The following is a 57,671-nucleotide window of genomic DNA, read 5'->3' as shown; positions in this document are numbered from 1 at the left end:
GCTACAGCCGCACGCGCGAGTACATCCAGATCGTCAAGAAGGCGTGGCTGAGCAGGGAGGCGTTCGACCACGACGGCGAGCACTACCACTTCGCGGACTTCGTGAGCGACGTGTTCCCCGTCCAGCAGCCGCGTCCGGACGTCTCGTTCGGCGGCTCCTCGCCCGCCGCCTACGCCGCGGGAGGCGCGGAGGCGGACATCTTCTGCCTGTGGGGCGAGCCGCTCGCCGAGACCGCGCAGCAGATCGAGTCGGTCAAGCAGGCGGCGAAGGACGCGGGCAGGACCGACGTGCCGAGGATCCAGGTCGCCTTCCGGCCGATCATCGCCCCGACCGAGGAGCTGGCCTGGGAGAAGGCGCACCGCACGGTGGAGCGGATCGAGGCGCGCAAGGCCGGCGGTCCGCTGAGCCGGCGGCACTCGCTGACGAACCCGGAGAACACCGGCTCGCAGCGGCTCCTGGCGGTCGCGGAACGCGGTGAGCGGTTCGACCGCGCGCTGTGGACGCCGACCGCCAAGGCCACTGGTGGCGCGGGCAACTCGAACGCGCTGGTCGGCACGCCGGAGACGGTCGCGCAGGCGTTGCTGGACTACTACGACCTCGGCGTGGACATCCTGTCGGCGCGCGGCTACGACCTGCTCGGCGACGCGATCGACTTCGGCAGGTACGTGATCCCCCTGGTGCGGGAGGAAGTCGCCAAGCGGGACCGGGCCAAGGCCGCATGACGACTCTCGAAGTGCGCCGCGTCCGCCAGTCAGATCCGGACGCGGCGCCCCTGGTGGCCGAGCTGACGTACGAGTACACATCGCGTTACGGACCGATGGGTGCGGAAGAGATGAGACGGCCGGCGGACGTTTTCGAACCGCCGCACGGTCAGTTCCTGCTTTTGATGGAGTCCGGTGTGGCGGTCGCGGGCGGGGCGTTCATGCGGCACGACTCGGAAACCGCCGAGTTGAAACGAATCTGGACCCATTCTCAGCACCGCCGGCGAGGACTCGCGCGCCGCGTGCTCGTGGAGCTGGAAAACGAAGCACGTGCGTTTGGGTACAACCGGATTTACCTGACCACGGGCCCGCGCCAGCCCGAGGCCAAGGGGCTCTACCTGGCCACCGGTTACACACCGTTGTTCGACGTGGGGGCAGACCCGGCGGCAATTGGCCCGCTCGCCTTCAGCAAGGTGGTTCATTAGTTCAAACGAGTGAATTCGCGGCCGAACCGCCGATTTCTGAACGGGATCGGGGTTTGGTTGGACACGTCGTGACTGATCAGTAAGCTTGACCGCCGGACCCGTTTGCACCTCGTTTGGTGTCCGACGATCGACCAGCAGATCACCCCGGTCCCCACGAATGGCCACCCGAGCTGAATGAACATGGTCGACAGCCCTGAGCGCGCCGGTCACTGGGCCGCGGCGATCTCCAACACCCTTCTCGCGGACCTGACGCGCGAGAAGCTCGAAGAACTGCTCGGCGGTTACGTCGAGCAGCTCCTCGGCGGTGGCGTCCACGAGGCGCGGCAGGTCGGCCGTTCCATGGTGGAGAACGACTTCATCTCCTCGGCGACGCTGGAGCGGACCCTGTCCCACCTCGGCGAGCACACGCCGGTGACGCAGGCCCAGCTGGCCGCGCTCGCCGCCGGGTACGCGGAAGGGCTGCGCGACCGCACGCTCGACCAGCAGGAGATCAGCCGCACCGCCGCGATCAACGCGATGCGCCTCGCCGAGAGCGCGGTCAGGGTGAGCGAGGCCAAGTTCAGGGCGGTCTTCCAGAGCGCGGCGTTCGGGATCATCGTGAGCGGCCTCAAGGGCGAGATCATCGACGTCAACGAGGCGCTGCTGACGATGCTCGGCTACGCGCCGGGCGAGCTCGGCAGGATGAGCGGCCGCGACTTCGTCCACCCCGAGGACAGAGCCGGGCTGAGAGAGCTCGCCAGACAGCTGATCGCGTCCGACTTCGACAACATCAGGGTCGAGAAGCGGATGGTCCGCAGCGACGGCGAGACGATCCAGACCCACATGGCGATCTCGCTGGTGCGCGAGGCGGAAGGCGCGCCGCCGTACTTCGTCACGATGGTCGAGAACATGAACGAGATGCGCGCGCTGCAGTCGCAGCTGGTGCGCCAGAGCCTCAACGACATGCAGACCGGGCTGCCGAACCGCGCCCAGTTCCTCGGCTGGCTCGAAGGGGCCGTCGGGACGAAGGGCCCGGACGAGCTCGCACTGGTGCAGGTCGACATCGACGGCTTCCGCGGCGTGAACGACGCGTTCGGGCACGACGCCGGCAACCGGGTGCTCATGCGCGTCGCGACGCACCTGCGGGCGGTGTTCACCGACGAGGTCGCCAAGGTCGCGCGCATCGGCGAGGACGAGTTCGGTGTCCTGATCAGGAACCCGCGCGGCGTGCCCGCGGTGATCGCTCTCGTCGACGAGTTCACGTCACGGCTGGAAGAAGCGACCTGGATCGACGGCCACGGCATCGGCGTCACGGCCAGCATCGGCATCGTGGCGCGGCCGGCGCGCGGCGGTGACGCGGCGGACCTGTTGCGCGCGGCGGACGTCACGGTCGGCTGGGCCAAGCGCGACGGCAAGGCGCAGTGGGCGTTGTACGACAGGGAACGCGACCAGCGCGACAAGGAGCGGTACGCGCTCGCCGCGTCCATCCCGGGCGCGCTGGAGGAGGGCCAGTTCCGCATCGCCTACCAGCCGGTCCGGTCGCTGACCGACGGCTCGGTGCTCGCGCTAGAGGCGAAGATCGCCTGGGACCACCCCGTCCGCGGCCTGCTGTGCCCGGACGCGTTCCTCTCCCAGTCGTCGGACAACGGCATGATCGTCCGGCTCGTCCACTGGGCGCTGTCGGAGGCGTGCCAGCAGGCAGGCGAGTGGTACGCGGCTCTCGGGTCGCGCACACCCGTGCTGTCGATCGACCTGCCGCCGCGGCTGTGCCAGGAGCCCGAGCTCGTGGCCGAGGTGTCGCGCGTGCTGGACCGCGCGGGCCTGCCGGCGTCCCGGCTGCGCTTCGAGCTGCACGAGCGGGTGCCCGTACTGCTGACCGACGAACACCTGGAAGAGCTGACGATCCTCGCCGAACGCGGCGTCGAGCTGGTGCTGGGCCAGCTGACCGGCGGCAACGCGGGCGTCGAGCGGCTGCGGATGCTGCCGTGGAGCGGCGTGAAGTTCGCTCCCGCCGTCGTGCACGGCTTCGGCACCGGGGCGAACCGCGTGGACGAGACCGCGTCCGCCGCGTTGCTGGAGTGGGCGTCGGTCCTGCGGCTGCCGATGTACGCCGAGGACGTGCGGAGCGAGGCCGAGGCGACGCGCCTGGCCGCACTGGGCGTGACCGGCGCGCAGGGCTCGCACTTCGGCCCGGCGCTGTCGGCGGCCGAGGTCGCGGCACTGCTTCTCATCTGATTCTTATCAGGGTTTTCCCGGCTTTCCCCACAGGTTGTTCACAAGGTTGCGGCCCATCGTGGAGCCATGACCGAGCAGAGCTTCCCCGCCATGGGCGGGTCACTGGTGGAACCGCAGCCCGCCGTCACCCCGGCGCCGAAGTTCTGGCGCCGCACGGCCCCGGTGCTGACCGCCGCGGCGCTCGTCGCCGGGCTGTTCGGAGGCGTCACCGGAGCGGTGGTCGCCTCACCGGACTCGCCCGCGGCGTCGTCGTCCGTGGTGGCGCAGACGGTCTCGAACACGTCCACACTGGACTGGAGCGCCGTCGCCTCGACGGTGCTGCCCTCCGTGGTCCAGGTCAACGTCGGCGATGGCCTCGGCTCCGGCGTGATCCTCACCGCCGACGGCAGGATCCTCACCAACAACCACGTCGTGGCCTCGGCCGGCGGCCAGGTGACCGTGACGCTGAACGACGGCCGTGAGGTCCCCGCCACCGTCGTCTCCACGGACCCCACCTCCGACCTCGCGGTGCTGCAGGCGACCGGCGTCTCGGGCCTGACGCCGATCAAGTGGGCGGACTCGGGCTCCGTGAAGATCGGTGACGCGGTGATGGCCATCGGCTCGCCGTCGGGCCTGCAGGGCACCGTGACCACCGGCATCGTCTCGGCGCTGGACCGCAAGGTGACCGTGCCGGGCGAGACGCGCCGCTCGCAGCCCGTGTCGTACCAGGCGATCCAGACCGACGCGTCGATCAACCCCGGCAACTCCGGCGGCGCGCTGGTGAACGCGGCCGGCGAGCTGGTCGGGATCAACTCGGCGATCTACTCGCCGGCGTCGAGCAGCGGTGAGGCCGGGAGCGTCGGCATCGGGTTCGCCATCCCGTCGAACACGGCCAAGCAGATCGTGGGACAGCTGGGCTAGGAGATCACGTCGAACGTGCACTTGGCCCCCGGAGCGGAGGCCAGGCGCACGTCGCACGTGATCAGCGTGGCACGGAGCTGTTCGGCGAGCGCGACATACGCTGCGTCGTAGGGCGTGATGTCGTCGCGCAGGTCCCACATGCGGGACAGCAGCGGTGCCAACGGCATTCGCCTCACCGGCAGACCTGCCAGGTGTCGCAGTGCGGACGGTACCGATGCCGCCAGCGCCGCACTGCGCCGCGCCATTGTCCGCAGGGCGGAGACAACTTCCACGTCGAGATGCGCAGGCGCGAACAACGCATGGCCTGCAGCCATGCGATCGACCGTTTGCTGACGTCGATGATCGTCAGCTGAGTAGAACACCGCCAGAACGGACGCATCGACCACTACCAGGCTCACGACGCGTCCCGCACCTCGCGCACAGCCGCTGTCGCATCCTCCAGCGTGACGCCTGTTCCTCCTGGCGGCTCGTAGGTCGCCAGGTAGTCGCCGATGTTCAGCACCTGTGCGACCTCGGTCAACCTTTCGACGACGAAGGCGTTCAGCGACTGGCGGCTTGCCGCGGCGCCGTCGGCCAGCGCCGCGTAGACCTCGTCCGGCACATCTCTCAGGTTCATCCGCTTCATGGTGCCATGATGGCACCAACCACCCCGATCGGCGCATCCCGAACAGATCACCGCAGCTCAGGGCCGCGACCGGGGTCGCGGCCCTTCACCGTCCTACGACAGCCAGTCCGGGCGCAACGGCATGTGCGACGTCGTCCCGTCCAGCTTCACCCCGAGCACCTGGTGCAGCTGGATGCTGTTGCGGTCGAACCCGAGCCGCGACGCCGCCAGGTAGAGCCGCCACACGCGGGCGCGGGCCTCCCCGACCTCCTCCACGGCCTCGTCCCAGTGCTCCTCGAGGTTGCGGCTCCACGCGGCGAGCGTCAGCGAGTAGTGCTCGCGGATGTTCTCCTCGTGCCGCACCTCGAAGCCGGTGTCGTGCATCAGCGACACCAGGTGCCCCGGCCCGACCAGCTCGCCGTCCGGGAACACGTACCGGTCGATGAACGGGCCGGACAGCGCACGCTGCTTGTTGTCCGGCCGGGTGATGCAGTGGTTGAGCAGCCGGCCGCCCGGCTTCAGCTTGCGGTAGAGCGAGGAGAAGTAGCCCGGCAGCTTGGCCTTGCCGATGTGCTCGGTCAGGCCGATCGACGACACCGCGTCGAAGCCGGTCTCGCGCACGTCGCGGTAGTCGAGGTAGCGCACCTCGGCCAGGTCGGACAGGCCGGCCTCGACGATCGCCTTCTGCGCCCACTCCGCCTGGTTGCGCGACAGTGTCACGCCGATCGCGCGCACCCCGTACTCGCGGGCGGCGTGCATGACCATGCCGCCCCAGCCGCAGCCGACGTCCAGCAGCTTCATGCCGGGCTTCAGGCCGAGCTTGCGCGCGACCAGGTCGTGCTTCTCGTGCTGCGCCTGTTCCAAAGTGGACTCCAGCGTCGGGTACACCGCGCAGGTGTAGGCCATCGACGGGCCGAGGATCCACTCGTAGAACTGGTTCGAGACGTCGTAGTGGTGCGCGATGGCCTGCTGGTCGCGGGCCTTGGAGTGGCGCAGGCCCCGCAGGCGGGTCTCCTGCGGTGGCGGGCTCACCTTGTGCGACAGCCGGACCTTCCCGAGGAAGCGCAGCAGCTCGACGCGTTGCAGCCACGGGAGCTCGCGCAGGGAGAACTCGGAGAGCTGGGAGAGGCCGGCGTGCACGTCGCCGAGGATCTCCAGGTGGCCGGTCACGTAGGCGCGGGCCAAGCCGAGCTCACCTGGCGCGGAGGCCAGGTAGGACAGGGCTTCCGGTGTTTTGATGTCGATGGCGACCGGGGCCGAGTCAGGCCCGGCGGCACTGCCGTCGTAGGCCTTGAACCGAACGTCGTTGCCACCGGTGATGCTCTGGAAAATGGAGGCCAACCGCATTCATCGTCCCCTGACACACTTGGCGTACAGATCAGGCAGTCGGTTCGCCTTGTCGTACCGGCTCTTCACGGACCGGTAGTGCGAACCGTTGTAGTGCCGCCAGAACTCGTCCTCCTCGTAGTAGGAGTCGGAGTACAGCGACTTGTGACCCCCCAGCCGCGCCACCTCGCGCTCGATCAACCGGTTGCGGTCACCCATCTTCTCCCCCGGCCGGACCGGGACCTCCGACCAGAACCCGACGTTGACGTAGAGGGTGTCCTTGTCCATCGGGTACAGCGGCCAGCCCGTGGTGTCGCGCAGACGCACTGGGCACAGCCACACCGGCGAGATGCCGATCTCGCGGTCGAAGAAGTCGAGGAAGTCGGCCAGCCCGGCGACCGGGATCTCGACGTCCTGGATCACCGGCTCGACGTCCACCCGCGGCCTCAGCTGACGGTGCTTGGCCACGAGCTTGCGGTACACGTCCGACCGCAGGTACCTCTTGGGCCACAGGCGGCGCACGACGGGGTTCTGCGCCCCGAACGCGCGGGAGCACCAGAACCAGTCGGTGTCCCAGCGCCACAGGTAGTCGTGGATCGTCAGGTGGTCCGTCCGTCGCTTCTGGATGGACCGGTAGTAGATCTGGTTGCCGGTGTAGTCGGACGTGTACGGCGCTATGTCGGCGTAATGGCCCAGCGTCAGGTACATCTCACCCCGTGAGAACACCGTGCCGTCGACGAAGTCCGCCGAGCCGTCCGCGCAGACCTCCTCGATGACCGCGGCGCACTCGGCGAACGAGCCGAACGGCACGTGCCGCAGCCGGACGTACTGGCGCACCGGCTCCAGCTCGATCTCCAGCCGCAGCGCGTAGCCCAGCGTCCCGTAGGAGTTGGGGAACGCGCGGAACAGGTCGTCGTCCGGCTTCGCGACGACGACCTCGCCGTCACCGGTGAGGATCTCCAGCTCCCGCACGGACTCGTGCGGGAGGCCGTTGCGGAAGGACGTGGACTCGATGCCGAGTCCTGCCACCGCACCGCCGATCGTGATGGTTTTGAGCTGCGGCACCACTAACGGCATCAAGCCGTGGGGAAGTGTCGCGGCGACGAGGTTCTCGTAGGTGGTCATGCCCTGCACCTGAGCGGTGCGTCCGACCGGGTCCACGGACAGGACCTGGTCGAACCTGCCGACGTCGAGCCCGCCGGCCTGATCTGCTCGGAACCGGAAGAGGTTCGACGTCTTCTTCGCGAGCCGCACCGGCGCACCTTCGCGCATCGCGGCGTACTGCGCGCTCAGCGCAGCGACGGCCGAGCTGTGCCCATGGTCACTCACGGGGACGACGTTATTCCTCGTCAGCGCCGTTGGCACGCCCAAAAGCCGGATGGCCCAGTGATCTTTTCGCCACACCCTGCCGAAAGTTACTACTGAGTAGTAACGTGCGGGCATGGCAACGCACGAGGTGACCAACCAGGTTCCGCCGTTGACCGGTCACGACGTCGCGGACGACCCGGCCCTCCTGAGCTGGGTCGACGACGCCGAACTGCACGCTCTGGGCAGGCTCGCGGGCAGCGAGGAGTGGCAGGAGCGCGGCAGGCTCGCGAACGCCTACCCGCCCGTGCTGCGCACGCACGACCGCTACGGGAACCGAATCGACGAGGTCGAGTTCCACCCTGCGTGGCACGATCTGATGAACGTCGCCGTTTCGCACGGTTTGCACGCCTATGTCGACGGTGCGCATCTCAACAGGGCAGCCAAGTTCTACGTCTGGTCGCAGACCGAGGCCGGTCACGGATGTCCGATTTCGATGACTTATGCGGCTGTGCCCGCATTGCGCGTCTCGCCGGAACTGGCCGGGTCCTACGAACCCCTGCTCACCTCGCGGACCTACGACTTCGGCCTGCGGGCGCCGCTGTCCAAGCAGGGCCTGATCGCCGGCATGTCGATGACCGAGAAGCAGGGCGGCTCGGACGTCCGGGCGAACACCACGGTCGCGAGGCCGGTGGCTGACGGATATGTCCTGACCGGCCACAAGTGGTTCACCTCGGCCCCGATGTCCGATGTGTTCCTGACGCTCGCGCAGGCGCCCGGCGGCCTGACCTGCTTCCTCGTGCCGCGGGTGCTGCCGGACGGCACGCGCAACCGGTTCTTCCTGCAGCGGCTGAAGGACAAGCTGGGCAACAAATCCAACGCGTCCGCCGAGGTCGAGTACGACGAGGCGTTCGCGCTGCGCGTGGGCGACGAGGGTCGCGGCGTGCGGACGATCATCGAGATGGTCAACACGACGCGGCTCGACTGCGTGCTCGGCAGCGCCGCGGGCATGCGCGTCGGGTTGAGGCAGGCCGCCCACCACGCCGCGCACCGCAAGGCGTTCGGGAAGTACCTCATCGACCAGCCGGCGATGCGCAACGTGCTGGCGGACCTCGCGATCGAGTCCGAGGCGGCCACGACCGCCGCGATGTGGCTGGCGGAGCACCGGCCGCGGCTCGGGCTCGCCGTCACCAAGTACTGGGTCTGCAAGCGCGGACCGGCGCACGCGGCCGAGGCGCTGGAGTGCCTGGGCGGCAACGGCTACATCGAGGACAGCGGCATGCCCCGGCTGTTCCGCGAGTCGCCGCTGATGTCGATCTGGGAAGGCTCCGGCAACGTCGCCGCGCTCGACGTCCTCCGCGCGATGAGGAAGGAACCCGAGTCGGTGCAGGAGTTCCTGGCCGCCGTCACCGGCGTCGACCGGCGGATCGACGAGGCGTTGAACGAGCTCGGCGCCGCTCTGTCCGATGTGGACGAGTCGCAGGCGCGCAGGATCGTCGAGAAGATGGCGCTGATCCTGCAAGGCGCCTTGCTGGTCAAGCACGGGCACCCCGCCGTGGCCGACGCGTTCCTCGGCTCACGGCTCGGCGGCGACTGGGGAGTCGCGTTCGGCACGCTCCCCCGCTCCACCGACTTCGCCGCGATCATCGACCGCGCCGTCCCGAAGGTCTAGTGGTGCGGCCCGGAACGGTGCCGGGCGAGTTCGCGCCACTAACTCGCAGGGCAGCCGTTCGGCTGCCGCGGTGAGTCCGGGCCGTACAGGTCGCCGGTCAGGAACACGCACGTCGGCTGCTGCCCGAAGTCGTGGATGTCGGTGAGCTCCAGGATCGTGAAGTTGCGCTGCTCGCCGATCCGCGACGTGCTGAAGTCCGTGCGTCCCGTTGCACCGAAGAACTCCAGCTCGCGCAGCTCCCCGCCGACCGCGCCGCGGTGCGGGGTGTGCACCGGCAGCCCGGCCAGGCGCGACTGCGCGTTGCGCACGGCGTCGAGGAAGAGTCCCGCCGCGTCGTAGGCGACGCCCATGTGCTCTCCCGGCCACGGCTTGACCGGCTTGTCCTCCGGTGGCAGCGCGGAGTCCTGGATCTCCTGGTTGAACCTGCTGTAGCCGGCGCAGAACGCGTCCAGCGGCAGACCGCCGCGTGCCTTCGGATCCGGTTTCCCCTCCACGCACGACTTCCCCGCCAGCACCACGAGCCCGGCCATGCTCACGTACGACACGCGCATGCCGGCCAGCGAGTCGTGCACCCGGCTGGCCTTCTGCGCGATGAACCGGATGATCGCGTCGTCGGCCACGATGCGCGGCAGCCGGTTCTTGTCGTAGCAGTCCCTGCCGATCGCCCTCAGGAACTCGCCGAAGTCCTCCTCGCGACCCGCGAAGAACACCAGCTCGCCGGAGTGGTCCTCGACGCACTGCGACGGCACCTCCTGCGGGCTCCGCGACCACGGCACGGCCTGGTACCGCACCCCCGTGGTCGCCAGCTCCTTGCCCAGCACGTTGACCAGGTCGTCGAGGTAGACGTCGCCCTTGCCCAACGGCGGGTGGTGGATGGTCACCCTGGTGGCGCCGACGTGCTGCGCGTACCGCCGGACCAGGTCGGCCTGCCGGACGTTGCCGGGGATGAGCTGGAAGTACATCGACGACCTGATCGGCAGCGACGCCTCGGTGAGCGTGGTGCCGATGGTCGGCACGCCCAGCGCGCCCAGCTCGGTGATGACGTCCCTGGTCTCCTCGACGCTGCGGTCGAGCCCGACCACGCCGATGATGCTGGAGTCCTCCTCCAGCAACGGCGTCAGCATGTCGCGCAGGACGTCCGGCGACCTCTTCATCATCGCGCCACCGTTCGCGATCACGATGCGCAGCAACGGTTCCGAGCGCGACCTGTCGTTCTGCTGCCGTTGCTTGAGCAGCATCCCCTCCAGCTCCTCCGCCCTGGAGTGGTCGGCGTCGGGGTTGGTGTCCTTGTGCGTGAGGCTGGAGAAGTAGACCAGCGAGACGAACGGGCGGTTCGGGTCGGCGTCGCGCAGCCGCTTCGCCTCCTCGTTCTGCGCGAGCACCGCCTGCTGCGTCCAGCGCAGCCGTTCGTTCGAGCCGAACACCTGGCTGCTGTTGTCGCTGTAGCCCACGCACTCGACGTTGCCCTCGACGTCCATCAGCCGGGTCGACACCCCGGGCGAGGTCGCAGAGCCGATGATCGAGCAGTTGGCCTGGATGTGGTTCTGCACGGTCACGAACGCCGGCAGCAGCAGCACCACGACCACCGCCGCGATGATCGCCTCCAGCCGCCGCGACCGCGCGAGCCACCGCACCGGCGCCGCCCGGAACGCGGGCGTGCCCTTCCACTTCTTCTTGTCGGGGCTGGGGAACGGCAGCTTGATCATCAGGTAGCGGGCGTCCGGCGCGAGCATCTGCCGTTTGCGCGGCAGCTCCTCGCGCCAGGTCGTCAGCGCGTCCGCGGTCTCGTCCGGCGCCACCGGGGTGGTGCCGAGCCGTTGCGAGAGCGCCGGTTGGACCGAGCTGGCCGCGATGACCAGCAACGGGTCCAGCTCGCCGGTCTCGTTGCGGACGTCGTTGATCAGCTCCAGCAGCTCCCAGCCGCCGTTGTCCTGCGTGACGCCGTCGAGCAGCACCGGGATGTACGCCGTGCGCCGCCAGCCCGCCCTGCGCGGCAGGAACCGGCTCCGCCGCCGGTAGGCGATCCGCAGGTCCTCCAGGAAGGCGTGCACGAGCAGCAGCTTGATCTGCTCGGTGTTCTCGGACTCGCGCCGGCCCAGCGTCAGCCGCTCGGCGAACCCGAGGAACTCGATCGAGTGATTGGGCAGCGCGAAGTTCTGCCCGCGCATGAACCACTTCGACTCGCGCGCGAGCCCCGGCACCCGCTTGCCGAGCCACCGGAACCCCGCCTTGCTGCCGACCCACGCGACGAGCCCGAGCCCCAGCCGCGTCACGAGGTTGGGGATGAACGCGTCGACCGCCCGGTTGAGCGCCTCGCCGTTCTCGGTGGTCCTGCCCGTCCACTGCCGCAGCAGCTCGATGACGCTCGCCCTGTCGTCACGGCCGGGTTTGCGCGGCAGGCGTTTGCTGGTGAGCCAGTCGACGAGCCGGTAGTGGTCGAACCGCGTGAGGCGCTCGCTGCCGACGTGGACCTCGGACAACTGGTGGCTCAGCACGTCCAGCAGCGGCAGCAGCGGCGGGGTCTCCCGCGCTTCCGGCGGCCACCTCTTGTCGACCTCGGCACGCACCGAGGACACGTCGACGTAGGCGTGCGGAATGGCGGGCCGGCCCTCGTCGAGCTTGTGCTCCAGGGCGCGCAGGAAGGGCGCCGGACTGGCTTCGCTCTCCAGGTAGAGCAGCGGTAGCGGCTGGTCGCCGACCACTTCCTCGGTCTTGCTCCGGTAGAAGAACCCCGGCCGGTCGCAGAGACCGTGGATGACCTCGAGGAGAACTCTTACCCCCGGAAAGACCGGTTCTGCCCGGCTACCTGTCATCTGCACCCTCACACTCGTGCGGAATGGCAGGACGGTAGCCGGACAGATCGATTCGAGCCGGTGGTTTGACCCTATTTAGATGGAACGGCCTAGAGGCCGAGCTCGCGCGCGATCAGCATCTTCTGCACCTCGGACGTGCCCTCGCCGATCTCCAGGATCTTGGCGTCGCGGTAGAAGCGGCCGACCGGGTACTCGTTCATGAAGCCGTAGCCGCCGAAGATCTGCGTGGCGTCGCGGGCGTTGTCCATCGCCGCCTCGGACGACACGAGCTTCGCGATGGCCGCCTGCTTCTTGAACGGCTCGCCGCGCAGCATCCGGGACGCGGCCTCGTAGTAGGCCAGCCGTGCCGTGTGGACGCGGGCCTCCATCTCGGCGATCTTGAACTGGATCGCCTGGTACGTCCCGATCTTCGCGCCGAACGTCTCGCGCTCGTGGGCGTAGCGGACCGACTCGTCGACGCAGCCCTGGGCCAGGCCGACCGACAGCGCGGCGATGGCGACGCGGCCCTCGTCGAGCGTGCGCAGGAACTGGGCGAAGCCGCGTCCGCGCGTGCCGAGCAGGTTCGCGGCGGGCACCCGGCAGTCCTGGAAGGACAGTTCGCGCGTGTCGGAGGCGCACCAGCCGACCTTGGAGTACTTCTTCGACACCGTGAAGCCCGGGGTGCCGGACGGGACGATGATCGACGAGATCTCCTTGCGGCCGTCGGGCTGGGTGCCCGTGACCGCGGCGACCGTCACCAGGCCGGTGATGTCCGTGCCGGAGTTCGTGATGAAGGCCTTGGTGCCGTTGATGACCCACTCGTCGCCGTCGAGGCGCGCGGTGGTGACCAGCGCGCCCGCGTCGGAGCCGGAACCGGGCTCGGTGAGGCCGAACGCGCCGAGCTTCTCGCCCGACGTCAGGGACGGCAGCCACTCGGCCTTCTGCTCGTCGGTGCCGAAGCGGTAGATCGGCATGGCGCCCAGCGAGGTGGCGGCCTCGACCGTGATCGCGACGGACGAGTCGACGCGGGCGAGCTCCTCGAGGGTGAGGCACAGGGCGAAGTAGTCGCCGCCCATGCCGCCGTGCTCCTCGGGGAACGGCAGGCCGAGCAGGCCCATCTGCCCCATCTTCGCGACGATCGGGTACGGGAACTCGGCGCGCTCGTAGTAGTCGCCGATGACGGGGGCCACCTCGTCGCGGGCGAACTCCTCGACGGTCTTGCGCAGGTCCTCGTACTCGCTCGGGAGCCTGAAGTCCAACATCGGTGTCACTCCTCGTGAGAGACGACGAGGGCCAGCACCTGGTCGAGTGCGACCTGCTGGCCTGCTTGCACGTTCACTTCGGCGAGCACGCCGTCGACCGGTGCGGTCACGGTGTGCTCCATCTTCATGGCCTCGACCACGAACAACGCTTGACCGGCGGTCACTTCCTCGCCCTGCTGGGCTCGCACCACGAGCACGGTGCCGGGCATCGGCGACTTGACCGGACCGCCCTGGGCGGCGGCTCCGCCGGCGGCGCCCACCAGGAACTCGGCCTCGACCAGCGCCCACGAGGCGCCGTCGTGGCCGAGCCACAGCACGTCGCCGTCGCGGGCCGTCGCGTACCGGCGCGAGCCGACGAGCAGGTCGGAGCCCTCCCGGCGGGCGCGCGCCCTGACCGGTTCTCCCCCTCCGACGACGACTTCGTCCCCGCGCACGCGCACGTCGACGTCGTTGATGCGCCAGGTCGTCCACGCGTGCTCGCCGACGCGCCACCCGCCCAGCTGGTCCCACGGGTCGTCGCCCCGCGGCTCCAGGGACCGTTCCAGGCCGGCCGCCACGTACACGTCGTCCGGGATCTCGGCCGTGGTCAGCGCGTCGAGCTTGCGTTCGACCAGGCCGGTGTCCAGTGCGCCGGCGCGCACGTCCTCGTCGCGCAGGAGTGCGCGCAGGAACGGGATGTTCGTCGTGACGCCGAGCAGCACCATCTGGCCCAGCGCGTGGTCCAGGCGCCTCAGCGCTTCCTCGCGGGTGCGGCCGTGCGCGATCACCTTGGCGAGCATCGGGTCGTAGTCCGAACCGACGACAAGTCCTTCGTACAGCCCCGAGTCCACGCGGACCGACGTGGGCTCGCTGAGCTTGAGCACCCGGCCGCCGGTGGGCAGGAAGCCGCGCGCCGGGTCCTCGGCGTAGACGCGTGCCTCGACGGAGTGGCCGTTCAGCCCGACGGTCAAATCCAGCTCTTCACCGGACGCCACGCGGAGCTGCCACTCGACGAGGTCGACGCCCGTGACCATCTCGGTCACCGGGTGCTCGACCTGCAGCCGGGTGTTCATCTCCATGAAGAAGTAGTCGCCGGAGGAACCGTCCACGATGAACTCGACGGTCCCCGCGCCGACGTAGCCGACGGCCTTGGCCGCGTCGACCGCCGCGGACCCCATCGCCTCGCGGACCTCGGGCGTGAGGAACGGCGACGGCGCCTCCTCGATGATCTTCTGGTGCCGGCGCTGGAGGCTGCACTCGCGTTCGCCGAGGTGGATGACGTTGCCGTGGGAGTCGCCGAGCACCTGGATCTCGATGTGGCGAGGGTTCGTGACGAACCGCTCGATCAGCAGCGTGTCGTCACCGAACGACCCGCGCGCCTCCCGCCGCGCCGACTCGATCGCCTCGCGCAGCGCGGACTCCTCGTGCACGAGCCGCATGCCCTTGCCGCCACCGCCCGCGGAGGGCTTGAGCAGCACGGGGAAGCCGATCTCACCGGCGGCCTCGACGATCTCGTCGTCCGACATGTTCTCGCGAGTGCGGCCCGGCACCACGGGGACGCCCGCGGCCGACACCGTCAGCTTCGCGCGGATCTTGTCGCCCATCGCGTCGATCGCCGACGCCGGCGGGCCGACGAACACGATCCCCGCCTCGGCGCAGGCCGCCGCGAACGCCGTGTTCTCGGCGAGGAAGCCGTACCCGGGGTGGATCGCCTGCGCGCCGGTGGACACGGCGGCCGCGACGATCTTCTCGATGGACAGGTAGCTCTCGCGGGCCGCGGCGGGCCCGATGCGCACGGCCTCGTCGGCCAGCCTGACGTGCAACGCCTCGGCGTCCGCGTCGGAGTACACGGCGACGGAACGGATCCCGAGCGACCGCAGCGCGCGGATCACCCTGACCGCGATCTCCCCGCGGTTCGCCACCAGAACGCTGTCGAACATGATCACATCCGGAAGACGCCGTAGGAAACATCGTCGATGGGGGCGTTCGCCGCACTGGACAGCGCGAGCCCCAGCACCACGCGGGTGTCACGCGGGTCGATGACGCCGTCGTCCCACAGCCGCGCGGTCGAGTAGTACGGGTTGCCCTGGTCCTCGTACTGCTGGCGGATCGGCGCCTTGAACGCCTCCTCGTCCTCCGCGGACCACTCGTCACCGAGCTGGTCGCGGCGGACCGTCGCCAGGACCGACGCCGCCTGCTCGCCGCCCATCACGGAGATCCGCGCGTTCGGCCACATCCACAGGAACCGCGGCGAGTACGCCCGGCCGCACATCGAGTAGTTGCCGGCGCCGAAGCTGCCGCCGATGATCACGGTGAACTTCGGGACGCGCGCGCACGCCACCGCCGTCACCATCTTGGCGCCGTGCTTCGCGATGCCGCCCGCCTCGTACTCGCGGCCGACCATGAACCCGGTGATGTTCTGCAGGAACACCAGCGGGATGGACCGCTTGTCGCACAGCTGGATGAAGTGCGCGCCCTTCACGGCGGACTCGCCGAACAGGATGCCGTTGTTGGCGACGATCCCGACCGGGTGCCCGTGGATGCGCGCGAAGCCGGTGACGAGCGTCTGCCCGTACTCCTTCTTGAACTCCTGGAACTTCGACCCGTCGACGATCCGCGCGATCACCTCGCGCACGTCGTAGGGAGTCCGGGAGTCCGTCGGCACGACACCGTAGAGATCGTCCGGGTTGACCTCCGGGGCCTCGGTTTCGGTGACGTCCCACGGCCGTTGCACGCGCGGCCCGAGCGTCGAGATGATCGAACGGACCATCTTCAGCGCGTGCGCGTCGTTCTCCGCCAGGTGGTCGGTGACGCCGGACGTGCGCGAGTGCAGCTCGCCGCCGCCGAGGTCCTCCGCGCTGACGACCTCCCCCGTCGCCGCCTTCACCAGCGGCGGGCCGCCGAGGAAGATCGTGCCCTGGTTGCGGACGATGATCGCCTCGTCGCTCATCGCCGGCACGTACGCGCCACCCGCGGTGCACGAGCCGAGGACCGCCGCGATCTGCGGGATGCCCTTGGCGGACATCGTGGCCTGGTTGTAGAAGATCCGCCCGAAGTGCTCGCGGTCCGGGAACACGTCGTCCTGCTTCGGCAGGAACGCGCCACCGGAGTCGACGAGGTAGATGCACGGAAGGTTGTTCTGCAGCGCCACTTCCTGCGCGCGCAGGTGCTTCTTGACCGTGATCGGGTAGTAGGTGCCGCCCTTGACCGTGGCGTCGTTCGCGACGATGACGCACTCACGGCCGGACACCCGCCCGACGCCCGTGATGATGCCTGCGGCAGGCGCCTCGTCGTTGTACATGCCGTCGGCGGCCAGCGGCGACAGCTCCAGGAACGGCGAGCCGGGGTCGACCAGCGTGTCCACGCGCTCGCGCGGCAGCAGCTTGCCGCGGTCGACATGACGCTGACGTGCCTTCTCAGGACCGCCGAGTGCGGCGGTGGCGAGCTTGCCGCGCAGCTCGTCGACGAGCGCGGCGTGCTCCTTGGCGTAGCGGTCCGACGGCTCGGCGGCGCTGCGCAGGACAGGTGCGTCCATGCTCCCCAGACCTCAGGTTAGCGGGCGTTAACATCCTCATGTTAGCGCCCGCTAACCTACCGGTCCACCAGCACCGCTCGAGAGTGACCCGAATGCAGGTCAAAGCCCGTTTCAGGCACTCTCACGTTCCGGAATACCCTCAGCCGACGACGCTGCGGAGCGCGGGCAGGTAGCCGCTGGCGTGACCAGCCCGGTTCGGGTGGTACGACTCCTCGACCGGCCAGCTCAGGCTGTTGAGCCACCAGCTCGACGAGCAGATCTCGTGCCCGGTGAACGCCCCGCGCACGTCGACGTAGGTGAACCCGGCCGCACCGGCGCGAGCGCTGATGGTGGCGTGCAGGGCGTCGCTACCGGAGTTGATCGCGGCCCGCTTGGTGTCGCTGAGCCCGACGTTGCACGTACCCGGCACCTTGTAGATGCGCGGATACCCGAGCACGACCACGCGCGCCGACGGCGACTTCGCCTTGATCGTGCCGTAGACGTTGTTGAGCAGCCCGGGAAGCGTGTTCGCGGCGTAGGCCTTGGCCGTGTTCACCCGGTTGGCGCAATCCTGGTCGGACCCGAACGTGCAGGTGGTGATGACGTCCGTGAAGCCGGCGTCGTTGCCGCCGACCTGCACCGTGACCAGGTTCGTCGCTGTTGTTAGGTTGTTGGCCTGGGCGATGACGTCGTTTGTCCGCGCGCCTGAACACGCGACGGACTTGAAGGTCGCGGGCGCTGTCGCCGCCGCGTACAGGGCCGGGTAGGCGAGCGGACCGCGCTTGCAGCTGCCGCTCGCGCCGTCGTAGCTGCCGGTTCCGAGACCACTGGCGTACGAGTCGCCGAGGGCCACGTAGTTGACGGGGGCCGCGCTCGCGGGGTTGGCGAGGGCGATTACCGCCGCGGCGGCGGTGATCGCCGAGGCGATGAGGTGAGCAGGACGCATCGAAGACTCCCGAAGGGGCCGCAGGGATTTGATGCAGTGCGGATCAATGGTTACCCATGGGTAAGACCTGTGTGAAGTATTGGTCAATAGTCAACATTTGGGGCTTGTACCTGCGGAAATTCCACCCATCGGAGGACGCGCGGACAGACGAGCGGCGCGCGCCCAAGCTGCGCCAATCTCGGCGATCCCCGGCCTCACCACACCACCGCTTCCCAAGCCCACTACGGGCCCGTTCCACCCCCGCCGGACCCGGCGGATTTGCCCGCCGAGCCGCATGTGAACGGCTGCTAACCTCCTCCCGTGGCCGAGAAACCCTCACGTCGGGACCAGATCCTCAACGCCGCGGCCGAGCTCTTCGCGCGGCACGGCTTCCACGGGGTGGGCATCGACGACATCGGTGCGGCCGTGGGCATCTCCGGGCCCGCCCTCTACCGGCACTTCCGGAGCAAGGACGCGATGCTCGGCGAGATGCTGACGTCGATCTCCGAGCGGCTGCTCGACGGCGGGCAGAAGAGGGTCGACTCCGCGTCCAGTGCCGAGGAGGCCTTGCGGGAGCTCGTCGGGTGGCACGTGGACTTCGCGTTGGACGATCCGGCGCTCATCACCGTGCAGGCTCGCAACCTGGCGAACTTGACGGATCCCGACCGGCGGCGGGTGCGGGCTTTGCAGCGGCGCTACGTCGAGGTGTGGGTCGAGGCGATCCGGCGGACCGTGGCCGACTTCGACGAGCCGACGGCTCGGGCCGCGGCGCACGCCGTGTTCGGGTTGATCAACTCCACGCCCCACAGCGCGCATCTCGACAGGGACCAGATGGCCGCTCTGCTGTCCCGGATGGCGCTGGCCTCGCTGCGGCCCGCCGTTGTGACCTCGTGAATTGGCGGCCGACCGAGATCCTTCCGTAACCTTGCCCGTTAATGGGCGCGCGCGAACTCCTCCTCCGGCTGCCGGCCTGGTTCCGGTTCACGGTGATCACGCTCGCGGTGTTCGTGTGCGGGGTGGTCGCCTCGCGGCCGGCCACCGGTGTCGACGGCGTGCCGCCGAGCGCCGATGTGATCGCCGCGGCCAACGCCGTCGAGGCGTTCGCGGCGCCTTCGGGGACGCACGACCCGCACATCAACCTGCCGCCGGACTTCGCGCGGGAGATGGGACGCGAGCCCGTGACCGTGACGGCTCCCGACGGGACGTTGCGGGTCGTGGACGCCTCGGGTGGGTGCTCCGGGCCCGCCGGCGACACGGAGTGGGACTTTGGCACGGCGTGCCGGGCGCACGACCTGGGGTACGACCTGTTGCGCTACGCGGAACACAAAGGTGACCCGCTCGGGCCCTCCGCGCGCAAGGCGCTGGACGACAGGCTGACGATCGACCTGCACGCGCAGTGCCGGCTGAACCCCCGCGGCGCCGAGCAGAGCTGTCACGCGGTGGCCGAGACCTACGTGCTGGGGCTGAAGTTCAACTCGTGGCGTCAGAGGTGGGGGCCGCCCGGCCACGAACCCGTCGTGGCGTGGGCGTTCGGCAGTGCGGTCGTGGTCTTCCTGCTCCTGGCGCGGCTGCACGGGCGCAAACGTGACGAGCTGCCCGCCCCCAAGCCCGTCGAACAGGACCGGTACGCGACGTTCCTGCGGTTGTGCAGCCTCGCGCTGCTGGTACTCGGCGAGACGGTGGCGACGCTCGCGCACCTCAAGAACGTCGGCACGCCGTGGTTGTGGGCGTTGCAGGCCGTGCCGTTGTTCTTCTTCGCGGGCGGGCACGCGAACCTGCGCAGCTGGCAGGCGCACGAGGGTGGTTTCGGCTGCTGGGTGTCGAGCCGGACGTCGTGGCTGCTGCGGCCGGTGCTCGCGTTCGTGCTGCTGTGGGTGGTGGTGTTCGCCGCGCTGAACCTGCTCGACGTCGAGGTCGACGCGTACAGCCGGCTGATCACGCACCCGTTGTGGTTCCTCGGGGTCTACCTCCTCGCGGTGGCCGCCACGCCCGCCGCCGCGTGGCTGCACCGGCACTCCCGCCGGACCGCGCCGTTCGTGCTGACGCTCGTGACGCTCGGGGTCGAGGTCGCGCGCACGTCGACGGACTGGAAGACCGGCGGGTACGTGAACCTGATCGTCGGCGCGTTGCTGATGCAGCAGATCGGGTTCTTCTACGCGGACGGCACCCTGCAGCAGGTGTCGCGGCGCGTGCTGGCGGCGCTGGGCGCGATCACGTTGCCCGCGCTGGTGTTCTTCAGCGGCTACCCGCGTTCGATGATGGTGCTCGGCGTGGCGCAGGTGTGCCTGGCGCTGCTCGCCCGCGGCCGGGTCACGGCGTGGCTGAAGGGCCGTTCGTGGCACGTCGTCGACTTCGCCCGCCGGGCGCCGATGACGGTGTACCTGGCGTACCTCGCCGGTGTCGGCGCGCTGGTCGGGTTGCTCGGGCTCACGCAGGCGCCGATCTGGCTGGTGTTGCTGCTCGTGCCGCTCACCCTGCTGTTCCACCGCTTCGAACGACGGCTGGTCCGGTTCCCGCGGCTGTCGCACGAGTCGCACCGGACCCGGCTCGCCACGGCCGCGGGCGTGGTGTTCGGGACGCTCGGCGTGCTCGGGTTCGTGGTGAGCGGGTTCCTCGGCGACGGGGTGCTGGTGCTGCTGCCGGTCGATCCGCTGCAGAACCTCATCCACCTCCTGCTCGGCTGGTACCTGATCCACACCGCGCGCACCGGCAGCTGCGACACGCGGTTGCCGTGGCTGCTCACGGCGCTGGCGTGCGTACCGCCGATGCTGGCGCTGGACCCGGCACCTCCGGTGGTGGCGCTGCACGCCGCGGCGATCGGGCTCGCAGTGCTCGCAGCCATCCCCAGGTCACGGCCGCGCACACCGGCAGCCACAGCACTCGCTGCCACACCCAGTCCGGACCCTCTGGTGGTTGCTGGAGTCCCGGCAGCGGTCCCCACGCGCTGAGCGCCAGCGTCACGGTGATCAACGCGCTCTGGTGCGCGAGGAAGATCCCCAGCGCCCGCTTGGTGAGCCACGCCACGGGTTTCGTGGTCCCGAGCCTGGTCAGCACCGGCGCGATCGTGAGCACCAGGCCGATCTGGGCGAACGCCAGCGCGAGCGTCGCGTAGTTCGGCGGGTTGAGGTTCGAGACCGCCTCGCCCGGAATGCCGACGGCCGACACCGGGTAGCCGCCGAACGACGTCAGCAACGCGTACCCGACCACCCCGGCCACCAGCAGCGGCGGGCCGGGAACCCTCCTGCGCGCCACCGAGTACCCGAGCTGCCAGGCCGCCCACCACACCGCGTACGGGACCACCAGCACCAGCGCGATCGGGACGAGCACACCCCACGAGTACTCGTCCAGCTTGCGCACCAACGGTTTCATCCCCAGCAGGACCAGGTACACGACGAAGAACCACAGCGGCGTCATGACCAGGAACCCGATGTTGTAGGCGGTTCCCTGGTCGACCCCGCGCATCACCAGTCCGAAGAGGACAGCCGCCCAGGCGCCGAGCATGAGCACCGTCGGCACGGCGAGCTGCTTCAGCCGCACGACGAAGGACGTCTTCGAATGAGCGGCCGCGTATCCGCCCGCGAAGAAGAACAACCCGAGCGTCTGCAGCACCCAGGACACCGGCGCCAGGTCCGGCAGGTGTTTGAGCGGACTGTCGATGTACATGCCGGTGGGCGTGTCCACCAGCGCGGTCACCAGCCAATGCCCGAGCACGACGGTGACGACCGCCAGAGCACGAACGGCGTCGATGAACGGATTCCTCACAGCTCCTCCCCCGAAGCGATCCGGACGAGCGCGGTCAACGTCCCGCTGCCCGGCTCGTAGTAGGTGTCGTGCTTGCCGCCCTCGAACCGCAGCACGGTCGCGCCGAAGCCGTCGGAGGCGGGATCCGTGCCGTGCCCGAGGTCGAACAGCCGCGCGTTGGGCACGAACCGCATCCAGTCCCCGCTGGACCGCAACGCCCAGACCTTCGCCGGCGTCCCGAGCTCGGCGGCGGAGCTCACCCGGACACCCGGACTCCCGGTGAACACGATGTTCTGGACGTCCAGCTCGTGCGCCGCCAGCGACACGACGACCGAGCCGTAGCTGTGCCCGAAGACGTGGATGCGTGCGTTCGTGTGCAACGCCCGCACGAAATCGACCAGCTCGACAGCACCCTGACGCGCCAGCGAGCCGGTCATCGCGTCCACGCCGAGCCCCTGCGGCGTCCGGTACCCGAGCCACGCGATCACCGCGAGGTCGTCGCGGTGGGCCTGCTCGTACAGGTTGGCCGCCATCTTCCCGACGGTCCGGTCGAACCGGTCGACGTCCACGTCGGACCCCGGCACGACGACCACGACGTCCCGCGCGGTGGCGAGATCACCGACGACCGCCACCCGGCGGGCGACGTCGGCACGCCACTGGGCGATCGACGGCGCGACCGCGGGAACGGCGATCAGCAGGAGGAACAGGAAGGCTCTGCGCATGAACCGAAACTAGGAAGACCACGCCCCTCGGATCGTCACACCGCAGAGCCGTTTCCGCGGCCCTACCCCGGTACCACGAGCCCGCTCTCGTACGCCGCGATGACGGCCTGGGCGCGGTCGCGCAGGCCCAGCTTGGTGAGCACGCGGCTCACGTGCGTCTTGACCGTCTGCTCCGCGAGCACGAGGTGCGCGGCGATCTCCAGGTTGGACATGCCCTGCGCGACCAGCACGAGGATCTCGGTCTCGCGCTCGGTCAGCACGCCGAGCTGCGCCGGCCGCACCCGGTCTCCGCGGCGGGACTTCACGAAGTCCTCGATCAACCGCTTGGTGATCGACGGCGCCAGCAACGCCTCCCCGGCGGCCACCACGCGCACGGCGTTGAGCAGCTCACGGGCGGGCGCGTGCTTGAGCAGGAACCCGCTCGCACCGGCCTGCAACGCCTCGTAGACGTAGTCGTCGAGGTCGAACGTGGTCAATACGAGGACCTTGACGTCGTCCGAACCGCCCAGCAGCAACCGGGTGGCGGTGAGACCGTCCATCTCGGGCATGCGGATGTCTATCAGCACGACGTCGGGTCTGACCGTGCGTGCCAGCGCGACACCCTGCACGCCGTTGCCGGCCGAGCCGATCACGTCGATGTCGTCCTGAGCGTTCAGCAGCGCGGAGAAACCCTCGCGCACCATCTCCTGGTCGTCCACCACGACCACCCTGATCACTTGTCCCCCAACGGAATTCTCGCCCTGACCATGAACCCGCCGTCCTCGGTCGACTTCACGGTCAGCGTGCCACCGTGCACCGCGACGCGTTCACGCATTCCCACCAGACCCTGCCCGCTGCCGCCACCCCGCGACGGCCCTCCGGGGGTGTTGATGATCCAGATGTCGAGCCGGCCGTCGTTCTTGTGCACGTGGACGGACGCCTTCGAGCCGGGAGCGTGCCTGGTGGCGTTCGTGAGCGCCTCCTGCACGACCCGGTACGCGGTCAGCCCGACCGCCTCCGGGACGTCGTCCACGTCGACCTCGGCCTCGTCACCCGGCCTGACGAGCTCCGGGATGCGGCTGATGCCGGGCTGCGGTTCGCGTTCCGGCGCCTGGCCGTTCGTCCTGAGCACGCCGAGCAGGCGTTGCATGTCGGTGATGGCCTCCCGCGCCGCCTCACCGATCTCCGCGAGCTCCTTCTCGGCTTCCTCGTTCAGCCCTTTGAGACGGTAGGGCGCGGTCTCGCACCTGACCACCACCATCGACATGTGGTGCGCCACGACGTCGTGCATCTCGCGTGCGATGCGCGCACGTTCCTCCAGCGCGGCCTTGGCGTCGCGCTCTTCCTCGAGCTCGCGTTCGGCCCGGCCGCGCGCACCGAGCAGGTAGACCACCGCGGCGATGATGGGCACGAAGAGCGCCATGTCCGCGGCCTGCGGTTCGGAGGCCACGATCAGCGCCATGCTGAGCAGGGTGACCGCGATGACGATCCCTCGCGAGTAGAACGCCACGACCGCGACGAACAGCGGCACCGCGGTCCAGTACTGGAAGGCCCCCGCCCCCTCGCCCACCGCGAGGAGGCTGACGAGGTAGAACCCCGGCGCCGCCAGCCGCCAGGCGTAGAGCGGGGACCAGAGCAGCAGCACGTACGGACCGAGCGTGGCCACGAAGACGAGGACCCACCAGCCGTCCGAATCGGCCTGGCGCACGTACGAGGCGCTGGCGACGACCGCCCACACGAACGCGTAGACGACCAGCGCGGCGAAGACGGGCAGCCACAGCCGGCCGAGCGCCTGGGGGAGAACCCGCGTGCGATCGGGACCGAGGACCGTCCTGTACAACGTGCGGAACACCACCCGATGCTAGGTGGATCCGCGTAATCGCACAGTGACCTGCGGAGTGACATACCCCGGTAGCACTCTGATCAAGATGGGGCATTGCGAACGCGTCACGCCGCGCGGTAGGCAGTACCTGTGAGACCACCACAGGATCCAGATCGCTGGTCACGGCTGACGGCCGTGGCCGGTGAGGCGCTGGCCGCGGCCAGGGCCGGTGAGGACGCTGTGGCGGTGGACCTCGTGACCGGGTATCTCAGCGGTTCCCCCGAGGGCGACGAGGAGATCCGCGAGCTGGTGCTGCTGCTGTTCGCCGAGTGCAGCAGCATGGTCGGCGCGCTCGGGTCCGGCGGTGCCACACCGGTGAAGATGCAGGTCTTCGACGAGGAGGGCAACGAGGTCCAGATCGACGACGCCGACCCGCCGGTGCGCACGGCGATCCGCGCGTTGCTGGCGGAGGTGCACGGAGATCAGGACGCGGCCGCGGAGCAGATCGAGATCGCCCTGGCCAACGGCCGGCCGCAGGAGCTCGCGACCGTGGTGTTGCAAGCCCTGCGGTGGACCCTGAAGCTGGCGATCGAGTGCGAGACGCGCGACCTGCCCGTCGCGCCGTGGATCACCGCGTCACTGGACGACCAGCCCTGACGTGCAGCAGCGCGTCCACACCGTCCATCAGGTGCTGGTCGAGCGGGAAGTAGCCCATCTCCAGCCCGGTGTCGGTGCGGCTCGGGCCCCGCGGCTTGTCCGCGGTGATGCCCCAGGTGGTGAACCGGCTCTGCAGTTGCCCCTCCGGGGTGGCCTCGTCCGGTTCGCCCAGCCCGAACGAGTCGTTGCGCCCGAGCGTGCCCGCGATGACCGTGTACTGGTCACCGAGCAGCGGCGCCACGAGCGCGCCCGCGGAGAACCACTCGATCCGTTCGCCCGCCATCTCCATGGAACTGTTCGTGCGCTGCAGGTGGGCGTTGTGCGCGAACACGAACGTCGGCCCGCGTGAAGCCTCGGCGCGCCGGATCTCCAGCAGGTTGCGGGCCATCACGCCGTCCCGCATCTGGCAGAGGCGGTTCAGGCGCACGCCCAACGGGTTCGGCTCGGCGCACTCCCGGTGGTACCGGAGCAGGCTCAGACCGGCTGTCAGGTGCGTCTCCGCGCGGTACCAGGCGGCATCGGCGGTCCTGCGCTCGTGCAGCCGCTTGAGCATGCCCGTGCCGATCTCGCGCAACCTCACGGCTTCCCCGGACTGCCCTGGCGACTGGGTGAGGTCCATGACGGCCTCGACGCGGCTCCACTTCCCGTCGTCGGTCGTCAGGTCGACGTCCTCGCCGAGGTAGTCGCGGGCGTGTTCGAGGTAGGGGCGCGGGCTGGGCGCGCTGACGGTCTCGGTCTGGAAGTCGAAGCCGTGGAACGCCAGCCGTTCCGCCTCGGGTTTGTCCTCGTTGTACTCGCGCATCCACTGCACCAGCTCGCGGTTGGCAGGCCACCGCCCGAAGGAGTGGGAGAAGCCCTCCTCCATCACCGTGTCGAGGTCACCGGGTCCGCCCTGGACGTAGTCGTCGACCAGGAGCCCCCGGACGCGGCAGGTCTCCAGGGCGATCGACCGGTAGCCGAGTCCGGCCAGCTGCTCGACCAGCTCGTTGCGGATCCAGGTGTGGGCGTGCTCGAGGTGCGTCGGCTCGCCGAACGCCAAGAGCTCGGTGAAGGGGCTGATGAACTCACGAATGTCCTGGCTCATGTGGTTCAACCGTAACATTGAAAGCGCCGTTGAGACTTTCTCGCGATAAACGCTGTCACCTGCGGCTAAAGTCTCAACCGTGCGTCCATCCGACCTCGCTGACGAGCATGGCATCTCGACCCAGGCCGTGCGCAACTACGAGCAGTCCGGGTTCATCCCGCCCGCGGCGCGCACCCCGTCCGGCTACCGCGTCTACACCGAGGTCCACGCCGCCGCGTTGCGCGCGTTCGTCGCGTTGGTCCCGGCGTTCGGGCACGCCCGTGCCGGGCAGATCATGAACGCGATCCACGCCAGCGACCCGGACGAGATGCTGCTGATCATCGACCGCGGCCACGAGCAGCTGCTGCGCGACCGCGAGACCCTCGGCTCGGTCAGCAGGGCCGTGCAGGACCTGACCGACTTCGAACCCGTCCTGGAACCACGCACGATCGGCGAGCTGGCGCACCGTCTCGGCGTCACCCCGGCGACGCTGCGGGCGTGGGAGGAAGCCGGGATCCTCACGCCCGCACGCGAACCCACCGGCTATCGCGTGTTCCGGGCGGAGGACGTCCGGGACGCCGAGCTGGCACACCTGCTGCGGCGCGGTGGCTATCCGTTGGCGCGCATAGCCCTCGTGGTGCAGCAGATCCGCACGGCGGGCGGCACGGAGACGCTGGGCGCCGCCCTGGCCGACTGGCGCCGCCGTCTCACCGCGCGGGGCCTGGCGATGCTCACCGCCTCCGCGCGGCTCAACGACTACCTGAGTGCGCGGGCACCAGCTCCCTGACGAGAGCGCCGACCTGCTCGCTCTCGATCAGGAACGCGTCGTGCCCGTACGGCGACTCGATCACCCGCAGCTCGTCCGCTCCGGGGATGCCCGCCGCCAGTTCCTCCTGCTGCCCCAGGGGATACAGCCGGTCCGAGTCGACACCGGCCACGATCGTGCGGGCCTCGACGCGTTCCAGCGCCGCCTTGACACCACCGCGCCCGCGCCCGACGTCGTGCGAGTTCATCGCCTCCGTCAGCGTCACGTAGCTCTCCGCGTCGAACCGCCTCGTGAGCTTCGCCGCGTGGTGGTCCAAATAGGACTCGACCTCGAACCGCCCGTCCTCCCGCACCTGCCTGCCGAACCGCGCCTGCAGCTCCTGCTCGCTGCGGTAGCTGAGGTGCGCGATCCGGCGCGCGATCCCCAGTCCTTCCACGGGATCCGCCCTGATCGCGTGCAGCTGCACCGACGCCAGCCCGATCTGCTCGGCCGACGCGGCGGCCGTGGTCGCCAGCAGCAGCAACGACTTCACCCGGTCCGGTTCGCCGACGGCCCACTCCACGGCCCGCATGCCGCCCATCGACCCGCCGAGCACCGAGGCCCACTGCCGGATGCCCAGGAAGTCGGCGAGCCGGACCTCGGCGGCGACCTGGTCGCGAACGGTGATCGCGGGGAACCCGGGGTACTGCCACGGCCCGGTGCTGCCCTGACAGCCGCCCAGCACGTTCGGCGCCACCACGAAGAACCCGTCGAGCGGCCGGCCCTCGCCGATCAGCGCCTCCCACCAGCCAGGCGTCGGGTGGCCCGGCTCCACGCCCCCGGCGACATGGCTGTCACCGGTGAGGGCGTGGAGCACGAGCACCGCGTTGGAGGCCTCGGCGTTCAAGGTCCCCCACGTCTCGTACGCGAGCTGGAATCCCGGCAGTCCCGCGAACGGTTCGGCGTGGCTGAACCACTTCCGCCGGCCGTTCGGATCACCGAACCTCCAGCCGCCCACTACAACGCCGACTTGGCCGCGGTGAAGCCCGCCTCCAGGTCGGCCTTGAGGTCTTCCAGCCCCTCCAGCCCGACCGACAGCCGCACCAGCCCGGGCGAGACGCCCGTGACGAGCTGCTCCTCTGGCGTGAGCTGGCTGTGCGTGGTCGAGGCCGGGTGCACGATCAGCGACCGCACGTCCCCGATGTTCACGAGCTGGCTGAACAGGCTCGTCCCGTCCACGAACGCCCGCCCGGCCTGCACACCGCCGCGGAGTTCGAAGCTCACGACCGCACCGGCCCCCTTGGGCAGGTACTTCTGCGCGTTGGCGTAGAACGGCGACGACGGCAGGCCCGCGTAGTGGACCTTCTCGACCTCGTCCCGCCCCTCCAGCCACTCGGCAAGCGCTTGCGCGTTCTGCACGTGCCGCTCGATCCGCAGCGACAACGTCTCGATCCCCTGGATGACCAGGAAGCTGGTCAACGGCGCGATGGCCGCACCCGTGTCCCGCAGCCCCTGCACCCGCAGCTTGGCCGCGAACGCCCCGTGCCCGAGCACCGGCCAGTACTGCAGCCCGTTGTAGCTGGGGTCGGGCTCGTGGAAGTCGGGGAACTTCTCGGCCCCGTACTCGAACTTGCCGCCGTCCACCACCACACCGGCGATGGCGGTCCCGTGCCCGCCGAGGTACTTGGTGGCGGAGTGGATGACGATGTCCGCGCCGTGCTCGAGCGGCCGGAGCAGGTACGGCGTGGGCACAGTGTTGTCCACGACCAACGGCACGTCGTTGGCGTGCGCGACCCCGGCGACCCCCTCGACGTCGAGCACGTGACTGCGCGGGTTGGCCAACGTCTCGGCGAAGAGCAGCTTGGTGTTGGGCCGCACCGCCGCCTGCCAGGCGTCGAGGTCGTCCGGATCGTCCACGAACGACACTTCGATGCCCAGCTTCGGCAACGTGTAGTGGAACAGGTTGTACGTTCCGCCGTACAACGAGGCGCTGGACACGAGGTGGTCCCCGCTCCGGGCGAGGTTCAGGATCGCCGCCGTCCCCGCGGCCGATCCAGAAGCGAAGGCAACAGCCGCCACCCCGCCCTCGAGAGCGGCGACCCGCTGCTCCAGCACGTCCTGCGTGGGGTTGTTGATGCGCGTGTAGATGTTCCCGGGCTCAGCGAGCGAGAACAGGTCCGCCCCGTGCTGCGTGTCCCGGAAGACGTAGGAGGTGGTCTGGTAGATCGGCGTGGCACGAGCACCGGTGGTGGGGTCGGGCGCGGCACCCGCGTGGATCTGGGCAGTCTCGAAGGACCAGGACATGGCTGTGCTCCAGGTTTGTGCGTTGAGTGGGCTCGAAGTCAACGGGAGCGGCGACAAGCCATGCTGGTGACGCGCACGTAGTCCACGTGGCGTCGGCTAACCAGCAGCATGGTCATGGGGACGAAGGTAGGGGTCCGGACGGCCCACCGATACCCCGTCCACCAGGTGGGAACGCTTAGGCTGATCGCATGCGCACAGCTCTGGTCGGCTACGGACTAGGTGGGGCGGCCTTCCACGCCCCGTTCATCGCGGCAACAGAAGGCCTGGAACTCTCCGCCGTGGTCACCGCGAACCCGAAGCGCCAGGCAGAGGTAGCGTCCCGCTACCCGGACACCCGCCTGCTGTCCACTCTGGACGAGGTCTGGACGGGCGACTTCGACCTGGTCGTCATCACCACCCCGAACCGCTTCCACGCCACCCACGCCCGCCAGGTGCTGGAACACGGCCTGAACGTGGTGGTCGACAAACCGTTCGCCGGCTCCCCGGCAGAAGCGAGGGCCCTGGCCTCCATAGCCTCCTCCAGGGGCCTGATGCTGGTCCCGTTCCACAACCGCCGCTGGGACGGAGACTTCCTGACGGTACGAAAACTCCTGGACTCCGACACCCTGGGCAAGGTCCACCGCTTCGAGTCCCGCTTCGAGCGCTACCGCCCAGAGATCAAGGACTCCTGGAAGGAGTCAGGCGACCCGAAGGACCTGGGCAGCATCCTCTACGACCTGGGCACCCACCTGGTGGACCAGTCAGTAGCCCTCTTCGGCCGCCCAAGGACAGTCCACGCGGAAATCGCGACAGTCCGCCCGGGCGCCAAAGCGGACGACGACGTCTTCCTGGCCCTGACCCACGACAACGGCGTCCGCTCCCACCTGTGGATGAGCGCCCTGGCGGCAGACCAGGGCCCGCGCTTCCGCGTGCTGGGCCACGACGCCGCGTACGTCAAGTACGGCATGGACCCGCAAGAAGAACGCCTCAAGGCAGGCGAGACCCCAGCAACCCCGGGCTGGGGCGAAGAACCAGAAGAAGCCTGGGGCACCCTGAACGGCGAGCCGCATAAAACAGAACCAGGCGCCTACCAGAACTTCTACAAGGCAGTGGCAGCAGGTAAACCCGAGGTAACCCCGCAAGACGCACTGACGGGCCTGGAAATCATCGAGGCGGCAAAGCAGTCAGCAACAACAGGTGACGCAGTAAGCCTCTGACACCACGCCCGAAACGCTACGGACGGGCCAGCGGCGGATACAACATCTCAGCAGTCCCCCGACGGAACAGGGCAGCCGGCCGCCCCCCGTCCCGAGAGGTCGTCTCCCCGGTGGGCACCAGCAACCCCTCCACCCCGGTCACCTTCCGGTGGAAGTTCCGAGGATCCAGAGAAACCCCCCAGACGATCTCGTAAACCCGCCGCAACTCGGCAACAGTGAACTCGGCAGGACAGAACTCGGCCCCCAACGGCGTGTACTCCAACTTGGCCCGAGCCCTCTCCACCCCGTCCTCAAGGATGCGCGAGTGGTCAAAGGCCAACTCCGAAACCTCAGCAACGGGAACAAAGGCAGCCGAAGCGGCATCGGTCCCGGCAACAGGCACGGGCAACCCGGCAGCCAACGCCAGATAGGCGACAGACACCACCCGCATCCGAGGATCACGCGAAGGCTCCCCATAGGTCCCGAGCTGCTCGAGATGCAACCCTGAAACCCCGGTCTCCTCCCGAAGCTCCCGAACAGCAGCAGCATCCACGGACTCGGAAACCTGAACGAACCCCCCTGGCAAGGCCCACTGCCCGAGAAACGGCGACTCCCCCCGCCGAACCACCAGCACACACAGCTCATCCCCCCGAACGGTCAACACCACCAGATCGACCGTGACCGCGAAGGGAGGGAAATCACTTGGCGAGTACACCACCGGAGTATAGGCTTATCGTCAACACGACGAAAAGACCGGACCAGCCCTCCGAGAGGACCCCCACGATGGCCGACATCAGCACCTACCCCGGACTGCGCCACCTGAGGGGAGCCCCCACAGTCCACATCAGACACATCAGGAAGGGCGAGCTGGTCCACGAGGGCACGGGCCTGAGCTTCTGGTTCCGCCCCAGAACCGCAGTCCTGTCAGAAGTCCCGGTGGACGACAGAGAACTACCGATGCTCTTCCACGCCAGAACCGCGGACTACCAGGACGTGACGGTCCAGCTGACGGTGACCTACCGCTGCACCAACCCGGAGACAGCGACAACCAGGATCGACTTCTCGATCGACCCGGACACGGGGACCTGGCGCCAGGACCCGCTGAGCCAGATCGCCACCACCCTGACCGAGAGCACCCAGCAGCACGCCCTCAAGATCCTCGCCACCCTGGACCTGGACCAGGCCCTCAAAACCGGCGTGGAGCAGGTCAAGACAGCAGTCCAGGCCAACCTGACCGCACACCACATCGGCATGGAGATCACGGACGTCAGGGTGGTGGCCATCCGCCCGGACGCGGCCATGGAGAAGGCCCTCCAGACCACCATCCGCGAACGAGTCCAGCAGGAAGCCGACAAGGCCACCTACGAACGCCGCGCGATGGCGGTGGAACGCGAACGAGCGATCAGCGAGAACGAGCTGCAGAACCAGATCGAGCTGGCGAAGCGCGAGGAACAGCTCGTGGTGCAACGAGGCGCCAACGCCCTCAAGCAGGCCGAGGACGACGCCAGGTCGGCCAAGATCGCCAACGAGGCCAAGGCGAACGGCATCCGCCAGCTCGCCGAGGCCGAGGCCGCGGGCGAGAAGGCGAGGCTGGACGCCTACCGGGAGGTCCCGGAGTCGACCCTCTACGCCTTGGCTGCGAAGGAACTCGCCGGCAACCTCCCGGAGATCGGCAGCATCAACCTCACCCCCGACCTCCTCCAGCCGATCCTGACCAGGCTCGCCAGATGAGCCTGGCCCCGAGAATCGTGCTGGTGCACAGGCGCACCGAGCTGACAGAGTTGCTGGCGAGACACGGGACGAGAGGTCAGGTCGAGTTCTTCCTCAAGTCCCGTGACAGGACCTTGGACGAGGTGGTGGACCGTGACCAACAGGCCCGCGCAGCGCTGGGAGAGGTCAGCGCCGCGATCCCGCTGGACTGGCGCCGCGGCGTGGTCGAGAGGGAAGACCTGTCGCGGTTCCTGTTCGCGCCCGAAGACGTAGTGGTCGTCGTCGGCCAGGACGGCCTGGTGGCCAACGTCGCCAAGTACCTGGACGGCCAGCCGGTGATCGGCATCAACCCGGACAGGGGCGTGCTCGCCACGCACGCCCCGTCCGAGGCGTCCGACCTGCTGCACAACACCGCCGACACCGAGGACCGCACGATGGTCGAGGCCAGGTCGGACGACGGCCAGACCCTCCACGCCCTCAACGAGATCTACGTGGGCCACCCGAGCCACCAGACCAGCCGCTACCGCATCCGGAACGAACGCCAGGCGTCGTCCGGCATCCTCATCGGCAGCGGCACCGGCGCGACGGGCTGGTGCAGCTCCGCCCACCGGGAACGGAAGAGCCGGATCCCGCTGCCGGCCCCGGCCGAACGCAGGCTGGTCTGGTTCGTGAGGGAGGCCTGGCCGTCCCCGAGCACCGGCATCGAGCACACCGAGGGCGAGATCACCGGCGAAGACCTCGCCATCGACGTCGAGTCCGACGGTCTGGTGGCGTTCGGCGACGGCATCGAGAGCGACGCGCTACGCCTCGGCTGGGGTCAACGACTGACCGTCGGACTCGCCGCCCGCCGGCTCCGCCTCGTGCGCTGAGCCGATCACCAGCAGGCACACGGCGGACAGCACCGCACCCGCGACCAGGTACACCGCGATCGCCCAGGTTCCGGTGCGCAGCAACGACTGCGCGATTAGCGGGGCGAGCCCGCCACCCAGCACGGCGCCGAGCTGGAAGCTCAACGCCACACCGCTGTAGCGCACACGGGTCCGGAACAGCTCGGCGAAGTACGCGGCCGACGGGCCGAACAACGCCGCCGAGCCCACGAACCCGAGCACCATCGCGAACGTGAACCAGCCCGAGTTCGTCAGCCAGAACAACGGGAACGCGAACGCGGCCTGGAAGATCGCGCCACCGAACATCACCGGCAGGCGCCCGACGCGGTCCGACAGCAGACCGAACGCGGGCACCGCGACGACCTGCGCCACCGACCCCACCACGGTCGCCACGAGCAGGTCGTCCGCGGAGATCTTCAACGCCGTGCGCCCGTAGCCGATCATGAACACGCTCAGCACGTAGATGAAGATCGTGAACCCGAGGTTCACGCCCGCGCCCAGCAGCACCACCCGCCACCGGTCGCGCAGCACCTCGGCGATCGGCAGCCGCGACTTCCCGGCGCGCGCGAACCGCGGGCTTTCCGAGACCCGCAACCGGATGTAGAGCCCGATCCCGACCAGCACGACCGAGAACAGGAACGGCACCCTCCAGCCCCACGACAGGAAATCCGGCCCGGAAGCGCGTGACGACAGGTACATCGCGAGGTTCGCCAGCACGAGACCGACCGGCGACCCGATGAACACCCAGCTGCCGTACCAGCCCCAACGGCCCGGTGGCGCGTGCTCGACCGCCATCAGCGACGCACCGCCCTGCTCGCCACCCATGAAGAACCCCTGCACGAGCCGCAGCAGCACGAGCAACAACGGCGCGAGGATGCCCGCCTGCGCGTAAGTCGGCAGCAGTCCGATCAACGCGGTCGAGACGCCGGTGACCGACAGGGTGATCACGAGCATCGCCCGGCGGCCGACCCGGTCGCCGAGGTGGCCGATCACCGCGCCGCCGAGCGGACGGGCGAGGAAGCCGGCGCCGAACGTGGCGAACGCGAGCAGCACCCCGACCCGCGAGTCGAACTGCGGGAAGAAGATCTTGTCGAACACGAGCGCAGAAGCGGTGCCGTAGAGCAGGAAGTCGTACAGCTCGATCGTGTTCCCGACCGCGGACGCCACCGCCGCTTTCCGTACCCCCGTCATCGTTCCAGCCTGGTGGAGGGATTGACACCGCGCAATGGCCCGGTCACCCTTCGACTACGTTCCTACTGCTCAGTAACGAGGTAGCAATGACGCGCCGAGTCACTGTTGTTTCCCTGCTCACAGCCATGATCGCGGCCCTGCTGGCTCCGCACGCCGGCGCCGCGCCCCGGTACCGGAACTACGTCTCGCTCGGGGACTCGTTCGTGTCCGGGCCGTTCATCCCCCTGCAGCGGCTCGACCCGCTGAGCTGTTTCAAGTCCACGCAGAACTACCCGTCCGTCCTCGCGAAGAGGCTCGGCGTCGCGAACTTCACCGACATCTCCTGCGGTGGCGCGCAGACCGAGCACATGGCGGGCGTGCAGAGCGGCATCCCCGGCCAGTCCGTGCCGCAGTTCTCCGCGCTGAAAGCCGACACCGACCTCGTCACCCTCTCCATCGGCGGCAACGACATCGGCTTCTCCGACATCATCCTGACCTGCGCCGGCAAGAGCGTCTCCGACCCGACCGGCGCGCCCTGCGCGGCCACCTACGGCGACTCCCTCTCCCAGCGCGTCGCCGCCACCGCTCCGAAGGTCGCCGAGGTGCTCGCCGGCATCAGGCAGCGCTCCCCCAACGCCAAGATCGTCGTGGTCGGCTACCTGCGGATCCTGCCGCCGTCGGGCGGGTGCTGGCCGGTCGTGCCGATCTCCCGCGGCGACGTGCCCTACCTCGACACCGTGCAGCAGCAGCTCAACGGAATGCTGGGCGCCCAGGCGAAAGCGGCCGGAGCCACGTTCGTGAACCCGTACGACATCAGCCTCGGCCGCGACACGTGCGCGGCGCCGTGGGACAAGTGGGTCGAGGGCATCATCCCGACGAGCCTGGCTTTCCCGGTGCACCCCAACGCGAGGGGCATGGCCGCGGTCGGCAACCAGGTCGCCGGGGCGCTCGCCTCGACGGAGTCCGCGGGACTCCAGGGCCCAGAACGTCGCACGCGGTGATGGCGGTGTACACGATCCGGTGTTACCGCTGAGTTGGTTGGAGATCCGGGTCCTCGTCGCGCCACAGTGGTGGCATGGCAAGGACCCGACTTCTTTTTGCCTGTCTCGCGCTCGCCGCACCGCTCTTCCCCGCGACGGCCCAGGCAGCGACTCTCGTCCCCGAATCCGGGCTGGTGCTGTCGTTGCAGCCGAAGATGGGCGCCCTCAGCACCACGCAGCTCAACTGCGAGCCCGCCGGCGGCACGCACCGCCACGCGCAGCAGGCGTGCGACCAGCTCATGCCCGTCGAGGGCGACTTCCGCCGGCTCGAGGAGACCGGCGCGATGTGCACGATGGAGCTGAACCCGACCAAGGCGACGCTGCAGGGCAAGTGGCGCACCAAGAGGATCAACTTCCAGCAGACGTACTCGAACCCGTGCGTCGTGCGCGCGCTCACCGGCAAGGTCTTCGACTTCTAACCCTCAAGACCGCGTCACCGGCGTTCCAGCGCACCGCCGTCGCGCTGGAACACCGGTGGCGTTCCGCACACACTCTCAGCTCGGTCGCCCTAGGCTGCCGGGCATGGGGGACTTCCTCGTCTACTGGATCGGCTTCCCGGTCACGTTCCTGCTGCTCGTGCTGGGCATGTCCCTGGCAGCGCGGCGAATCCTCGGCCTGCGCGTCGGCCTGGTCCGCACGGCGCTGGCGTGCCTGCTCGCGATGTCGATCGCGACGGGCGTCTTCGGCGAGACGACCGCGCCGACGGCCTCGCTGGCGACCATCCAACTGGGACTGTCGCTGCTGGTCGTGATCGGACTGCTGGCGTTCGCCGAGGTCATCGTGCCGACCGGCTCGATCCCGCCGCCCACCGAGTGGTGGGGCATGCTGCGGCGCCGGATCGCCCGCACCCGCCGCTACTCGCGCATCACCGCGATCGCGTTCCGCCACGGCCTCGGCCCCTACCTGCGCGGCCGCGAACGGTCCGGCACCGACCTCGCGCGGTCGTTGCGGCTCGCGTTGCAGGACGCGGGCGTGACGTTCGTGAAGCTCGGCCAGGTGCTGTCGACCCGCGCCGACCTGCTGCCGGAGGACTTCGTCGACGAGCTGAGCCTGTTGCAGGACAAGGTGCCGCCGGCGGAGTGGGACGAGGTCCGCGCCCTGCTCGACGACGAGCTCGGGCCGGACGCGTTCCGGGAGGTCGACCCCGAACCGCTGGCGGCGGCCTCGATCGCGCAGGTGCACCGGGCCGTGCTGGCGTCGGGCGCCGAGGTCGTGGTGAAGGTGCAACGGCCGGACGTGCGGGCCGTGGCCGAGGGCGACCTGGACATCGTGTCGAGGCTGGCGGAGACGTTGCAGCGCACGCGGTGGGGGTCTGCGCTGGGCGTGCGCGACCTGGCGGCCGGGTTCGCCGCGGCGTTGCGCGAGGAGCTGGACTTCCGCGTCGAGGCGCGCAACATCGCGGCCGTGGCGGCGGTGTCGGACTCCTCGGTCGAGCTGCCGCAAGTCCACATGTCGACATCCCGCGTTCTCGTCATGGACCGGCTCGACGGCGTTCCCGTGCGCGGTGCCGCCGAGGACGAGGGGCTCGCGCGGACGTTGCTGCGGTTCGTGCTGCGGCAGGTGATGCTCGACGGCGTCTTCCACGCCGACCCGCACCCCGGTAACGTGCTGCTGCTGTCCGACGGACGGCTCGGCCTGCTCGACTTCGGCTCGGTCGGGCGGATCGACTCGAACCTGCGCTCGGCGTTGCAGAGGCTGCTGCTGGCCATCGACCGCGGCGACCCCGCCGGGCTGACCGACTCGCTGCTGGAGCTGACCTCCCGCCCGGAGGAGATCGACGAGCAACGGCTGGAGCGCGCGCTCGGCCAGTTCATGGCACGCCACCTGGGCGCGGGCATGCGGCCGGACGTCGAGATGTTCGGCGACCTGTTCCTGCTCGTGTCGCGGTTCGGGCTCCGCGTCCCGCCGGAGATCGCGGCGGTGTTCCGGGCCCTGGCGACGCTGGAGGGCACCCTGGGCGTGCTGTCGCCGGGTTTCAACATCGTCGTGGAGTCGCGGGCGTTCGCGGCCGAGCAGATCACCGAACGGCTCACGCCCGAGTCCGTGAAGCGCACGGTGGCCGAGGAGCTCCAGGCCGTGCTGCCGATGCTGCGCAGGCTGCCGCGGCGGATCGACCGGATCACCGGCGCGGTCGAGCAGGGCCGGCTGAGCATGTCGATCCGGCTGTTCGCAGACGAACGCGACAGGTCGTTCGTCACCGGCCTGCTGCACCAGGTGATGCTGACGGTTTTGGGCGCGACCGCGGGCGTGATGGCGGTGCTGCTCCTCGGGTCCAGCGGCGGGCCCGAGGTGGTGCCGGACGTCGGCCTCCACCAGGTCTTCGGCTACAACCTGCTGATCGTCAGCGTGCTGCTCGGCCTGCGCGTCGTGGTCGCGGTCTTCAGGCCGCGTTCCTAGTACTGCCTGCGGTACACCGACATGTCGTCACGCCACACGGCCTCCCTCGAAGCTCAGGACGTAATGACCACTTCGGGGCGGGGTGCCGCCCGTGTACGCGGAACGCGCCGGATCGAGCACCCAGTGGCCGAGGAACGGCACGAGGTCGTCACTCATGTGTGTCTCCTTCGCGGAACCTGCGCCACTGGCGGATTGTCCGGCGCATCGACGTGGGCGACCATCACCCGATGAGTTATGAGACGGGCGTCCGGTGGAAGTGGATACCGGCCGTCGTGCTCGGCTTCGTGCTGCTGAGCTGGATCGTGTTCGAGGCACTCGACCTCGTCGACTTCGAGGGAGTCGTTGCGTGGGTGCGCGGCATCGACCCGCTGTGGGCCGCGGCGGTGATCTTCGCCCTGCTGGTCGTGGACGTGCTGCTGCCCGTGCCGTCCACGCCGCTCATCGTCCTGGCGGGAACGGCACTCGGCCTGCCGCTCGGGCTGGCACTCGCGATCGTCGGATCCCTGGGCTCCTCCGCCGCGGGGTACGCCCTGGGCAGGTTCGCGGGCCCTGTTCTCGTGCGCAGGGTCGTCACCATCGAGGAACTCACCGAAATGCGTCGGTGGGGCCGTCAGTTCGGGCCGTGGTTCTTCGGGGTGGCACGCGGAATCCCGATGATGGCGGAGACGGTGTCGGTGTCCGCGGGGGTGTCGAGGGTGTCGTTCCGCAAATTCATGTTCTTCACCCTCGCCGGAACCATTCCGATCTGCGCCGCCTACGTGTTCGCGGGCTCGCAGGCCGACTCGGTCGAGCAGATCGTGATGATCAGCGCCGCCGGGTTCCTGCTGACCGTCGGACTCTTCTACCTGCTGCGCAGGCTCGTGAAGGCGGTGCCGTAGGAAAAATCGCTGGCGCGGCGTGGTTGTATGTATTCGCGCCCGGTGCGCAGCGGAGGGTTACTTCCGGTGATCACTCAGGTTCGACTCCTGAGGCCGGCGAAAGCCGGTCTCGCTCACCCCGGTGAGCAGTCACCTTCCGCGACTTGACCTCGGGCGCACCACATCAGCCGGAATCAATTCACCGGCGCGATGCGGTTTATCCAGGGAGCACACAACTCCACACGTGTCCGGTGCGCAGCAGAGGGTTACTTCCACTGTTAATGGGCGGGTTGCGGGTTCGAGTCCCGCCAGACGAGAAATCGGCTGTAGCTCAAACGGCAGAGCAGCAACGTACCTTCCGCGACTTGATCTCGGACGCGTGTGGGGTGTGGGCTCCCCTTCTTTTGCTTCGAGGGGGAAGAGCCGATGGCGAAGTTCAACATCTTCCGCGCACGTCCGGCGGGTACCAGCCCGGTCGCCACGGCAGCGGAGCCGTCCGGCCGCACCTACGAGGGCGGCGACGGCTACGCCCGTGACACGAAGTCCGAGCTGTTCCTGCTCGCCGTGTCCAACATGGGCGGCGAGGACACCTTCTACGAGTCCGCCGACCGGCGCGACAGCCGCTTCGCACAGCTCGTCCACGACGCCGCGCTCGCGGATCCCGAGTGGACCGCGCGCCTGCTCAAGTGGCTGCGCGGCGAGGCGAACATGCGCACGGCGTCCCTGGTCGGCGCGGCCGAGTTCGTGCTCGCACGGCTCGTGGCCTCCTCGGACGCGGGCGTCACCAACCGCGCCGTCGTGGACTCCGTGCTGCAGCGCGCGGACGAGCCGGGCGAGCTCCTCGCCTACTGGACGGGCCGGAACGGCCGGCGCGTGCCGAAGCCGGTCAAGCGCGGCATCGCGGACGCGGTCCGGCGCCTGTACGACGAGCGCGCGGTCCTCAAGTGGGACAGCGACGCCCGCGGCTTCCGCATGGCCGACGTGCTGAACCTCGCCCACCCCTCGCCCGCCGCTCCGTGGCAGGGCGCGCTGTTCCAGCACGTGCTGGACCGGCGCCGCTCGGCCGAGGCGGCGGTTCCCGCCGAGCTGCGGGTGATCGCGGCCCGTCGTGAGCTGATGGCGTGGCCGCTGGACGAGCGGCGCGCGCTCTTCTCGCGTCCCGACGCGGCCGATGTGTTGCGGCGGGCCGGGATGACGTGGGAGGCGGTGGCCGGGTGGCTGCAGGGTCCCCTCACGAAGGAGGTGTGGGAGGCGCTGGCGCCGTCCATGGGTTTCATGGCCGCGCTCCGGAACCTCAGGAACTTCGACGAGGCCGGCATGTCCGACGAGGTCGCGGCAACCGTCGCGGCACGTCTGGCCGATCCCGGCCAGGTCGCGCGCTCGCGGCAGTTCCCGTTCCGCTTCCTGTCCGCCTACGAGGCGGCGCCGAGCCTGCGCTGGGGCCACGCCCTGGACCAGGCGCTGCAGGCGTCGCTGAGCACCCTGCCCGCACTGCCCGGCCGGTCGCTGGTCCTCATCGACACCTCGGCGTCGATGACCGGCACGACGGTCTCGGCGCGCTCGAAGGTCACCCCGGCCAAGGCCGCGGCGGTCTTCGGCGTGGCGCTGGGCGCGAAGGGCGAGCAGGTCGACGTGCACGGGTTCGCGAGCGGTGTGTTCCGCCACGACATCCCGCGCGGGGCGTCGGTCGTCCGCGAGGTCGACCGGTTCCTGAAGCGGATCGGCGAGGTCGGGCACGGCACCGACGTCGTCGGGTCGTTGAAGCGGACCTACAACGGCCACGACCGCGTGTTCCTCATCTCGGACATGCAGACGATGAGCGGCGGGTACGGGCGGGGCGTCGACGGCGTCGTGCCGCGGCACGTCCCGGTCTACGGGTTCAACCTGGGCGGGTACCAGATGGGTGCGTACGCGACCGGGAAGGGCAACCGCCACGAGTTCGGCGGCCTGTCGGACGCGACGTTCAAGGCGATCCCCCTGCTCGAGGCGGGCCGGAACGCCGACTGGCCGTTCTGAGCGGTGTGAGGGTTCTCCCTGACGCGGAGAACCCTCACACTTACTATCAGTTAGCGTTGTGACCAGGTATGATGCGGTTATGGAGTTCAACGTGTTCGCGAAGGCGTGCCCGTCACGTCCCTTGCTGGAGCACGTCACCGGCAGGTGGGGCAGCCTGACGATGGGCGCGCTCGTGGACGGTTCGCTGCGCTTCAACGAGCTGCGCCGCCGGGTCGACGGGGTCAGCGAGAAGATGCTGTCCCAGACGTTGCAGGCGCTGGAGCGCGACGGGCTGGTGCACCGCGAGGCGCAGGCCACGAACCCGCCGCGCGTCGACTACAGCCTCACGCCGCTCGGGCGCGAGACGGCGGAGCGGCTGCTCTCGTTGATCCACCACCTGGAAGCGCGGATGCCCGAGGTGCTGGAGGCCCAGCAGGCGTACGACGCCCGCTGAGTCAGCACTCGATCACGTTCACGGCGAGGCCGCCGCGCGCGGTTTCCTTGTACTTCACGGACATGTCCTTGCCCGTGTCCCGCATGGTCTTGATGACCTTGTCGAGCGACACGAAGTGCGAGCCGTCGCCGCGCAACGCCATGCGCACGGCGGTGATCGCCTTGATCGACGCGACGGCGTTGCGTTCGATGCACGGGATCTGCACCAGGCCGCCGATCGGGTCGCACGTCAGGCCGAGGTTGTGCTCCATGGCGATCTCGGCGGCGTTCTCGACCTGTTCCGGGGTGCCGCCGAGCACCTCGGCGAGACCGCCGGCCGCCATCGAGCAGGCTGAGCCGACCTCGCCCTGGCAGCCGACCTCGGCGCCGGAGATGGAGGCGTTCTCCTTGAACAGCACGCCGATCGCGCCCGCGGTGAGCAGGAACCGGACGACGCCGTCGTCGTTGGCCCCCGGCACGAACCTCGTGTAGTAGTGCAGCACCGCGGGGACGATGCCGGCCGCGCCGTTCGTCGGTGCGGTGACGACACGGCCGCCCGCCGCGTTCTCCTCGTTGACGGCCAGCGCGAAGAGCGTCACCCAGTCCATGACCCGCAACGGGTCCGTGACGAAGTGCTCGCCCTCCAGCCCCTTGCGCATCTCGGCGGCACGACGGCGGACCTTCAGGCCGCCGGGCAGCACGCCGTGCTCGGTGCAACCGCGTTCCACGCACTCCTGCATGACGTGCCAGATGTGCAGCAGGCCGGACCGCACCTCGTCCTCGGTCCGCCACGACAGCTCGTTGGCCATCATGATCTCGCTGATCGACAGGCCGGTCTCGCGGCAGCGCGCGAGCAGTTCGTCGCCGGTCAGGAACGGGTGCGCCAGCGGCGTGGTGTCCGCCTTGATCCGGTCGGTGCCCGAAGCGTTCTCGTCGACGACGAACCCGCCGCCGATCGAGTAGTAGACGGCGTGCTCGACCGGCTTGCCGTCCGCGAACGCCTCGAAGCTCATCCCGTTGGGGTGCAACGGGAGCGACTTGCGGCGGTGCATGACGAGGTCGCGGTCGTGCCTGAAGCCGATCTCGTGCGCGCCGCCGAGCCGGATCCGTCCACTCGCGACGATCTCCTCGACGCGGGCGGCCGCCACCACGGGGTCGACCTCTTCCGGGAGGTTCCCCTCGAGGCCGAGGAACACGGCCTTGGGGCTGCCGTGCCCGTGCCCGGTCGCGCCGAGCGAGCCGAAGAGCTCGACGTGCACGCGGTCCACTTCGGACACGCGTGCGCCGAGCTTCTCGACGAACATCGCCGCCGCGCGCATCGGGCCGACGGTGTGGGAGCTGGACGGCCCGATGCCGACGGAGAACAGGTCGAAAACGCTGATCGCCACTGATCAGTCCTTCGTGGTGGTGGAGCGGTCAGTCGGGGCCATGTCAGTCGGACTTGGTGAGTTCGGCGTACTTGGCCGCGGTGAGGAGGTTCTCCGCCGACTCCACGCGGACCCGGAACAGCCAACCCTCGCCGTACGGGTCGTTGTTGACGATCGCCGGGTCGTCGACGACAGCGCTGTTGACCTCGATCACCTCACCGGTGACGGGCGAGAACAGGTCGCTGACGGACTTGGTGGACTCCAGCTCGCCGCACACGGCGTTGGTGACGACCTTGGCGCCGACCTCTGGCAGCTGCACGAAGACGATGTCACCGAGGGCGTCCGCCGCGTACTCGGTGATCCCGCAGGTCAGCGGGTCCTGGGTGCCCGGCGTCCAGTCGACCCACTCGTGCTCGGCGGTGTAGAGCAGGTTCTCGGGGAACTGCACGGCGACTCCTCTGGCTGTGACGGATCAGGAAACTTGCGCCCCCTCCGCCGTGCAGAGTTGCCTACCCCGAGTGGTCTTGCTGCCTGAGAGTGTGCGGGAGCTTGCCCCTTCGGCGCCCCGACCTGTGCTCGTCGGGGTCTCTCCCACTCGGGTTCTGGCGCTGACGCGCCGCGGCCGGTCTTCAGTTCTCGGGGGCGAACGCTATGTGCGGCCCCCGCCGGGTGTCAACGCGAGCCGGTCGAGTCACACGCGAGCGCAAACCAAGCCGCTCTGTCCTAGATGAACAACCACACACCTGCTCGATAGTGCGATCAGCACAGTGACATGACCTTCCCACTGCCCCACATTGTGAGATGTCGGCCACCGAACGGAGGAGTCATCGTGCGGATCGCAGTTCCTCGCGAGATCAAGAACCACGAGTACCGCGTCGCTCTCACCCCTGCCGGTGCGCACGAGCTGACCAGCCGCGGCCACGACGTGTTCGTCGAGCAGGGCGCCGGTCTGGGCTCCGCGATCACGGACGAGGAGTACCTCGCCGCGGGCGCCAAGGTCCTCGCGACCGCCGACGACGTGTGGGCAGAGGGCGACATGGTCCTCAAGGTCAAGGAGCCGATCGCCGAGGAGTACCCGCGCCTGCGCGCCGGGCAGACCCTCTTCACCTACCTGCACCTCGCCGCCGACAAGCCGCTGACCGAGGCGCTGCTCGCGTCCGGCACCACGGCCATCGCCTACGAGACCGTGCAGCTGCCGAACCGCGCGCTGCCGCTGCTCGCCCCGATGTCCGAGGTGGCGGGCCGGCTGGCCCCGCAGGTCGGCGCGTTCTCGCTGATGAAGCCCTCCGGCGGCCGTGGCGTGCTGCCCGGCGGCGTCCCCGGTGTCGCCCCCGCCCGCGTGGTCGTCATCGGTGGCGGCGTGGCGGGCGTCAACGCGGCCACCATCGCCGTCGGCATGGGCGCGGACGTGCAGATCCTCGACACCAACGTCGACCGCCTGCGCCAGATCGACGGCCAGTTCCAGGGCCGTCTGCGCACGCTCGCGTCCAACGCGTTCTCCGTCGAGCAGGCCGTCCGCGAGGCCGACCTGGTCATCGGCGCCGTGCTGGTGCCGGGCGCCGCCGCGCCGAAGCTCGTCTCGAACGCGCTGGTCGCCGAGATGAAGCCGGGTTCGGTGCTCATCGACATCGCGATCGACCAGGGCGGCTGCTTCGAGGACTCCCGCGCCACCACGCACGCCGAGCCGACCTACGAGGTCCACAACTCGGTGTTCTACTGCGTGGCGAACATGCCGGGCGCCGTCCCGCGCACCTCGACCTACGCGCTGACCAACGTGACGCTGCCCTACGCCGTCGCGCTGGCCGACAAGGGCTGGGAGAAGGCCCTGAAGGACGACCGTTCGCTCGCCCTGGGCCTCAACGCCCACGCGGGCAAGCTGACCAACGGCCCGGTGGCCGAGGCGACCGGCCTCGCGCACACGCCGCTGGAGTCCGTCATCTGAGGACCAACCCGATGAATGAGGCCCCCGCACGCGATCATGCTGCGGGGGTTTCGCCTACCGCAGGGCTTTGACGCGCGCCTTGATGCCGTCGATCACGCAGTCCAGCCCGAACTCGAACTGCCCCTCCAGCGACCACACCGCCGGATCGTCCAGCATCTCGACGTAGCGGGGGTGCTTCTCCCGGTACAGGTCGGCGATCTTGCGCAGGTCCGGCGGGGGCTGGTCCATCTTGCCCCTGCTCGCGAAGTTGACCTCGGCGATCGCGAAACCCATGACGTAGCTGGACACCGTCGAGGCCGAGAGCGACGCCTCGGCCATCGACAGACCGGCTGCCCGCAGGGGTCCGAGCATGGAATCCGCCATCGCCACGGCGTTCGGGCCGATGGTGGTGAACTCACCGATGCCGCGGACCCACCACGGGTGCTTCTGCGCGAGATGACGCAGCTCGTGCATCATCCCGCGCAGTGCGGGCTCCCACTCGGCGTCGGGCTCCGGCAGGTCGAACTCGCCGTAGACCGCGTCGAGGCAGAGCTCGATCAACGCGTCCTTCGTCGGCACGTGCCAGTACAGCGACATCGGGGCCGCGCCGAGCTGTGCGGCGAGGGTGCGCATGGACAGCTTCTGCATCCCGTGCTCGTCCAGCAGCTCCAGGGCCTTGGCCACGATCGCCTCGCGGCTCAGGCCGAGGGGCTGGCCGCCGCCGGGCCTGGGCTTGCCGAACCACACGCTCTCCACGAGGCGATCCTAAGCACGCCTCAGCAGGATGCTGGCCACCACACCTCCCAGGAACACGGCGATCGCGCCGATCAGCAGGCTGACGCTCATGCCGTTCGAGAACGCCTCGCGCACGACCGCGATGTCCGCGCCGCTGTGCAGGGCCTCGCTCAGCGACCGGCCGGGAACACCGTCCGGCAGCGAGGCCACGAACCGCGCCGACAGCAGCGCGCCGAGCACCGCGATGCCGAACGACGACCCCAGCTCCGTCAGCGTTCCCGACAGCCCGGACGCGATGCCGGCGCGTTCCGGCGGGATCGACCCCATCAGGGCGTTGACCGCGACCGGTTGCGACACACCGACTCCGACGCCGATGAGGACCAGGCCCGCCAGCGTCGGCGGGTAGGTGGTGCCGATCGACAGCAGGGACACGCCGCCCGCGACGATCGTCATGCCGAGCAGCATCGCCCTGCCGGCGCCCAGCTTCACCACGAGCTGCCCCAGGGTGTTGCTGGTGACGAGCAACGCGATCGCCATCGGCGCCACGCGGACGCCGGCCTCCAGCGGGCTGTAGCCGAGCACGCCCTGGAGGTGTTGCGTCAGCAGGAAGAGCGAGCCCGCCATGCCGAACGCGGCCAGCACCCCGGAGGCCACGGCCCCGGTGAAACGACGGTTCTTGAAGAACCCGAGGTCGAGCATCGGCTCCGCGGTGTGCCGTTCCCAGAACGCGAACCCGGTCATCGTCACCACGCCGATGGTGATCGGCACGCCGAACTCCGGCGAGCCGAACCCGTGCTCCGGCACCGAGATCACCGCGTACACGACCGACACCATGCCGACGATCGAGAGCACCGAACCGACCACGTCCGGCTTGCGCACGGTCGGGTCCTTCGACTCCGGCACCAGGAACGCGACGGCCGCGATCGCGAGGACCGCCACCGGCACGTTGATCAGGAACACCGAACCCCACCAGAAGTGCTTGATCAGCGCGCCACCGATCACCGGCCCGGCGGCGAAGCCGAGGCTCGTGACGGCGGCCCAGATGCCGATGGCCTTCGGGCGTTCTTCCTCGTCGAACAACTGCATCAGCACGGCGAGCGTGCCGGGCATCAGCACCGCGGCGCCGATCCCCATGAAGCCGCGGGCCGCGATCAACGCCTCGGACGACCCCGCGTAGGCCGCCACGGCGCTGCCCGCGCCGAACAGGAGCAGCCCGGCCAGAAGCGCTTTCTTGCGGCCGAACCTGTCGCTCAGCGAACCGGTCGTGAGCAGCAGCCCCGCCAGCGCGAGCGAGTAGGCGTTGATCATCCACTGGATGTCCGCGGTGCTGGCGTCCAGACCGGTGGAGATCGACGGGATCGCCACGTTCAGCACGGTGTTGTCCAGCACCACGACCATCACGGACAGGCACAGCACGCCGAGCACGGCCCAGCGCTGCGGGTGCGGGCGCACCCCGACCTCCTCGGTCGTCGAAGTCATCTCGTCCCCCTTACGGTGTACGAGCAACTTACAGCGTACGAGAGTCGTGAGCGCAAGGGGATTTCGCACGGAGCGTGCGCGAGTGGGTGCCGCGGGGTTCCAACGACCTGGCAGGGCGCGAAAGCGCCCAGCGCTTGAGCCTGCGGGGGTGTGGGGGTCGTCCCCACAAAACACTGCGGGCTCTGGCGAAATCGACCGGAGATCGAGGAGCGCCAGAGCCCGCCACGTAAAGGGCGGCCGCGCTCAACCAGCCTGGGGGTCACTGGGAGCGGGGCCGCCGTGACCAAATATAGCGGGCTTCCCGGCGGCGCGCCCAGCACCCCCGCACAAACGCGACCGAAAAGTGTCCCCGACTGGACCACTGCCCCTGTCGGGCTCATCCGGCAAACGAGTGAATTCCCGGTCGCGCGGTGCGGCGAGCAGGGGCGACGGCCGATAAGACGGAGTCGGGTGTCCCCTCGATAGGAGATTCCATGGCTGAACCACAGGGATGGATCCACTGCCACGACCCGTTCGGTCGAGACAGATCGATGACCGTTCTGGTGGAGAACGACCGGGTTCTGCTGGTCACGCCGCCGGGCGAGACGGCTGTGATGTCCGCCACCCAGACCCGCCGGCTCGGCTCCCTGCTCGACCAGGCCACGGCGAAGATGTGATGGACGGGAACCTGCGCGACGCGGTGCTGGAGCGCCTGGCACTGCTGGACAGGGCGGTCGAGCACGGTGAGACCGAGGCGCTGGTCCCGCTGGCCCGCGCGGAGATCCACCGCCTCGCGGACTGCTGGCGCCTGCTGCTGACGGTGCACCAGCCCGGCGAGGACGGCCGCTGCAAGGCCTGTCCCGGCTGGTTGCGGCACCGCAGGTGGCCGTGCCGGGTCTGGAACACGGCGCACCGGCACCTGATCGGTGAAGGGGTGTCGCACCGCGAACGGCGCCGGCCGTTGCGCAACCCGTTCACCCGGCCGGGCGGTGTCGGCCTCCCGGCGGAGACGCCGGCCGAGATGACCGCCGAACTGCCGATCTTCGCGGACGAACCGCGGGTGGTGCACCGCGCGCCCGTCGTGTCCCGGCCCAAGCACGCCTTGCCGGACTGACCTTTCAGGCAGGATGGGCCGCATGCATGACGGCAGCGGCCTCATCGCGGTCCAGAACCTGACCAAGCAGTTCGGTCCGGTGACCGCGGTGCAGAACCTGAGCTTCACCGTGTCACCCGGCAGCGTGACGGGCTTCCTCGGCCCGAACGGCGCCGGCAAGACGACGACCCTGCGAATGCTGCTGGGTCTCGTGAAGCCGTCGGGTGGCACGGCGATGATCAACGGACGACCGTTCCACCAGCTCGGCCAGCCCGGCCGCGTGGTGGGCGCGGTGCTGGAGGCGCAGGGGTTCCACCCCGCCCGCTCCGCCCGCAACCACCTGCGCGTGTACGCGTCGGCCATCGGCGTGCCGGACGCCCAGGCCGACCAGGTCATCGGCCTGGTCGGCCTGGGCAGCGCCGCCGACCGCAAGGTGGGCGGGTTCTCGCTCGGCATGAAGCAGCGGCTCGCGCTCGCCACGGCGTTGCTCGGCGACCCGCAGGTGCTCGTGCTCGACGAGCCGGCGAACGGCCTCGACCCCGAGGGCATCGCGTGGCTGCGCACGTTCCTGCAGTCCTACGCGCGCATGGGCCGCACGGTGCTGATCTCCAGCCACCTGCTGGCCGAGGTCGAGCAGACCGTCGACCAGGTCGTGATCATCTCGCGCGGGCAGACGATGTTCTACGGGCCGTTGCAGCAGTTGCGGCAGTCGCAGCAGAAGCGCGTCCTCGTGCAGCCGTCGGACCACAACGCGCTCGCGACCGCTCTTCGCGCCGAGGGTGTGCAGGCGATCGAGCAGCTGCACGACGGCAGGCTCGCCGTGTCCGGTGTGGACTCCAAGCACGTGGCGGACACCGCGCTTAGGGCGGGCGTCTCGATCTACGGCATCCAGGAGGAGCAGGTCGACCTCGAGCGGCTGTTCTTCCAGCTCACCAGTGGCCAGTACGCCGGGCACGCGCCGGCGCCGTACCAGCAGCAGCAGGGTGGTTGGGCCTGATGGGCAACCTCGTACAGGCGGAGCTCCGCAAGACGACGTCGACCGGCCTGTGGTGGGGTCTGCTGATCCCGACCGCGGTGCTGGCGCTCGGCTGGGGACTCGCGACCGGTCTGCTGGGGCAGTTCTTCGTGGACTTCGCGTCGTCCGGCGACGTCGACGAGGTGTCGGACTTCCTGGGGGTCACGCCCGACCAGTGGAAGATCTCGCTGTTCGGCATGGCGCGGGCGATCAACATCTCCACGATCTTCCCGATGGTCTTCGGCGCGATGGCGATCTCCAGCGAGATCAGCCGCCGGACGATCACCACGACGTTCCTCACCTCGCCGTCGCGCATGCACGCGCTGCTGGCGAAGATGCTGGTCTACGTCCTGTGGGGCGCGATCTACGGCCTCGCGATCATGCTGTTCCTCGGCATCGGCGTGGTGGTCACCAGCGAGTCGGGGCAGCTGCCGGACGCGGGTGGCTGGGCGATGCTGACGCTGGTCTGCGTGCTGTCGTCGATCCTGATGACGATGTTCGGCGTCGGTGTCGGCGCGCTGATCCCGAACGTGGCGGGGGCGATCGTGCTCCTGCTGCTGTACTTCCTGGTGATCGAGAACGTGCTGCACGGCGTGCTCGCGTACCTCGAGGTGCCGGCGGTGATCGGGTTCCTGCCCAACGGGTCGATCAACGGGCTCACCGGGTCGGTCGCGGTCGACCTCTTCCTGTCCGCGGCGGGTGTCGTGCCGCCGGAGATCGAGGACGTGCTGCGGGCCATCGCGGGTGCCGCCGGGGCGCAGGACTGGTGGCTGTCCGGGATCGTGTTCCTCGGCTGGGCCGGGGTCGTCTTCGCGGGCGGCTGGGCGGTCACCCAGGCGAAGGACATCACCTGACCTGCGGCAACTGACGTCACAATTATATGTCGGACCCCAGACGTACTGTGGGTCCCGTGACGAAGGGCTGGATCCGCCGACTGACCGCAGCGTGCTGGCAGCACCCCCGCCTGGTGGTGCTGTCACTGGTCGCCGCGGTCGTCGGCGTGGGTCTCCAAGCGGCGGGACCGTTGCTGCTCAAGACCGCGATCGACGACTCGGCGGGGGGCCGCACGGATCGGCTGTGGCCGCTGATGGTGGCGTTGATCGTGCTGGAGCTGCTCACGTTCGGGTCCGCGTTCTTACGGCGCTACCTGGGCGGGCGGCTGGCGCTGGGCGTGCAGCACGACCTGCGGCTCGGCGTGTTCTCGGCCGTGCAACGGCTCGACGGCGCGAAGCAGGACGAGATGCGGACCGGGCAGATCGTGTCGCGGTCGATCACCGACCTCCAGCTGGTGCAGTCGCTGCTGATGATGGCGCCGCTGGCCGTCGGCACGGTGGTGTTCGCCCTGGCCGCGCTGGCCGCGATGATCTACCTCTCCGTGCCGCTGACGATCATCGCGGTGATCGTGCTGCCGCTGGTGGCGTGGCTCGCGGGCCGCACCCGGCTGACGTTGTTCCCCGCCACGTGGTCCGCGCAGCAGCGGGCGGCCGACCTGGCGCAGCACGTCGAGGAGACCGTCACCGGCGTCCGCGTGGTGAAGGGCTTCGGCCAGGAGGCGCGCGAGGTGGCGCGGCTGGAGAAGCACGCCAAGTCGCTGTTCGCCGAACGGATGCGGGCGGCCGAGCTGTCGTCGAAGCCCCTCGCGACGGTGACGGCGCTGCCGTTGATCGGCCAGGTCGGGGTGCTGGGGCTGGGCGGCTGGCTGGCGTTGCACGGCCAGGTCACGCTGGGCACGTTCCTGGCGTTCACGACGTACGTGGCGAACCTGGTCGGGCCGACGCGGTTGCTGTCGAGCCTGATGGTGTCCGCGCAGCTGGCCCGTGCCGGCGTGGAGCGGGTGTACGAGCTGATCGACTCGCAGCCGGACGTGACGGACGGCCCCGATGAGGTGCCCTCCGGGCCGCTCGGGATCTCGTTCTCCGGCGTGACGTTCGGCTACGCCCGCAGCGAGCCGGTGCTGCGCGACTTCTCGATCTCGGTGGAGCCGGGCGAGACGCTGGCGCTGGTCGGCACCGCGGGGTCCGGCAAGTCGACGGTGTCGTTGCTGCTGCCCCGGTTCTACGACGTGCACTCCGGTGCCGTGCGGGTCGGTGGTGCGGACGTGCGCACGTTGCGGCTGGAGTCGTTGCGCGGTGCGGTGGGCGTGGTGTTCGAGGAGGCGTTCCTGTTCTCCGACACCGTGTACTCGAACATCGCCTACGGCCGTCCGGACGCGTCACGCGAGGACGTCGAACGTGCCGCGAAGGCCGCCGAGGCCCACGACTTCATCGAGGCGTTGCAGGACGGCTACGACACGGTGGTCGGTGAACGCGGCCTGACGCTGTCCGGTGGGCAGCGCCAACGCGTCGCCCTGGCCCGTGCCCTGCTCTCCGACCCGCGCATCCTCGTGCTGGACGACGCGACGTCGGCGGTGGACAACGCGACCGAGGCCGCGATCCACGCGACGCTCGCCTCGGTGACGGCGAACCGCACGACGCTCCTGGTGGCCCACCGGCGTTCGACCCTCTCGCTGGCCGACCGGATCGCGGTTCTCGACGCGGGCCGGGTCGTCGACATCGGCACGCACGAGGAGCTCACCTCCCGCTGCGCCCTCTACCGCGACCTGCTGGCGGGTCCCGGTGAGGCGATCGAGTCGACGCCGCCCGCCAGGACCGGCGAGCTGTGGCCGGCGTTGTCCCAGGAGGACCTGGACCAGCGCCTGATCGACGAGGCCAAGACCTCCTCGTCCGCCTCGGCCGGCCGAGGCGGCGGAACCGGTGGAGGCGCCGGTGGTGGCATGGCCGCGCTGGCCGGCGGCCCGCCCACGCCCGAGCTGCTCGCCCAGGTCCGTTCGCTCCCGCCCGCGACCGAGACCCCGGTCCTGCACGGCGAGGACCCGCGGGCCCCCGACCCCGCCTTCCGGCTGGCACGCCTCCTGCGCCCGGTCCGCTGGGCCCTGACCGGCGTGGCGGCCCTGGTGGTGCTGGACGCCCTGGTGGGCATGGGCCTGCCGGCGCTGGTGCGGCTGGGGGTGGACGGCGGCGTGACGACGGGCGCCGAGTCGTCGCTGTGGCTGGCGGTCGGCCTGGGCATCGGCCTGGTCGTGGTCGGCTGGCTGACCACGGCGGGCAGCACCGTCTACGCCGCCCGTCTCGGCGAACGCCTGCTCTACCTGCTCCGCGTCCGCAGCTACGCCCACCTGCAACGCCTCGGCCTCGACTACTACGAGCGCGAGATGGCCGGCCGCATCATGACGAGGATGACGACGGACGTCGACGCCCTCTCGACGTTCCTGCAGACCGGCCTCGTGACGGCCGTGATCAGCCTGGTCACGGTGGTGGGCATCACCGCGGCCCTGGTCCTCACCGACGTCTCGCTGGCCCTGATCGCCCTGTCGGTCCTCCCGGTCCTGGCGATCGCGACGGTGGTCTTCCAGCGCCTCTCCTCCACCGCCTACGCCGAAGCCCGGGAACGGGTGAGCGCGGTCAACGCCGACCTCCAGGAGAACGTCTCGGGCCTGCGCGTCTCCCAGGCCTACACGAGGGAACGCCGCTCGGCGGAAGCCTTCGCCGAACGCAGCGACGCCTACCGCCGCTCCCGCCTGCGCGCCCAGCGCTACATCGCCACGTACTTCCCGTTCGTCTCGCTGCTCTCGGGTGTGGCCCAGGCCGTCGTCCTGGCGGTGGGCGCCCACCGGGTCGCCGCCGGCACCCTGACCCCGGGCATCCTGCTGGCCTTCCTGCTGTACCTGGGCCTGTTCTTCAGCCCGATCCAGCAGCTCTCCGGCGTCTTCGACGGCTACCAGCAGGCCAGAGTGGGCCTGCGCCGCATCGGCGACCTGCTCCGCACACCGAGCACGGTCGAACCGCCGAAGACCCCGATCCCCGTCCCTGCCCGCCTCCGGGGCGAGGTGGACCTCCGCAACGTCTCCTTCACCTACAGGGGAGCCGACCAACCGGCCCTCTCCGACGTGACCCTGCACGTGACACCGGGCGAAACCGTCGCACTGGTAGGCGAAACGGGCGCGGGCAAGTCCACTTTGGTCAAACTCATCGCCCGCTTCTACGACGCCACGACAGGCACGGTCGCGGTGGACGGCGTGGACGTCCGCACGTACGACCTCTCCGCCTACCGCCAACGCCTGGGCGTGGTCCCCCAGGAAGCCCACCTCTTCGGCGGCGACATAGCCGACAACGTCGCCTACGGCCGCCCCTCAGCCACCAAGGAAGAAATCCAGCAGGCAGTGGAAACGGTCGGCGCCCTCCCCATGGTCGCGACCCTCCCCCACGGCTTCCGCCAACCGGTGGGCGAACGGGGCAACCACCTCTCAGCGGGCCAGCGCCAACTGGTGGCCCTGGCCAGAGCCGAACTGGTCCAGCCGGACGTCCTCCTGCTGGACGAGGCCACCGCAGCCCTGGACCCGGCCACCGAGTCAGCGGTACTGACCGCCAGCGACCACCTGGCCGGCGCCCGCACGACCTTCGTGGTGGCCCACCGCCTGGCCACAGCGGCCAGGGCGGACCGCATAGTCGTGCTGGCAGGCGGCCGCATAGTCGAACAGGGCACCCACGCCGACCTCCTGGCGTCCAACGGCACCTACGCCCGCCTGTGGCGCCACGGAACCTCCGAAGCCGCCTAGCCCAACCCCAACGCCCGCGTCGAAGCGGAGGGACCACCTCGCCCAGGTGGTCCCCCAGACAGCCCGGAGACCCAACGCCCACACCTCGGCGTGCGGCGTCCTGCCCGGCTGCCACGCAACACGCCCGACGAGGCGCCGACAGCCCTTCGCTGCCGGCGCCTCGCCCTCTGCTCCCCACCCCGCTGCCTTCTGGCCCTGGCCGTGGCCCGCACCACGAACCCTCGTCCCCGCCCCGCCCCATGACGTACAAACCAACCCCCAGGTCAGCGACGCCGAGGAGCCCCCGATGCCCCGCCCGAAAGTCCTCTACGTCTCCGACCTCGCCTACCCGGCCAGGGGCCGCCGCTACTGCGACGAGGACATCTACCTGACCTCCCGCCTGCGCGAAGCCTTCGACCTGGCCATCGCGCACCCGAAGGACGCCGCCGGCCTCATGGCGGGCTTCGACACCGTGGTGATTCGCAACAGCGGCCCGGTGATCGACTACCCGGACGCCTACCGGCACTTCCGCGAGCGGGCGAGGGCCACGGGGCAGCGCGTCTACAACCCGCTCACCGGCAAGGCCGACATGGCGGGCAAGCAGTACCTGGTCGACCTCACCGAGCTGGGCTTCCCGGTCATCCCCACCGTCGACGACCTGCGGCACCTCGACCGGCTGCCGCGGGTGGCCGAGTACGTCGTGAAGCCGAAGGCCGGCGCCGACTCGCACGGGCTGGAGTTCGTGAGCGCGGACGACCTCACCGAAAAAGAGGACGTCCTCATCCAGCCCAAGATCGATTTCCGGTACGAGGTGTCGTTCTACTTCGTGGACCACGGCTTCCAGTACGCCCTCAACGCGCCGGACCCCGCCCGGCGCTGGGAGCTCGCGCGGTACGAACCGAGCCGGGAGGACCTGGAGTTCGCGCGGAGGTTCATCGACTGGAACGGCCTGGAACACGGAATCCAGCGCGTCGACGCTTGCCGCACCCGGGAAGGGGAACTCCTGCTGGTGGAGCTGGAGGACCTGAACCCGTACCTGTCGCTGGACAGGACCTCCGACGAGACCAGGGCGGGGTTCGTCGAGGCGATGACCGCGTCGGTCCTGCGTTCACTGGGCTGAACAAGATCAATTCACATGCGGCCGGTGGTGTACCTACCGTGAACTGATCACCGCGTTCGGTGCGTATGCCACTCCGACGGCACGAGAAAGCAGGTGAAAGGATGATGCGCACATCAAGAACTGCTCAACTGCGGGTGACGCCGGGTCCGTCCTGATCGATCCTGTGACAGAGCACTCCTTGCCAGGTACCTCCAGCGTGTGAAGGCCGACGCCGAGGGGACTAGCCTGACTACCGCATGAGTCAACACCAAGAGCGAGATGGATAGAGGCGAGCGCGAGCCGTGTCCAGCAGCAGTCCTGCGTCACAATTCGGGCCGAACGAGTGGCTAGTCGAGGAGATGTACGAGCAGTTCCTCGCTGACCCGTCGTCGGTTGACCCGGCGTGGCACGACTTCTTTGCCGACTACAAGCGTGCGGGTGGCAACGGCAGTGCCGCCGCCACGGCCAGCGCTGGTAGCTCCTCGGCCACCAAGACCGCGACCGTGACGCCGCCGGCGGCCGACAACGGCAAGCCCGCGCCCGCCGCCGCACCCAAGCCTGCCGCGCAGTCGCAGTCCAAGCAGGCGCAGCCGAAGCAGGCGGCCTCGTTGCCGTCCTCCGGCAAGCCCGCGCCGCAGCAGGCCGCCAAGGCCAAGCCGGTCACGCAGAGCGCGCAGCCCGAGCAGAAGCAGCTGCGCGGCGCCGCCGCCGCGATCGCGAAGAACATGGAGCTGTCGCTCACCGTTCCGACCGCGACCAGCGTGCGCGCCGTGCCCGCGAAGCTGCTGGCCGACAACCGCATCGTCATCAACAACCACCTGAAGCGGACGCGTGGCGGGAAGGTCTCCTTCACCCACGTCATCGGCTACGCGGTCGTCCGGGCGCTGCAGGCGTTCCCGAACATGAACCGCCACTACGCCGAGGTCGACGGCAAGCCGTTCGTCGTCACGCCGGAGCACGTCAACTTCGGCCTGGCGATCGACCTGCCCGGCAAGGACGGCAGCCGCACGCTGGTCGTCGCGTCGGTCAAGGGCTGCGAGAACATGACGTTCACGCAGTTCTGGCAGGCCTACGAGGACCTGATCCGCAAGGCCCGCACGGGTGCGCTGACCACCGAGGACTTCTCCGGCACCACGATCTCGCTGACCAACCCCGGCACGATCGGCACGAACCACTCGGTGCCGCGGCTGCAGGCCGGTCAGGGCGCGATCATCGGCGTCGGCGCCATGGAGTACCCCGCGCACTTCCAGGGCACCAGCGAGCAGGCGCTCACCGACATGGGCGTCAGCAAGATCATCACGCTGACCAGCACGTACGACCACCGCATCATCCAGGGTGCCGAGTCGGGCGAGTTCCTCAAGCGCGTGCACCAGCTGCTGCTCGGCGAGGACGGCTTCTACGACGAGATCTTCGCGTCGCTGCGGCTGCCGTACGAGCCGATCCGCTGGGTCGCGGACATCCCCGAGGGCGCCGTCGACAAGACCGCGCGCGTCATCGAGCTGATCGACGCGTTCCGCACGCGCGGCCACCTGATGGCCGACACGGACCCGCTGAACTACCGCCAGCGCAGCCACGCCGACCTGGACGTGCTCAGCCACGGCCTCACGCTGTGGGACCTCGACCGCGAGTTCCCCGTCGGCGGCTTCGCCGGCAAGGAGCGGATGAAGCTCCGCGACATCCTGGGCGTGCTGCGCAACTCGTACTGCCGCACCGTCGGCGTCGAGTACATGCACATCCTCGAGCCAGAAGAGCGCCGCTGGATCCAGGAGCGCGTCGAGGTCCCGCACGAGAAGCCGCCGGCCACCGTGCAGAAGTACATCCTCAGCAAGCTGAACGCGGCCGAGGCGTTCGAGACGTTCCTGCAGACGAAGTACGTCGGCCAGAAGCGCTTCTCGCTGGAGGGCGGCGAGACCGTCATCCCGCTGCTCGACGCGGTGCTCGACAAGGCAGCCGAGCACGAGCTCGACGAGGTCGTCATCGGCATGCCGCACCGCGGCCGCCTGAACGTGCTCGCGAACATCGTCGGCAAGCCGATCTCGCAGATCTTCCGCGAGTTCGAGGGCAACCTCGACCCCGGTCAGGCGCACGGCTCCGGCGACGTGAAGTACCACCTCGGCGCCGAGGGCAAGTACTTCCGGATGTTCGGCGACGGCGAGACCAAGGTGTCGCTGACCGCCAACCCGTCGCACCTCGAGGCGGTCGACCCGGTGCTCGAGGGCATCGTGCGCGCCAAGCAGGACATGATCGACAAGGGCGGCGACTTCTTCCCCGTCCTGCCGGTCGCGATGCACGGTGACGCGGCGTTCGCGGGTCAGGGCGTCGTCGCCGAGACGCTGAACCTGGCGCTCGTGCGCGGCTACCGCACCGGTGGCACGGTCCACATCGTCGTGAACAACCAGGTCGGCTTCACCACGGCGCCGGAGCACTCGCGGTCCTCGAAGTACTCGACCGACGTCGCGAAGATGATCGGCTCGCCGGTCTTCCACGTGAACGGCGACGACCCCGAGGCCTGCTACTGGGTCGCGAAGCTGGCCGTCGAGTACCGCCAGGCGTTCCACAAGGACGTCGTGATCGACATGGTCTGCTACCGCCGCCGCGGCCACAACGAGGGCGACGACCCCTCGATGACGCAGCCGGCGATGTACGACGTGATCGACACCAAGCGCTCGGTGCGCAAGACCTACACCGAGTCGCTGATCGGCCGCGGCGACATCTCCGTCGAAGAGGCCGAGAAGGCGTTGCAGGACTTCTCCAGCCAGCTGGAGCACGTCTTCAACGAGGTGCGCGAGCTGGAGAAGCACCCGATCAAGACCTCGCCGTCGATCGAGGAGGAGCAGCAGGTCCCGGCCAAGCTGCCCACCGGCATCGACCGGTCGATCATCGAGGCGATCGCGGACGCGCACGTGAACCTGCCGGAGGGCTTCACCCCGCACCCGAGGGTCAAGCCGGTGCTGGAGCGGCGCGCGAAGATGGCCCGCGAGGGTGGCATCGACTGGGCGTTCGCCGAGCTGCTGGCGTTCGGGTCGCTGGTGGTGGAGGGTCGCACGGTCCGGTTGGCGGGCCAGGACTCGCGGCGCGGCACGTTCGTGCAGCGGCACGCGACGCTGGTGGACCGGAAGAAGAACGAGGAGTTCACGCCGCTGCAGAACCTGTCGGACGACCAGGGCAAGTTCATGGTCTACGACTCGGTGCTGTCGGAGTTCGCGGCGCTGGGCTTCGAGTACGGCTACTCGGTGGCCAACCCGGACGCGCTGGTGCTGTGGGAGGCGCAGTTCGGCGACTTCGTGAACGGCGCGCAGCCGGTCATCGACGAGTTCATCTCGTCCGGTGAGGCGAAGTGGGGCCAGGTCTCGGACGTGGTGCTGCTGCTGCCGCACGGTCACGAGGGCCAGGGCCCGGACCACACGTCGGGCCGGATCGAGCGGTTCCTCCAGCTGTGCGCGGAGGGCTCGATGACGATCGCGGTGCCGTCCACGCCGGCGAACTACTTCCACCTGCTGCGCCGGCACGCGCTGGACGGCGTGAACCGCCCGCTGGTGGTGTTCACGCCGAAGTCGATGCTGCGCCTGAAGACCGCGGTCAGCCCGGTCGAGGCGTTCGTGGAGGAGAAGTTCCAGTCGGTGATCGACGACCCGACCGGTGTCGACCCGAGCGCGGTGCGCAAGGTCCTGCTGTGCAGCGGCAAGATCTACTACGAGCTGCTGGCCGAGCAGGAGAAGCGGGGTTCCAAGGACGTCGCGGTCGTGCGGATCGAGCAGCTGTACCCGGTGCCGGCGCGCAAGCTGACCGCCGCCCTGGACCGCTACCCGAACGCCACCGAGGTCCGCTGGGTCCAGGAGGAGCCGGCGAACCAGGGCGCGTGGCCGTTCTTCGGCTTGGCGCTGCCCGAGCTGCTGCCGGAGCGGTTCGCCGTGAAGCGCGTCTCGCGCCGCCCGATGTCCGCCCCGTCCGCCGGGTCGTCCAAGGTGCACGAGGTCGAGCAGCGCGAGCTGATCGCGAAGGCGTTCGAGTAAG

The 57,671-nt window shown here is 69.5% G+C and carries 48 protein-coding genes, 1 pseudogene and 1 riboswitch (1 of these 50 running past the window's edge); of the genes and pseudogenes, 26 read left to right on the top strand and 23 right to left on the bottom strand.

The window, feature by feature from the left end; genetic code table 11:
* The 4 genes from VM306_RS37440 to VM306_RS37425 all read left to right on the top strand — a co-directional run.
* On the top strand, positions 1-722 hold the 3' portion of the coding sequence (locus tag VM306_RS37440) for an LLM class flavin-dependent oxidoreductase (protein ID WP_325523551.1). The gene continues 379 nt to the left of window position 1, outside the view; only the last 722 of its 1,101 coding nucleotides appear in the window; its start codon lies off the left edge, out of view; its stop codon occupies positions 720-722.
* Positions 719-1,186, top strand: a complete 468-nt coding sequence (locus VM306_RS37435; protein WP_325523550.1) for a GNAT family N-acetyltransferase — start codon at positions 719-721, stop codon at positions 1,184-1,186. Before VM306_RS37440 ends, VM306_RS37435 begins: the two co-directional genes overlap by 4 nt.
* Before the next feature lie 180 nt (positions 1,187-1,366).
* Complete coding sequence (locus VM306_RS37430) at positions 1,367-3,400, top strand: putative bifunctional diguanylate cyclase/phosphodiesterase (protein ID WP_325523548.1); 2,034 nt, start codon at positions 1,367-1,369, stop codon at positions 3,398-3,400.
* 66 nt (positions 3,401-3,466) lie between these two features.
* The gene (locus VM306_RS37425) at positions 3,467-4,300 is read left to right on the top strand and encodes a S1C family serine protease (RefSeq protein WP_325523546.1); all 834 of its coding nucleotides are present in this window, start codon (positions 3,467-3,469) and stop codon (positions 4,298-4,300) included.
* On the opposite strand, the gene VM306_RS37420 is transcribed toward VM306_RS37425, so the two are convergent.
* The 4 genes from VM306_RS37420 to VM306_RS37405 form a co-directional block, all read right to left on the bottom strand.
* The gene (locus VM306_RS37420) at positions 4,297-4,698 is read right to left on the bottom strand and encodes a type II toxin-antitoxin system VapC family toxin (protein ID WP_325523544.1); all 402 of its coding nucleotides are present in this window, start codon (positions 4,696-4,698) and stop codon (positions 4,297-4,299) included. The genes VM306_RS37425 and VM306_RS37420 overlap by 4 nt on opposite strands.
* Positions 4,695-4,916 carry a hypothetical protein gene (locus VM306_RS37415; RefSeq protein ID WP_325523542.1) on the bottom strand — a complete coding sequence of 74 codons (222 nt, stop codon included), beginning with the start codon at positions 4,914-4,916 and terminating at the stop codon, positions 4,695-4,697. Before VM306_RS37415 ends, VM306_RS37420 begins: the two co-directional genes overlap by 4 nt.
* Positions 4,917-5,018: 102 nt before the next feature.
* Entirely contained in the window at positions 5,019-6,251 is a 1,233-nt protein-coding gene (locus VM306_RS37410; RefSeq protein WP_325523540.1) for a cyclopropane-fatty-acyl-phospholipid synthase family protein, read from the bottom strand.
* Complete coding sequence (locus tag VM306_RS37405) at positions 6,252-7,559, bottom strand: FAD-binding oxidoreductase (protein WP_414672500.1); 1,308 nt, start codon at positions 7,557-7,559, stop codon at positions 6,252-6,254.
* A gap of 112 nt (positions 7,560-7,671) precedes the next feature.
* On the opposite strand from VM306_RS37405, the gene VM306_RS37400 reads away from it, so the two are divergent.
* Positions 7,672-9,207, top strand: coding sequence for an acyl-CoA dehydrogenase family protein (locus VM306_RS37400; RefSeq protein WP_325523538.1), 1,536 nt, complete (start codon positions 7,672-7,674; stop codon positions 9,205-9,207).
* A 38-nt stretch (positions 9,208-9,245) separates the two neighbouring features.
* Here VM306_RS37400 and VM306_RS37395 read toward each other — a convergent pair whose 3' ends face one another.
* The 5 genes from VM306_RS37395 to VM306_RS37375 form a co-directional block, all read right to left on the bottom strand.
* Positions 9,246-12,020 carry a hypothetical protein gene (locus VM306_RS37395; protein ID WP_325523536.1) on the bottom strand — a complete coding sequence of 925 codons (2,775 nt, stop codon included), beginning with the start codon at positions 12,018-12,020 and terminating at the stop codon, positions 9,246-9,248.
* Positions 12,021-12,109: 89 nt separating this feature from the next.
* The gene (locus VM306_RS37390) at positions 12,110-13,261 is read right to left on the bottom strand and encodes an acyl-CoA dehydrogenase family protein (protein ID WP_325523534.1); all 1,152 of its coding nucleotides are present in this window, start codon (positions 13,259-13,261) and stop codon (positions 12,110-12,112) included.
* Positions 13,262-13,266: 5 nt separating this feature from the next.
* Positions 13,267-15,180, bottom strand: coding sequence for an acetyl/propionyl/methylcrotonyl-CoA carboxylase subunit alpha (locus VM306_RS37385; protein WP_325523532.1), 1,914 nt, complete (start codon positions 15,178-15,180; stop codon positions 13,267-13,269).
* A 2-nt stretch (positions 15,181-15,182) separates the two neighbouring features.
* The gene (locus VM306_RS37380) at positions 15,183-16,775 is read right to left on the bottom strand and encodes a carboxyl transferase domain-containing protein (RefSeq protein WP_325523530.1); all 1,593 of its coding nucleotides are present in this window, start codon (positions 16,773-16,775) and stop codon (positions 15,183-15,185) included.
* Positions 16,776-16,914: 139 nt separating this feature from the next.
* Positions 16,915-17,700 carry an SGNH/GDSL hydrolase family protein gene (locus tag VM306_RS37375; protein WP_325523528.1) on the bottom strand — a complete coding sequence of 262 codons (786 nt, stop codon included), beginning with the start codon at positions 17,698-17,700 and terminating at the stop codon, positions 16,915-16,917.
* A gap of 300 nt (positions 17,701-18,000) precedes the next feature.
* Here VM306_RS37375 and VM306_RS37370 point away from each other — a divergent pair, with 300 nt between their 5' ends.
* Both VM306_RS37370 and VM306_RS37365 read left to right on the top strand, forming a co-directional pair.
* Positions 18,001-18,573, top strand: coding sequence for a TetR/AcrR family transcriptional regulator (locus VM306_RS37370; protein ID WP_325523526.1), 573 nt, complete (start codon positions 18,001-18,003; stop codon positions 18,571-18,573).
* Positions 18,574-18,614: 41 nt separating this feature from the next.
* Positions 18,615-20,627: a phospholipase A2 gene (locus VM306_RS37365; protein ID WP_325523525.1), complete on the top strand. Its 2,013-nt coding sequence runs from the start codon at positions 18,615-18,617 to the stop codon at positions 20,625-20,627.
* On the opposite strand, the pseudogene VM306_RS37360 reads toward VM306_RS37365, so the two are convergent.
* The 4 genes and pseudogenes from VM306_RS37360 to VM306_RS37345 form a co-directional block, all read right to left on the bottom strand.
* Positions 20,590-21,372: pseudogene (locus VM306_RS37360) on the bottom strand (acyltransferase family protein); the annotation flags it as partial. The gene VM306_RS37365 and the pseudogene VM306_RS37360 overlap by 38 nt on opposite strands.
* Before the next feature lie 65 nt (positions 21,373-21,437).
* Positions 21,438-22,142, bottom strand: a complete 705-nt coding sequence (locus tag VM306_RS37355; RefSeq protein WP_325523523.1) for an alpha/beta hydrolase — start codon at positions 22,140-22,142, stop codon at positions 21,438-21,440.
* 62 nt (positions 22,143-22,204) lie between these two features.
* A complete protein-coding gene (locus VM306_RS37350) occupies positions 22,205-22,858 on the bottom strand; it encodes a response regulator transcription factor (protein WP_325523521.1) in 654 nt (217 codons plus the stop codon).
* Complete coding sequence (locus VM306_RS37345) at positions 22,855-23,973, bottom strand: sensor histidine kinase (protein ID WP_325523519.1); 1,119 nt, start codon at positions 23,971-23,973, stop codon at positions 22,855-22,857. Before VM306_RS37345 ends, VM306_RS37350 begins: the two co-directional genes overlap by 4 nt.
* Before the next feature lie 120 nt (positions 23,974-24,093).
* On the opposite strand from VM306_RS37345, the gene VM306_RS37340 reads away from it, so the two are divergent.
* On the top strand, positions 24,094-24,600 hold the full coding sequence (locus VM306_RS37340) for a hypothetical protein (protein WP_325523517.1): 507 nt from the start codon (positions 24,094-24,096) through the stop codon (positions 24,598-24,600).
* Here VM306_RS37340 and VM306_RS37335 read toward each other — a convergent pair.
* A complete protein-coding gene (locus VM306_RS37335) occupies positions 24,572-25,684 on the bottom strand; it encodes an erythromycin esterase family protein (protein WP_325523515.1) in 1,113 nt (370 codons plus the stop codon). The genes VM306_RS37340 and VM306_RS37335 overlap by 29 nt on opposite strands.
* A 79-nt stretch (positions 25,685-25,763) precedes the next feature.
* On the opposite strand from VM306_RS37335, the gene VM306_RS37330 reads away from it, so the two are divergent.
* Positions 25,764-26,450, top strand: a complete 687-nt coding sequence (locus VM306_RS37330; protein WP_325523513.1) for a TioE family transcriptional regulator — start codon at positions 25,764-25,766, stop codon at positions 26,448-26,450.
* Here the strand turns inward: VM306_RS37330 and metX are convergent.
* Entirely contained in the window at positions 26,413-27,426 is a 1,014-nt protein-coding gene (gene metX / locus VM306_RS37325; protein ID WP_325523510.1) for a homoserine O-acetyltransferase MetX, read from the bottom strand. The two genes, VM306_RS37330 and metX, sit on opposite strands and share 38 nt — an antisense overlap.
* The gene (locus VM306_RS37320) at positions 27,426-28,712 is read right to left on the bottom strand and encodes a bifunctional o-acetylhomoserine/o-acetylserine sulfhydrylase (RefSeq protein WP_325523508.1); all 1,287 of its coding nucleotides are present in this window, start codon (positions 28,710-28,712) and stop codon (positions 27,426-27,428) included. The genes metX and VM306_RS37320 overlap by 1 nt, the downstream gene beginning before the upstream one ends.
* A 188-nt stretch (positions 28,713-28,900) precedes the next feature.
* Here VM306_RS37320 and VM306_RS37315 point away from each other — a divergent pair, with 188 nt between their 5' ends.
* Positions 28,901-29,908, top strand: coding sequence for a Gfo/Idh/MocA family protein (locus VM306_RS37315; RefSeq protein ID WP_325523506.1), 1,008 nt, complete (start codon positions 28,901-28,903; stop codon positions 29,906-29,908).
* 16 nt (positions 29,909-29,924) lie between these two features.
* On the opposite strand, the gene VM306_RS37310 is transcribed toward VM306_RS37315, so the two are convergent.
* Positions 29,925-30,602, bottom strand: a complete 678-nt coding sequence (locus tag VM306_RS37310; RefSeq protein ID WP_325523504.1) for an NUDIX hydrolase — start codon at positions 30,600-30,602, stop codon at positions 29,925-29,927.
* A gap of 68 nt (positions 30,603-30,670) precedes the next feature.
* Here VM306_RS37310 and VM306_RS37305 point away from each other — a divergent pair, with 68 nt between their 5' ends.
* Both VM306_RS37305 and VM306_RS37300 read left to right on the top strand, forming a co-directional pair.
* Positions 30,671-31,618 carry an SPFH domain-containing protein gene (locus tag VM306_RS37305; RefSeq protein ID WP_325523502.1) on the top strand — a complete coding sequence of 316 codons (948 nt, stop codon included), beginning with the start codon at positions 30,671-30,673 and terminating at the stop codon, positions 31,616-31,618.
* Complete coding sequence (locus VM306_RS37300; protein ID WP_325523500.1) at positions 31,615-32,466, top strand: hypothetical protein; 852 nt, start codon at positions 31,615-31,617, stop codon at positions 32,464-32,466. The genes VM306_RS37305 and VM306_RS37300 overlap by 4 nt, the downstream gene beginning before the upstream one ends.
* On the opposite strand, the gene VM306_RS37295 is transcribed toward VM306_RS37300, so the two are convergent.
* Complete coding sequence (locus VM306_RS37295) at positions 32,398-33,675, bottom strand: MFS transporter (RefSeq protein WP_325523498.1); 1,278 nt, start codon at positions 33,673-33,675, stop codon at positions 32,398-32,400. The two genes, VM306_RS37300 and VM306_RS37295, sit on opposite strands and share 69 nt — an antisense overlap.
* Before the next feature lie 86 nt (positions 33,676-33,761).
* Between VM306_RS37295 and VM306_RS37290 the strand changes: the two genes are divergently transcribed.
* The 3 genes from VM306_RS37290 to VM306_RS37280 all read left to right on the top strand — a co-directional run bounded on the left by VM306_RS37290 (position 33,762) and on the right by VM306_RS37280 (position 37,091).
* Positions 33,762-34,655, top strand: a complete 894-nt coding sequence (locus VM306_RS37290) for an SGNH/GDSL hydrolase family protein (protein WP_325523496.1) — start codon at positions 33,762-33,764, stop codon at positions 34,653-34,655.
* A 74-nt stretch (positions 34,656-34,729) separates the two neighbouring features.
* Complete coding sequence (locus tag VM306_RS37285) at positions 34,730-35,113, top strand: SSI family serine proteinase inhibitor (RefSeq protein ID WP_325523494.1); 384 nt, start codon at positions 34,730-34,732, stop codon at positions 35,111-35,113.
* A gap of 103 nt (positions 35,114-35,216) precedes the next feature.
* Positions 35,217-37,091, top strand: coding sequence for an ABC1 kinase family protein (locus tag VM306_RS37280; protein WP_325523492.1), 1,875 nt, complete (start codon positions 35,217-35,219; stop codon positions 37,089-37,091).
* 27 nt (positions 37,092-37,118) lie between these two features.
* On the opposite strand, the gene VM306_RS37275 is transcribed toward VM306_RS37280, so the two are convergent.
* The gene (locus tag VM306_RS37275; protein ID WP_325523490.1) at positions 37,119-37,247 is read right to left on the bottom strand and encodes a hypothetical protein; all 129 of its coding nucleotides are present in this window, start codon (positions 37,245-37,247) and stop codon (positions 37,119-37,121) included.
* 71 nt (positions 37,248-37,318) lie between these two features.
* Here VM306_RS37275 and VM306_RS37270 point away from each other — a divergent pair, with 71 nt between their 5' ends.
* The 3 genes from VM306_RS37270 (at position 37,319) to VM306_RS37260 (ending at position 40,397) form a co-directional block, all read left to right on the top strand.
* Positions 37,319-37,969, top strand: coding sequence for a TVP38/TMEM64 family protein (locus VM306_RS37270; RefSeq protein WP_325523488.1), 651 nt, complete (start codon positions 37,319-37,321; stop codon positions 37,967-37,969).
* Between the two features lie 405 nt (positions 37,970-38,374).
* Entirely contained in the window at positions 38,375-39,964 is a 1,590-nt protein-coding gene (locus tag VM306_RS37265; RefSeq protein ID WP_325523486.1) for a TROVE domain-containing protein, read from the top strand.
* Between the two features lie 79 nt (positions 39,965-40,043).
* On the top strand, positions 40,044-40,397 hold the full coding sequence (locus VM306_RS37260) for a helix-turn-helix domain-containing protein (RefSeq protein ID WP_325523484.1): 354 nt from the start codon (positions 40,044-40,046) through the stop codon (positions 40,395-40,397).
* A gap of 1 nt (position 40,398) precedes the next feature.
* Here the strand turns inward: VM306_RS37260 and VM306_RS37255 are convergent, their stop codons facing one another.
* Together VM306_RS37255 and gcvH are read right to left on the bottom strand one after the other, a co-directional pair.
* Positions 40,399-41,763, bottom strand: a complete 1,365-nt coding sequence (locus VM306_RS37255; RefSeq protein ID WP_325523482.1) for an L-serine ammonia-lyase — start codon at positions 41,761-41,763, stop codon at positions 40,399-40,401.
* 43 nt (positions 41,764-41,806) lie between these two features.
* Positions 41,807-42,190 (bottom strand): glycine cleavage system protein GcvH, encoded by a 384-nt coding sequence (gcvH, locus tag VM306_RS37250; protein ID WP_325523480.1) that lies wholly within the window; start codon positions 42,188-42,190, stop codon positions 41,807-41,809.
* Between the two features lie 61 nt (positions 42,191-42,251).
* Positions 42,252-42,346: riboswitch (glycine riboswitch) on the bottom strand.
* A 225-nt stretch (positions 42,347-42,571) separates the two neighbouring features.
* Here gcvH and ald point away from each other — a divergent pair.
* The gene (gene ald, locus VM306_RS37245; RefSeq protein ID WP_325523479.1) at positions 42,572-43,684 is read left to right on the top strand and encodes an alanine dehydrogenase; all 1,113 of its coding nucleotides are present in this window, start codon (positions 42,572-42,574) and stop codon (positions 43,682-43,684) included.
* Between the two features lie 54 nt (positions 43,685-43,738).
* Here the strand turns inward: ald and VM306_RS37240 are convergent, their stop codons facing one another.
* Complete coding sequence (locus VM306_RS37240; RefSeq protein WP_325523478.1) at positions 43,739-44,419, bottom strand: TetR/AcrR family transcriptional regulator; 681 nt, start codon at positions 44,417-44,419, stop codon at positions 43,739-43,741.
* A 9-nt stretch (positions 44,420-44,428) separates the two neighbouring features.
* The gene (locus VM306_RS37235; RefSeq protein ID WP_325523477.1) at positions 44,429-45,877 is read right to left on the bottom strand and encodes an MFS transporter; all 1,449 of its coding nucleotides are present in this window, start codon (positions 45,875-45,877) and stop codon (positions 44,429-44,431) included.
* 530 nt (positions 45,878-46,407) lie between these two features.
* Here VM306_RS37235 and VM306_RS37230 point away from each other — a divergent pair.
* The 7 genes from VM306_RS37230 to VM306_RS37200 all read left to right on the top strand — a co-directional run bounded on the left by VM306_RS37230 (position 46,408) and on the right by VM306_RS37200 (position 57,670).
* Entirely contained in the window at positions 46,408-46,533 is a 126-nt protein-coding gene (locus VM306_RS37230) for a hypothetical protein (protein WP_281248831.1), read from the top strand.
* Complete coding sequence (locus tag VM306_RS37225; RefSeq protein ID WP_325523474.1) at positions 46,533-46,970, top strand: hypothetical protein; 438 nt, start codon at positions 46,533-46,535, stop codon at positions 46,968-46,970. The genes VM306_RS37230 and VM306_RS37225 overlap by 1 nt, the downstream gene beginning before the upstream one ends.
* A gap of 22 nt (positions 46,971-46,992) precedes the next feature.
* A complete protein-coding gene (locus tag VM306_RS37220; protein WP_325523472.1) occupies positions 46,993-47,946 on the top strand; it encodes an ABC transporter ATP-binding protein in 954 nt (317 codons plus the stop codon).
* Complete coding sequence (locus VM306_RS37215) at positions 47,946-48,818, top strand: hypothetical protein (protein WP_325523470.1); 873 nt, start codon at positions 47,946-47,948, stop codon at positions 48,816-48,818. Before VM306_RS37220 ends, VM306_RS37215 begins: the two co-directional genes overlap by 1 nt.
* A 26-nt stretch (positions 48,819-48,844) precedes the next feature.
* Positions 48,845-52,579, top strand: coding sequence for an ABC transporter ATP-binding protein (locus tag VM306_RS37210; protein WP_325523468.1), 3,735 nt, complete (start codon positions 48,845-48,847; stop codon positions 52,577-52,579).
* A 286-nt stretch (positions 52,580-52,865) separates the two neighbouring features.
* Complete coding sequence (locus VM306_RS37205) at positions 52,866-53,678, top strand: hypothetical protein (RefSeq protein ID WP_325523466.1); 813 nt, start codon at positions 52,866-52,868, stop codon at positions 53,676-53,678.
* Between the two features lie 281 nt (positions 53,679-53,959).
* Entirely contained in the window at positions 53,960-57,670 is a 3,711-nt protein-coding gene (locus VM306_RS37200) for a multifunctional oxoglutarate decarboxylase/oxoglutarate dehydrogenase thiamine pyrophosphate-binding subunit/dihydrolipoyllysine-residue succinyltransferase subunit (protein ID WP_325523464.1), read from the top strand.
* The last annotated feature ends 1 nt before the right edge of the window (position 57,671 follow it).

Source organism: Lentzea sp., assembly GCF_035525475.1.
Lineage (GTDB): Bacteria > Actinomycetota > Actinomycetes > Mycobacteriales > Pseudonocardiaceae > Lentzea.
The sequence above is the reverse complement of the archived record's forward strand: the minus strand, read 5'-3'. Positions and strand labels throughout refer to the sequence as shown.

Coding starts and splice junctions, on each gene's coding strand:
- VM306_RS37435 (WP_325523550.1), top strand. CDS start 719: ATGACGACTCTCGAAGTGCGCCGCGTCCGCCAGTCAGATCCGGACGCG.
- VM306_RS37430 (WP_325523548.1), top strand. CDS start 1,367: ATGGTCGACAGCCCTGAGCGCGCCGGTCACTGGGCCGCGGCGATCTCC.
- VM306_RS37425 (WP_325523546.1), top strand. CDS start 3,467: ATGACCGAGCAGAGCTTCCCCGCCATGGGCGGGTCACTGGTGGAACCG.
- VM306_RS37415 (WP_325523542.1), bottom strand. CDS start 4,916: ATGAACCTGAGAGATGTGCCGGACGAGGTCTACGCGGCGCTGGCCGAC.
- VM306_RS37410 (WP_325523540.1), bottom strand. CDS start 6,251: ATGCGGTTGGCCTCCATTTTCCAGAGCATCACCGGTGGCAACGACGTT.
- VM306_RS37400 (WP_325523538.1), top strand. CDS start 7,672: ATGGCAACGCACGAGGTGACCAACCAGGTTCCGCCGTTGACCGGTCAC.
- VM306_RS37395 (WP_325523536.1), bottom strand. CDS start 12,020: ATGACAGGTAGCCGGGCAGAACCGGTCTTTCCGGGGGTAAGAGTTCTC.
- VM306_RS37390 (WP_325523534.1), bottom strand. CDS start 13,261: ATGTTGGACTTCAGGCTCCCGAGCGAGTACGAGGACCTGCGCAAGACC.
- VM306_RS37385 (WP_325523532.1), bottom strand. CDS start 15,180: ATGTTCGACAGCGTTCTGGTGGCGAACCGCGGGGAGATCGCGGTCAGG.
- VM306_RS37380 (WP_325523530.1), bottom strand. CDS start 16,775: ATGGACGCACCTGTCCTGCGCAGCGCCGCCGAGCCGTCGGACCGCTAC.
- VM306_RS37375 (WP_325523528.1), bottom strand. CDS start 17,700: ATGCGTCCTGCTCACCTCATCGCCTCGGCGATCACCGCCGCCGCGGCG.
- VM306_RS37365 (WP_325523525.1), top strand. CDS start 18,615: ATGGGCGCGCGCGAACTCCTCCTCCGGCTGCCGGCCTGGTTCCGGTTC.
- VM306_RS37355 (WP_325523523.1), bottom strand. CDS start 22,142: ATGCGCAGAGCCTTCCTGTTCCTCCTGCTGATCGCCGTTCCCGCGGTC.
- VM306_RS37335 (WP_325523515.1), bottom strand. CDS start 25,684: ATGAGCCAGGACATTCGTGAGTTCATCAGCCCCTTCACCGAGCTCTTG.
- VM306_RS37320 (WP_325523508.1), bottom strand. CDS start 28,712: ATGTCCTGGTCCTTCGAGACTGCCCAGATCCACGCGGGTGCCGCGCCC.
- VM306_RS37315 (WP_325523506.1), top strand. CDS start 28,901: ATGCGCACAGCTCTGGTCGGCTACGGACTAGGTGGGGCGGCCTTCCAC.
- VM306_RS37305 (WP_325523502.1), top strand. CDS start 30,671: ATGGCCGACATCAGCACCTACCCCGGACTGCGCCACCTGAGGGGAGCC.
- VM306_RS37300 (WP_325523500.1), top strand. CDS start 31,615: ATGAGCCTGGCCCCGAGAATCGTGCTGGTGCACAGGCGCACCGAGCTG.
- VM306_RS37295 (WP_325523498.1), bottom strand. CDS start 33,675: ATGACGGGGGTACGGAAAGCGGCGGTGGCGTCCGCGGTCGGGAACACG.
- VM306_RS37290 (WP_325523496.1), top strand. CDS start 33,762: ATGACGCGCCGAGTCACTGTTGTTTCCCTGCTCACAGCCATGATCGCG.
- VM306_RS37285 (WP_325523494.1), top strand. CDS start 34,730: ATGGCAAGGACCCGACTTCTTTTTGCCTGTCTCGCGCTCGCCGCACCG.
- VM306_RS37280 (WP_325523492.1), top strand. CDS start 35,217: ATGGGGGACTTCCTCGTCTACTGGATCGGCTTCCCGGTCACGTTCCTG.
- VM306_RS37275 (WP_325523490.1), bottom strand. CDS start 37,247: ATGAGTGACGACCTCGTGCCGTTCCTCGGCCACTGGGTGCTCGATCCG.
- VM306_RS37270 (WP_325523488.1), top strand. CDS start 37,319: ATGAGTTATGAGACGGGCGTCCGGTGGAAGTGGATACCGGCCGTCGTG.
- VM306_RS37265 (WP_325523486.1), top strand. CDS start 38,375: ATGGCGAAGTTCAACATCTTCCGCGCACGTCCGGCGGGTACCAGCCCG.
- VM306_RS37260 (WP_325523484.1), top strand. CDS start 40,044: ATGGAGTTCAACGTGTTCGCGAAGGCGTGCCCGTCACGTCCCTTGCTG.
- VM306_RS37235 (WP_325523477.1), bottom strand. CDS start 45,877: ATGACTTCGACGACCGAGGAGGTCGGGGTGCGCCCGCACCCGCAGCGC.
- VM306_RS37230 (WP_281248831.1), top strand. CDS start 46,408: ATGACCGTTCTGGTGGAGAACGACCGGGTTCTGCTGGTCACGCCGCCG.
- VM306_RS37225 (WP_325523474.1), top strand. CDS start 46,533: ATGGACGGGAACCTGCGCGACGCGGTGCTGGAGCGCCTGGCACTGCTG.
- VM306_RS37220 (WP_325523472.1), top strand. CDS start 46,993: ATGCATGACGGCAGCGGCCTCATCGCGGTCCAGAACCTGACCAAGCAG.
- VM306_RS37215 (WP_325523470.1), top strand. CDS start 47,946: ATGGGCAACCTCGTACAGGCGGAGCTCCGCAAGACGACGTCGACCGGC.
- VM306_RS37210 (WP_325523468.1), top strand. CDS start 48,845: ATGTCGGACCCCAGACGTACTGTGGGTCCCGTGACGAAGGGCTGGATC.
- VM306_RS37205 (WP_325523466.1), top strand. CDS start 52,866: ATGCCCCGCCCGAAAGTCCTCTACGTCTCCGACCTCGCCTACCCGGCC.